The following is a 57,671-nucleotide window of genomic DNA, read 5'->3' as shown; positions in this document are numbered from 1 at the left end:
GATGGTGGCTTATATTGCCTTAAAGGAAATTGAGGCCGGAAAATTAGATAAAAATGAAGTTTTAACTGCCACATCTGTGGTTAAAAATGTCATGTGGGATGAGTCACAGATGTATCTGAAAGAAGGTGATCTGATTACAGTCGATCAGCTTCTGGCGGGTTTGATTATCATGTCTGCCAATGATGCAGCGTTGACGCTGGCTGAGAAAATCTCGGGGAGTGTTCCCCAGTTTGTAGAACGGATGAATCAGGAAGCCAAAGCACTGGGCATGCAGCATAGCAATTTCCAGAATCCGGCCGGCATTACCATGCCCGAGCATTATTCGACTGCTGCCGATTTGGCCCGACTCTCTATGGCGGTGGTGAATGAAACCCCGGATTATCTGTATTATTCCAAACAGCCAAGTTTCACTTATAACCAGCATTTCCATCGTGCCACCAACCGTGTACTTCAGGTCGACCCAAGCGTAGATGGTTTAAAAACCGGTTTTACCCGTGCGGCCGGTTATAACCTGGCGCTGACAGCCAATCGTGTTACAGCAGACTTTGAAATGCCGAAGCGCCGTCTGATTGTGGTAGTGCTAGGCACTAAAAGCGCCACAAAGCGCGCTGAGATATCGCATAAACTGATGAATCTGGCTTATACCTATACCCGCAATGAAGTCGCGATCAAAGATCAGCAACTGTTGGCTGAGTTGCCTGTGATTAAATCCACTTTAAAAATGTTTAAAGTGCAAACCAAGCAGCCGCAGATTATTACTACCTCGCTTTATGATCAGAGCTATAGCATTGACCTGAATCAGTTTGATCAGGCGCATCAGCGTGTCATGCTAAATACAGGTGATGGCGCTTTAAAAAGTATCGAGCCACTTCAGGAAACCCAGACCCATATCAATGTTGAAATGAAGGCATCTGAACTCATTGCGCCCTTAGCCAGCATGATGCCTTTGGCCACGATTCAGATTTATCAAAATAATCAGTTAATTCGCACCATTCAAATTGAAGATCATGTCGAAATTGAAGAAGCCAACCCATTGCAGAAGTTCTTTAGCTGGCTGCAAGGTTTATTCAGTTTCTTTTCAGACTCAACACCCGGCGTAAAACTGTATCCTCTAGATCAATAATCCTCTCAATATCAAGTAATTCTTCAAGCTAGAAGCGCTGATGTAGCCTTCTAGCTGATTCATGATCTATCCCAAATGAGGCACCCCGCCCGAAACGCAGCAATTATTACCCGCTCTCACAGAATTGCTACGTTTTGTAATGTGTATAACAATTTTAATCAAGACGCGATTTAGCACATGCCATAGTATATTTTCTCTCTATTTCTCTTATTTTTATTAAAAAAATAAACAGGTTAAGAACGCATGACAGTACATAAAATCGTGATTGTGGGTGGTGGCGCTGGTGGTCTGGAACTGGCGACACAACTGGGTGATAGCCTGGGTAAAAACGGCAAAGCCCAGATTATTTTGATTGATCAAAAACTGACACATCTCTGGAAACCGCTGCTACATGAAGTCGCCGCAGGTACCTTAAATCCACATCAGCAAGAAACCAATTATTTTGCCCATTCTGCCGCGCATCATTATGAATTTGTTTTGGGGACATTCACCGGTCTGGATCGCGAAGCGAAACAGATCATCGTCGAAACAGAATATTTCTCTAAAAAGAGTGAGCCCAAGAAAAATCAGCGCATTGGCTATGACACACTGGTACTGGCTTTAGGTTCAACCTCAAATGACTTTAATACCGAAGGGGTCAAACAGTTCTGTCATTTTCTCGACAGCCGTCAGCAGGCAGATATCTTTCAGCAGGATCTGCTGCACCTGTATTTAAATGCTCAACATGAGACTTCAAGCCGTGAGCTGAATATTGCCATTATTGGTGCCGGTGCGACTGGGGTAGAACTGGCAGCGGAGCTGGTAGAAGCCAAACAGAATTTCTTTCAATATGGCTTAAACAAGGTCGATCCCAACAAAGTCAAAATCACCTTGATTGAAGCCGCGGATCGTATTCTGACTGCACTCTCGCCTAAAGTTGCTGCAAATACCATGAAACAGTTAGAACAGTTCGGTATTGAAGTCTTGACCAGTCATCGAGTGGCCAAGGTCGATGAAGACAAGATTTATTTTGCCGATGGTTCCAGTCTGGATGCTGAAATCAAAGTCTGGGCCGCAGGGATCAAAGCGCCGGAAGTCTTGGCACAACTCGACGACATGGAAAAAGACCATATTCATCGGCTCAAAGTTTATGCCACGCTGCAAACCAAATCTGATCCAAGTATTTTTGCATTTGGTGATTGTGCGCATTGCCAGCCTGCGGCAGATCAACCGGTATTAGGGCCGCGTGCTCAAGTGGCCAGCCAGCAAGCCAGCTTTCTGGCCAATGCTTTAAAAGCCCATGTCAATGGAGATAGCTATTTGCCGATGTTTAAATTTTCTGACAAGGGCTCCCTGATTTCCTTAAGTCAGAATAAAGCTGTGGGGGAATTGCTGGGTCAGGTCAATGTGCAAGGCTTTGTCGCCAAAACCATGTATGTCTCTTTATACCGGATTCATCAGGCGGCCATTCATGGTTATGCTCATGCCGGTATTTTGACTGCAAAAGATTTAGTTACACGAAAAATTTCTCCAAAGCTTAAATTGCATTGAAATTCCAGAATTTGGCCCAATCAATGAAAAAATCGTCAATAAAATTGTCAAATTGCGTTTTTTTGCTAATTTTAGTCTACAAAAATGCAATTTCACTTTATGATGTACCCTTAAAAAATTGAATGGATCAATTCACATGACTGCTATTGCAAATAACCTCGTGGTTTCTTTCCACTACACATTGACTAACGCAGAGGGTGAAACTCTCGACCAATCTCAAGGTGAACCACTTGCCTATTTGCACGGTGCAGGTAACATCATCCCAGGTTTAGAAAACGCGTTAGAAGGCAAAACTGTGGGTGAAAAATTCACTGTTAATGTTCCTGCTGCTGAAGGTTATGGCGAATATAACCCTGACCTTGTACAAGAAGTTCCTGCGCAAATGTTCCAAGGCGTAGACAACATTCAAGCAGGTATGCAGTTCCAAGCTCAAACTGATGACGGCGTGCAAATCGTAACTGTTAAAGCAGTTGAAGGCGATAATGTTGTTGTAGATGCGAACTTCCCGCTTGCTGGTCAAGACCTGACTTTCGAAGTTGAAATTGTATCGATTCGTGAAGCTTCTCAAGAAGAATTAGATCACGGTCATGTACACGGTGCAGGTGGTCACCAGCACTAAGATCTTCTGATCGAGTGTAAAAAAGGCAAAGTGAAAACTTTGCCTTTTTTATTGCCGCCAAAATATTCATTTTAAAATGGAGAATAAAAAAGCAGGACCATGGCCCTGCTGTTTCAATCCAATCAAGAGATCCCTTTAGAGAATAATCGCTGGATTATTTGCGTTGATTATAAATCTGCATGGCTGCTGGTAACTGTTGACGCATTTGTCCAATACGCTGGCTGTTCGATGGATGCGTAGACAGGAAGGTTGCGCCATTACTGCCACCAAGTTTGTTCATTTTTTCCCACAAGGTAATCGCTGCATTCGGGTTATAACCTGCGCGTGCCATCAGCATCAAGCCCCCCTGGTCAGCACGGCTTTCCAGATTACGCGAGTATGGCAGGCCAATCCCGATCTGACTTCCTAATTGCGCTGCTGCTGCGCCACCCTGGCCCACACCAGCTGCATTCAGACCAATGCCTAAAGCCAGGTCGGTGAGCGCCTGAGCACCAATTTTCTGCTTAGAATGCTCTTCTAAGGCATGTACCATTTCATGACCCATAATTGCTGCAATTTCAGCATCGGTCAGATTCAGCTTATTCACAATACCGGTATAAAATACCACTTTACCACCCGGTGCAACAAAGGCATTAACCTGATCGGACTTGAGCACAGCCAATTGCCACTGGAATGCTGTACCAGTCTGGTTCATTTGGTTCGCAATCGGCTTTAAACGGTTAAATACGGTATTAATACGTTTATAGGTCGCTGAACTGGTGTCCAGTTGACCTTTATTTCTGGCATCAGTGACCATGGCATTATAGCTTTGTGTCGCAGATGCATTTAAGGTCGCAGAATCAGCCCCGGCAATATCCGCAATAGTGGTACAACCCGACAATGTCACGGCTGCGGCAGCCGCCATACCCAATAAAAATTTATTCTTCATTATAATCAACTCTACCTTAGCCCAAGCTTAATTTACATTGTAAAAATTATAAGTGAAAGCATACAGGAGCTAAACGCTTAATTACTCCATCTTCTTATAAATTCTGTAATTTTTAAGCCAAGTACTGTATCGCCAGCCAATAAATCAGACAGATAATGTTCAAGCCCAGATAAACCTGACTTAAGGGTTTTATTTTTTGTTCCAGAATTTCATCTTTACGTTTAAAAAATAAATAGGCGTTTTGCAATAAAATAATAGGCACTAATATACAGGCGATAATGACACTCAGACCAATCAGCGCCGCATAAATCACCTCAGGATTTTGGGTTTGCGCGCGAATAATCATCATGGCAATTGTTGGCGCCCCGCCCATCGCGAATAACAATGAATAAAACATGGTCGCCGATATATTTTTTTGCATCCTTTCACTCATTTTTTCTTTCTTTATATATGGCTATGTTAAAGCACATTTTGTCACAGCACCGATGCAACTTTAGTCTTGAGCCAAATTTATAGTTTTTGGATATAAAAAACCCATCCGGAGATGGGTTTTATCATTCAAGCTTTAATCAAATGAAGATCAAGCATCAAACGGGTGGCGAAGAACGATAGTTTCTTCACGGTCTGGACCGGTTGAAATGATGTCGATTGGACATTCAATCAGTTGCTCAAGACGTTTTACATAGTTCAATGCAGCTTGTGGCAACTGATCCAGCGATTTTGCACCGAAAGTTGACTCAGACCAGCCTGGCATTGTTTCGTAAATTGGTTTTAAAGTTTCGAATGCAAGCGCATCAGAAGAACCGACACAACCAGAATCTGCAGCTTCATAACCGACACAGATTTTCACTTCTTCTAAACCATCAAGAACATCAAGTTTAGTCAGGCAAATACCAGACAGTGAGTTTACATCTACTGAACGACGTAGAATTTCAGCATCGAACCAGCCACAACGACGTTGACGGCCAGTAGACGCACCAAATTCATTACCAATGGTACCAAGGTGTTTACCAACCGCATCACCCACATCGTTTGCAGCGTCATAAACCAATTCCGTTGGGAATGGGCCTGCACCGACACGAGTAGTATAGGCTTTGGTAATACCCAGTACATAATCAAGGTGCAAAGGACCCAGACCTGAACCTGAGCTTACGCCACCAGCAGTGGTGTTTGAAGATGTCACATACGGGTATGTACCATGGTCAACGTCAAGAAGTGAACCTTGCGCGCCTTCAAACATGATGTTGTCACCGTTTTTACGGTAGTTATGCAGTTCAGTTGTTACGTCTACAACCAACGGCGCAACAACCTTACGCCATTCGTCGCAAAGTGCCAGTACGTCTTCTAGCTTAACTGCTTCAACACCATAGTATTGAGTAAGCTGGAAGTTATGGTAATCCAGAAGCTCAGTTAACTGGGCAGTAAGATGTTCACCGCCACGTACCAGATCAGCAACACGAACTGCACGACGCGCTACTTTGTCTTCGTATGCAGGACCGATACCACGACCTGTCGTACCAATCTTCGCATTACCACGTTTTTTCTCACGCGCCTGATCAAGTGCGATGTGGTTCGGAAGAATCAATGGACAGTTTGGAGAAATGCGTAAACGTTCTTTAACAGGAACGCCTTCTTTTTCAAGAATATCCATCTCTTTGATGAGCGCTTCAGGAGAAAGAACAACACCGTTACCAATTAAGCACAATACGTTTTCACGTAAAATACCTGATGGAATGAGGTGTAAGACAGTTTTCTTACCACCAACCACAAGAGTGTGACCTGCGTTATGTCCGCCTTGATAACGAACGACCGCTGCCGCTTGATCTGTGAGCAGGTCGACGATTTTACCTTTACCTTCGTCGCCCCATTGGGTACCAAGTACCACAACATTCTTGCCCATAATAGCCTCATTACATCATGCTGTTAAAGTTGAAAGCCCCGCTCAGCGACATGAACACTGAGCCAAGCAGTTAAATCGTTTTGACTGTCCACTCACCATTCGCATTCACCAGCTGGTGCGTCGCATATGGAATCGAGTTTAAATCATCATTACCCAGTAACTGAATTACACTTAAGCCTTGTGCACGAATGTTCTGAATCGCATTCAGAAGTTCTGCATCAGTGCCTTTAGGTGCAACCACAACCTGTACTGCGTCAAACTGACCTGCGCTTAACGCATATAAGTCACAAGAGAAACCTGTGGCAGGACGCGCACGACCGAAATGTTCACCAATGCCATCATAACGACCGCCTTGTGCCAGTGCTGCTGCACGATTCGGTGCATAGACTGCATACATCAGACCAGTATGATAATGGTATGAACGCAATTCAACCACATCAATCCCAATACTCAAGTTTGGCCAACGGGCTTGAACCTGATCTTTGGTAATTTGTAAGGCATCAAAAGCTTGCTTGAAGGCTGGATTCGCCAACACTTCAGCACTTAAATTTGCCTGTAATGCGTCCAGATCGCTGGCATAGCGGCCCAGTGCATAAAAGTCCTGACCAAATTTCAGTTCTGCCGTAAATTCTTCCAACTCTGGCAAGGCCTTACGTTGGTATAAATCAGACAGTTTACGTTCAGCAACTTTGTTCAAACCTGCTTGAGCCACCAGACTGCGGAATAAGCCGACATGACCCAAGTCCAGATGGATTCCGTCTGCCAGACCTGTTTCCTGAATCAGACTGATCATTAAATCGACCATTTCTACATCGGCATCGATGCTGTCTGAACCAAACAGTTCGGCGCCTAACTGCAAAGGCGCACGCGAGGTATTAAAACCGCGTGGTTTGGTATGCAGAACGGTACCTGCATAGCAGTAACGCGCCACACCTTCCACTGGATGTACATGTGCATCAATACGCGCCACTTGTGGTGTCATATCGGCACGCACACCAAGCAAACGACCAGAAAGCTGATCGATGACTTTAAAAGTGGCTAAGTCTAAATCTTGATTCGATTCTGAGAGAGAAGAGAGAGATTCGATGTACTCAATGAATGGCGTGTACACCAACTGATAACCTCGAGATGCAAGGAAATCCAGTGATTTACGGCGCAAACTTTCAATGACTTGCGCTTGTTCTGGTAATACATCAGCTACACCATCAGGTAATAACCATGTCTCTGAAATGGGCATGTTGTAAACCTAAATTCTTGTCAGCGCGGAACGAATCCGCATAAAAAAATCGGGAGCACACCCGATTTCTCCTAGTCTAGCACGATAGTTTTGGCTGTGCATCGCAAAATTTTATAATTTTTACTCTCTTATGCAATGAGCCACAATTGCGTCAACTATCAGCGTTTTATCGTGTATGACCAACACGCGCTATAAACAAAAAATCATTTTAGACCAATGGCAATGCGGTGGTACTTTTTACCGTTTGCAATGGAATTTCGGTTTTTACACTTTGGATGCAGGGAATTTGAGTCAAATGATGAATCTGAAATTTACGATAGGCATCCAGATCGGCCACCACAATTCTTAAAAAGAAATCACAATCTCCCGCCATTAACTGGCATTCCACCACTTCCGGCATCTCCTTGATGGCTTCAACAAATTGATCGACCACGGCGGCTTCTTGAGATTTAAGCCAAACCCGTGCAAATACACTCATTGCCAGATTGACTTTTTGCGGATTGAGTAAGGCGACATACTGCTCAATGACCCCATCATCTTCTAGTTGCTTGACTCTTCTTAAACAGGGGGACGGCGACAAGCCAATTAATTGAGCCAGTTCATTATTTTGCAATTTTCCGTTCTTTTGCAGTTCATGCAAAATGCGTTTATCAATTTGATCCATCTTGTTACTTTAGTATTTAAAACCCCTTTAAGCCAATTTAGCGCAATTTAATTCCAAATCAAATTTAAATTGCATGCACTACAACAGCAAATAGCCCGATTATCGCTATAAAATACGGTTCAATATTGAAGTCCTCAGGTCACTGACATGCTTTTGCTCAGACAAAGCAGCACGCCCGCGCTCGCGCATACAGATTTCAGCGAATTTCAGCGCGGTATGAAAGATTCTATTCCTATGCTTTTAGGAATTATTCCCTTTGCTTTGGTGCTAGGTGCGACTGCGATTCAGAAAAATTTCAGTGTGCTGGAAGTGCCTTTGCTGACTGGACTCAATTTTGCCGGCGGTTCTGAATTTGCCATTCTGGAAGTCTGGACCAGTCCACCCAATTTATTCATGCTGCTGTTTATTACCTTTTTGGTGAATAGCCGGCATTTGCTGATGGGTGCAAGCCTAGTCCCGTATTTAAAACATCTCCCGAATCGCAAAGTATTGCCGGCCCTGTTTTTTATGGTTGATGAAAGCTGGGCCTTAAGTCTGGCGGATGCGCAAAGAAAGCAGGCCCAGCAGGGTTATCGGGCTGCTTTTAGCATGCCCTACTATGCCGGTTTATGTTTCTGTCTTTATCTGATGTGGGTCGGTTTTACCACACTGGGCGCGATGCTTGGACCTGTTTTAGGCGATATCAACCGCTGGGGCTTTGATATGGCCTTTCCTGCTGTATTTCTGGTGTTGATGCAAAGCATGTGGAAAGGCTTGAGTGCAGCCCGGCCATGGCTAGTAAGCCTGATCTGTGCTGCTCTGGCTTATTTATATTTGCCTGCTGGCTGGTATGTGCCGATGGGTGCCCTAGCCGGCATTGTGTCTGCTTTTTTCTTGATTGGTGAGGAGGAAGCATGATTGAGATGAGTACATTGCTGGCCATCCTGCTGATTGCGGCAACCACCTATCTGACCCGGATTCTGGGCTATGTCTTATTAAAAAATAAGACGCTGACACAACGTCAGCGTAAAATCATGGACGTTGTACCCGGCTGTGTCCTGATTTCAGTCATCGCACCGTATTTTGTACGCGACAACCCTGCAGATCTGATCGCTTTGGCTTTAACGCTGTTTGCCGCTACGCGTTTTGGCTTGCTCCCCACAGTTGCCATCAGCATGGTGTCTGCAGCCGTCTTAAGAACTCTTCTCGTCTAGCCCTCAAACAGAATTCTTTATATGATTTCTAAAGGGATTCTGTTTATTTCTGTGGGTCTACGACCTTGGTGAGCAGGCTGACCAGCTCTGCATTTTGCAACTCGACCTGCTGCAGTTTGGTTGTAGTCTGATCCAGCACTTCCTGCTGTACATGCATTTTTTTAGCCAAATCCTGCATGATTTCCAGGGTCTTTTTTAAATTTTCTTCCAGATGCGCGACTTTCTCTTCTACCGGCACGCCCTCCACGACACCTGAACCATCATTCTGATTGAACTGCAGCCAGATTAGAAAAATCACTGCCAATGTGAGCAGTATAATAAATCCCCAAACCACCATCATATGCTTGCTCTTATTTCATTTTATTGGCTTTATCTTAACGAAAAATCATGCAGATGATGCAAATAATTCAAGCACTCACGCTGCTTTTCGATCAATTACGCGCAAATTCTATTAAAACAACGCATATCAAGAATGTTTAAAGCAAAAAAAGCACCGTATATCGGCACTTTTCAGGCTTAGCAAAGTCAAACTTAATGAAAAGATTCACATAAATCCAGCAAGCGGTTGGCATAACCCCATTCATTGTCATACCAGGCAAAGACCTTGGCCTGTTGTCCCACCACTAGGGTTTGGGTCAGGTCAACGATCAAGGAATAAGGAGAATGATTAAAATCACTCGACACCAAAGGTTCATCCGTCACTGACATGATTTCGGCAAAATCCTGTCGCGCCGCCTTAATTAACACTTCATTCAGTTTATGATCGGTAATCGGTGACTGGGAAACAAAGGTCAGGTCAATTGCTGCGACATTAATGGTCGGCACCCGAATTGAATAACCGTCAATCCGATCTTCCATTTTTGGCATAACCCGCTTTAATGCACCCAGCGCACTGGATGTGGTGGGAATAATATTGTGTCCTGCTGCCCGTGCACGACGCAGATCGCGATGCGCCTGATCCAGCACAGATTGATCTGCGGTCACCGCATGGATTTCGGTCATTAACGCACTGCTGATGCCAAAAGCATCATCGAGGATTTTGACCAGCGGTACTAGGGCCTGAGTGGTACAGGACACACTGGAAATGATCTGGTCGGTGGCTTTAACTTCGTGATGATTGATACCATACACAATCGCAGCATCGACAGTATCAAAGGGTGCTGCTCCAATAATCACCCGTTTCGCCCCTGCCTCAATATGCTGGGTCGCAGCTGCACGGGAACGGAACAGCCCGGTACATTCCAGCACTACATCTACTTCAAGTTTTTGCCAGGGAAGCTGCGCCGGGTTGGCTTCACACAAAACCTGAACTTTTAAGCTGGCATCCTGATAGCTGAGATGCAGATAAATATGTTCGGCATCATAGCTGACGTCTACCTGTCCCGGAAAACGGCCATGGGTTGAGTCATATTTAAACAGATGAATTAAGGTTTCAACATCAGCAATATCGTTAATGGCAACGATTTCAAATTTAAAATCTTTCGGATTTTCAAACCAGGCACGCAATACATTACGTCCAATACGCCCAAATCCATTGATTGCCACTCGTTGCATGACTCAACCTTTTATATGCCTATTTTAAAACTCCTCTATGTTAAAGGATTTCTTGCGCAGTACATGAAAAACTTCAGTGAAAATATTGATTTTCGATTATTTTATTTCTGATACATCGCCCAGTATTCAGATCTTTTAAAATTCTGATGCTGTGTAAATAGATGGATATAACCGAATTGTTCTGAATAGAAAATTCATTTTATGAATTCAGCACTAAACCCGAGTCAATAATTCCTTGGCAATTGGTTTTAAAATGATTGGTGCATACCGCTTTTTCCGTTATAATTTGGCGTTTTAAATTTTTAAGCCCCGCATTGCAGCAGAGCTCTCATGTGCTTGTCAGACTGTGGTGTTTTAGCCAAATCGGAAATTATGGAGTGACTTGGTTGTGAGTACTCGTTTTATGACATCAGCTGAAATTCGTGAAGCATTTTTGCGTTACTTTGAATCGCAAGGGCATACACGTGTCGCGTCGAGTTCACTAGTACCCGCCAATGATCCAACTTTACTGTTCACCAATGCGGGTATGAACCAGTTTAAAGATTGCTTCTTAGGTCTAGAAAAACGCGATTATGTCCGTGCCGTATCATCACAAAAATGCGTACGTGCAGGTGGTAAACACAACGACTTGGATAATGTCGGTTATACCGCGCGTCACCATACCTTCTTTGAAATGTTAGGTAACTTTTCATTTGGTGATTACTTCAAACGTGATGCGATCAAATTTGCCTGGGATTTTTTGACGGGCGATGACTGGTTAGCGCTACCTAAAGATAAGCTTTATGCCACTGTTTATCATACCGATGACGAAGCATTCGACATCTGGAACAAAGAAATCGGCCTAGATGCATCTCGCATTATCCGTATTGGTGACAACAAAGGTGGTCAATACGCATCAGATAACTTCTGGGCGATGGGCGACACAGGTCCTTGCGGCCCATGTTCTGAAATTTTCTTTGACCATGGCGATCACATCTGGGGTGGCCTGCCGGGCACACCTGAAGAAGATGGCGACCGTTTCATTGAAATCTGGAACAACGTTTTCATGCAGTTTAACCGCACGAGTGATGGCGTACTTCATCCGCTTCCAGCGCCTTCTGTAGATACTGGTATGGGTCTTGAGCGTATTTCTGCAGTTTTACAGCATGTCAACTCAAACTACGAAATCGATTTGTTCCAGCACTTACTCAAATCTGCGGCTGAGATCATTGGTCTGGATACTACTGCACTTGAAGCTGAAGCGGCTGAAAAAGGCACACCTGTACAATACCCTGCTTCACTTAAAGTGGTTGCTGACCATGCACGTTCATGTTCATTCCTGATTGCTGATGGCGTAAATCCATCAAATGAAGGTCGTGGTTATGTACTGCGTCGTATCATCCGCCGTGCAGTGCGTCACGGTAACAAACTGGGTGCGACCGGTTCATTCTTCCATAAAATGTTGCAGCCGCTTATTGAAGTGATGGGCGAAGCATATCCAGAACTTGCAGCACAACAAGCACGTATCGAAGCTCAACTGCTCAAAGAAGAAGAACAATTTGCCAAAACACTTGAGCAAGGTTTGAAATTGCTTGAAGGCGAATTGGCACAATTAAAAGGTTCTGTGATTCCGGGTGAAGTGGTTTTCAAACTTTACGACACTTACGGTTTCCCGACGGACTTAACTGCGGATATCGCACGTGAACGTGACTTAAGCATTGACGAAGCTGGCTTTGAAGTTGAAATGGCAGCACAGCGTCAACGTGCGCGTGATGCAGGTAAATTCGCGATCGATTACAACAGTGTTGTCAAAGTTGAAGGCGAAACTCAATTTGATGGTTATGATGCAACTGCAGGCGAAGGCCAAATCATCGCAATCTATAAAGATGGCGAGCAAGTAGATGAAGTCGTTGAAGGCGACGAAGCTTTAATCGTACTCAACCAGACTCCTTTCTATGCAGAAAGCGGTGGTCAAATCGGTGATACAGGTATTTTCAAAAACTATACCGGGATTTTCGAAGTTCAGGACACGAAAAAATCTGGTGGTGCATTTGTACATCAAGGCATCGTGACCATGGGTAACTTGAAAGTTACTCAAAATGTAGAAGCAACAGTGCAAGCCGAGATTCGTGCAGCAACTGCACGCAACCACTCTGCAACTCACCTACTACATGCTGCGCTGCGTCAAATTCTGGGCTCACATGTACAACAAAAGGGTTCATTGGTCGCATCTGATGTGTTACGTTTTGACTTTGCCAATGATCAACCGGTTAGCTTTGAACAGCTGCAAGAAATTGAACGTCTGGTCAATGCTGAAGTAATTGCCAATACTGCGGTGTCTACTGAACTGCTGGATATTGAATCTGCCAAAGCCAAAGGCGCGATGATGCTGTTCGGCGAAAAATACGGTGACGAAGTCCGTGTATTGTCGATGGGTTCAGTGATTGAAGAGAAAAATTTCTCCATCGAGCTTTGCGGTGGTATTCACGTAAAACGTACCGGTGACATCGGTCTGTTCAAGATCACTTCTGAAGGTGGTGTTGCAGCAGGTATACGTCGTATTGAAGCAGTGACAGGCACCAAAGCAGTTGAAGTTGCACAAAAAGCCGATCGTGACATCAATACGATTAACGGTTTGCTCAAAGCGCAAAAAGACCAGACTTTAGAAAAAGTTGAAGCGTTAGTTGATACTGCCTCTGGCTTGCAAAAACAGATCGAACAACTGAATCAGAAACTTGCTAGCCTGCAAGCCGGTGAACTTCTAAGCCAAGTTCAAACCATTGCAGGTCGTGCAACCTTGATTACAACCGTTGAAAATATGGATGCGAAAGCACTACGCAACCTGCATGACGGTGTGAAATCAAAATTAGAAAATGCAGTCATTGTGCTTGCAGGTGTAGAGGGTGACAAGGTGAGCTTGATCGCATCTGTAGCAAAAGACTTTACTGCATCTATAAAAGCGGGTGACATCATCAAACATCTGGCAACTGAGCTGGGTGGTAAAGGTGGTGGTAAACCTGACTTGGCACAAGGTGGCGCGCCACTTAACGAGAAGTTTGCTCCGGTGATGGCAGATTTAACTGCCTGGCTGGCAGCAAAATAAAACTTCAATTTTGTGTAACTGACCCTGATAGGACTATCAGGGTCATGGCTTATATGGAACAACTATGGCACTAATCGTTCAAAAATATGGCGGTACCTCTATGGGTACTCCCGAGCGCATTTTAAATGTTGCTCGTCGTGTGAAACGCTGGCATGACCATGGCCACAAGGTGGTTGTGGTTGTATCAGCGATGAGTGGCGAAACCAATCGTCTGCTTGCTCTCGCGAAAGCCATTACCGAAACCCCTGACCCACGTGAACTAGACCAGATGGTCTCTACGGGTGAGCAGGTTACGATTTCTATGTTAGCGATGGCGCTCAACTCTATTGGCGTTGAAGCAAAATCACTGACAGGTCGCCAGGTTGGCATGAAAACCGACAGCTCATTCAATAAGGCACGTATCGAATCAATTGATACTGAAGTCCTGAACTCGAATCTGGATGCTGGCCGTGTACTTGTAGTTGCAGGTTTCCAGGGTTTTGACGAGCATGGCAATACCACCACTTTAGGCCGCGGCGGTTCTGATACTTCAGGTGTCGCGATTGCTGCTGCACTAAAAGCCGATGAATGCCAGATTTATACAGACGTTGATGGCGTATATACCACTGATCCACGTGTTGCACCCAAAGCCAAGAAAGTTGACCGTATTTCCTTTGAAGAAATGCTTGAAATGGCGTCACTGGGTTCAAAAGTCCTGCAAATTCGTGCAGTTGAATTTGCCGGTAAATATCAAGTACCTTTACGCGTATTATCCAGCTTCGACAATGACAATGATGGCGCATTCGACGAAGAATTTAAGCAAAACGTGGGTACACTTATTACGACTGAATTGGAAGACAATATGGAACAGCCAATTATCTCCGGTATCGCATTTAACCGTGACGAAGCAAAATTAACGATTTTAGGTGTACCTGATGAACCGGGCATCGCCTCTAAAATTTTGTGCCCGATTGGTGATGCCAATGTTGAAGTGGATATGATTATCCAGAACGTTGAAGAAGATGGTACGACTGATTTTACTTTTACAGTCAACCGCAGCGAATTGAACAAGGCCAAAGCCATTCTCGAAGCAACCGCTCAGGAAATTGGTGCACGTGAAGTCGCTACCCGTTCAGATATCGTCAAAGTTTCTATCGTCGGTGTAGGCATGCGTTCACATGCAGGTGTTGCAAGCAAAATGTTTACCGCACTGGCAGCTGAAGGTATTAACATCCTGATGATCTCTACTTCTGAAATCAAAATTTCAGTGATTATTGAAGAAAACTATCTGGAACTTGCAGTTCGTTCACTGCATACCGCCTTCGGTCTAGACCGCGAACAAGGTGAATCAAGCGTACGCGCTTAAGAGGAATGACAAAATATTGTCATTGTTTGACAGTATTCTATAAATCTCTACAAAAATTCAGAGCCACTATAGTTTTTTTTATAGTGGCTCTGTTATATTAAGCCTGAGGATTTTTAAAAAACTGAGATAGATTAAAATCTTTCACCCAGATGACAGAATTTCTATCCAGATTTTATTTTTTAATTTTTGGTTGTGTTTTTGTTTTATATTCAATAGATTGCAGGTTTTGCATTTTGCAAGGAGAGAAACATGCTGATTTTGACTCGACGTGTCGGGGAAACTTTAATGATTGGAGACCAAGTCAGCGTGACTGTGCTTGGTGTAAAAGGTAATCAGGTTCGTATTGGGGTCAATGCTCCGAAAGAAGTCTCTGTGCACCGTGAAGAGATTTACCAGCGTATCCAGCATGAACGTGCAATGCATGAACATCTTCAGCATATCGATCAGGATTTCCAACCTTCGTATGAAGATGAAAACCAAACACAAAATAACTTTAACCGTTAATTTTTGTGTAAATCATAAAGCGGCTTTGAAGCCGCTTTTAATTGATCTATACTTTAATGAATACACATTTCAATATTCAGAACCTTTAAATTAAATAAGAATTAAAGTTCTGCGCCCTGCTGTTCCAGCAATGCTGCAACTACCTTTTTTACCGGCCCAAAACTACGACGGTGCTCATCAATCACCCCATGCAAGGCAATCGCTTCAAAATGTGCTTTGGTTGGATAGCCCTTGTGCTTGGCAAAACCAAATTGTGGATGCTTTAGATCCATCTCAATCATTTGATGATCACGGGTAACTTTGGCCAGAATACTAGCAGCAGAAATTTCTGCATGCAAAGCATCGCCACCAATGATCGCGTCACAGCTCATCGTTAGCCCCTGAGGGACTTTATTGCCATCGACCAGCACATGCTCAGGTTGAATCGCTAAAGCTTCTACAGCACGGCGCATTGCCAGTAAGGATGCCTGCAGAATATTATGCTCATCAATTTCTGCTGCTGACGCCTCAGCAATTGCCCAAGCCAGCGCTTTTTCCTGAATTTCGATAAAAAGTTTTTCACGTTTCTTTTCAGTCAGTTTTTTAGAGTCATTTAAACCTTCAATCGGGTTATTTGGATCTAAAATTACCGCGGCCGCCACCACTGAACCGACCAGCGGTCCACGCCCTGCTTCATCTACACCAGCAATTTTCATGTCATTTCCCATAAAAAATAGGCTGAACCTGTCAGCCTATTTCAATTTAATCTTGGCTTAGTTTACAGCTTCAGCCACACAAGCGTTAATGGTTTTTGCAACCACATTGCCCACGATTGTGGTACGTGCCACCGGATCAATCGCAGCAGTCACCAAATCAACCGCTGTCACATTTTGCGGTGCTTTTTCGCTGACACAGCCACAAATTTCAGACTGGATATTTTGCTTTTGTGTTGTGGTCATTAAACGTGTTGCCGTTTGCCACGCTGGAATATTATTCAGTTCAGTGGTGCATTTTGCATTGATCGCGATTTTAAGCGCAGTGCCGCCCAGTTGTTGAGTGGTACTTGGCGCCTCAGAAGTGCCTGTCGCTGTACACGCTGATAAAACCAGAGTCAGTGGCGCAAGTACAGCCAATAATTTTTTCACAGATATATTCCTTATTCATTCATAGATGAAGACTGTCGCTATTGTGCCGAAATTCACCTGAATAAGAAATCTAAAAATCACTAGGCATGTTTAATCTACAGCCAACCAATTTAATAGATGTTGCATGAAAGCCACCATAGCGTTGCAGATTTGGAATTGCTGAATTGATTCACCCTTTGCTAAGGTTCGGCCTTAATGAAGAGCAACGGAATATCTAGATGAATAAATCACTGTATTACACACGAACAGCGCAATGGCTGCATTGGATCATGGCGGTTATTTTTATTGCGGCCTGGCTCATCGGTTTTTATAGTGGTAATTTTTTAAGTTATGACGTTGATGGCAGCTTTAAGGGTGATGTGATTTCACTGCATAAAAATATTGCAACCACCATTATTTTCCTGCTCGTTGTTCGGATTTTCTGGCGCTATACCCATCCTGCACCGTCACTGCCTGAGAGTATGTCACCGCGGATGAAAACGTTGGCACATGCTGGTCATCTGGCGCTGTATTTCATGCTGATTGCCCTACCCCTTACAGGTTGTTTGTATAGCTGGAGTTTGGGTTATCCAGCACCGGTGCTGTATTTATTTAACCTGCCACCCCTCATTGCCGAAAACTCGGCTGTGACCGCTATTGTTAAGCCCTTGCATATCTGGCTTTCCTGGGCAGTCGGCGTTCTACTGGTTGGCCATATTGCCGCAGCCTTTAAACATCATTTTATCGATAAAGATCATGTATTAAAAAGTATGACCCAACAGGATAAATAGTTAGACCATTAATATGGGCTAAATAATGTTCCCAGTCTGTGCTTGCAGGCTGTTTCATTAAATAAATTCCTTGAGACAACTTCTGAGACTGTTTGCAATCGCTTTTTGCGTCAGTTCTTTTTTGGCTGCTTCATCAACTGTGGCTTTTAACAAAGTTTTGGCAGGCACATCTTTTAACGCATGCTCACCTACACATGAACACACATTTTTCTCAAGTTCAACTTTACTGGTGTCCTGCATTAAGTAGGTCGAAACTTTCCAAACTTTGGAATTTTGCAGCTCTTTACTGCATTGATATTCAATCAAAGGTTTTAAAGTACGTTGTGTCAATGTCATATCCGCACTAGAACAGGCAGAAATCAACAATATGCTGAGGATCAGAAGTAAACTTTTCAATTTCATATTGGCCTATAAAAATAATAAAGGCAGAGCGAACTCTGCCTTTTGTAAAAACTTAAACCAAGGCACGGATCTGGTTGATCCATTTCTCTTTTTCAGCCTCTGGAATAAACGACGCTTCAAAGGAGTGCGTTGCCAACTGCTTTAATTCCTCGTTACTCAAGTCTAGCGCTTCAGCAATGGCAATAAAGTTGTCATTCATATAGCCACCAAAATAGGATGGATCATCTGAGTTGACTGTAACATGGACACCCTGCTGCAAGAGACGACGGATATTATGCTGCTGCATATCCTCGACCACACAAAGCTTCAGATTTGACAGCGGGCACACCGTTAAGGGCATTTTTTCGCGAATCAACCGTTGCATTAACTCAGAATCTTCTTCTGAACGCACCCCATGATCAATACGATTAACTTTCAGTAAATCCAGAGCTTCCCAGACATATTCTGCCGGGCCTTCTTCGCCCGCATGTGCTACGACCAAAAACCCTGCTTCACGCGCTTTGGCAAAGACACGTTCAAATTTAGAAGGTGGATGCCCGACTTCACTTGAATCCAGACCAATCGCAATAATCTGGTCTTTATAGGGCAATGCCTGCTCCAGCGTTTCAAAGGCCGCCTCTTCACTTAAATGACGCAGGAAACACATGATCAAATGTGAGCTGATTCCAAGCTTGGCCTTGGCATCATCGCAGGCTTTTTGCAGGCCATTGATGACGGTCGCAAAAGCAATTCCACGGTCGGTATGCGTTTGCGGATCGAAGAACATTTCTGTATGCACCACATTGTCTTCGGCACATTTTTCAAAATAGGCCCAAGCCAAGTCATAAAAGTCCTGTTCATGGATCAGTACATTGGCCCCGGCATAATAAATATCCAGGAAGGACTGAAGATTATGGAAATTATAAGCCTGCTTAACTTCCTCGACAGATTTATACGGGATGGCAATCTGATTACGCTGAGCGATTGCAAACATTAGCTCAGGCTCAAAAGTGCCTTCAATATGAACATGAAGCTCGGCTTTTGGCAAAGCGCGAATCAACTCAAGACGGTTCATCACTTCTCCTCGTGAAACCTTTAAATAATAAAAAAGGGCGCAAACTCAGTTTACACCCTTTCTGAATGTAGAAAAATTAGCCACCAAACAGTGCGAATTTAAGCGTCCATAGAACAGCAATAATCCAGACCATATACGGTACAGTCGCAGCCTTACCAGTCAACAACTTGATCAGTGCATAGCTGATAAAGCCCATCGCAATACCATCCGCAATCGAATAGGTAAATGGCATAAATACGATGGTTAAAAATGCCGGTACTGCCTCAGTAATATCTTCCCAGTCAATATGGACGATACCCTGAATCATCAACACACCAACAAATAACAATGCTGGCGCAGTGGCAAAACTCGGAACTGATTGTGCAAGCGGTGCCAGGAATAAACAGGCAATAAATAGTAATCCAACCACCACGGCGGTTAGACCGGTACGACCACCTGCTGCCACACCCGCAGAAGATTCAATATAAGGCGTAGTTGAAGAAGTACCCAGTGCCGCACCAGCAACAATCGCTGATGAGTCAGCAAATAAGGCTTTCTTCAAACGTGGTAATTTCCCGTCTTTTAACAGACCTGCACGATGCGAAACACCGACCAACGTCCCGGTAGAGTCAAACAGATCGACCAGGAAGAAAACAAAAATCACCCCAATTAAACTGGCAGTAAAGAGGCCTTCAAAATCCATTTGCATGAATGTTGGAGCCAGCGATGGAATATGACCCACTACACCTTGGAATTCGTTATAACCTAGTGCCGTTGCAATGGCAGTCACCACCAGAATACTGATGATAATCGCACCACGGACTTTAAACTGGTGCATTACCACAACCAACAAAAAGCCAAAAAGTGCTAATAATACAGAAGGTTGTTTCAGATCACCCAAGCCCACCAGTGTGGCTGGATTATCCACAATAATTCCGGCATTTTTCAGTGCAACCAATGCCAGGAACAAGCCAATACCACCACCAATCGCGAGCTTGAGCGACATTGGAATTGCATTGACAATGGCTTCACGTATTTTAAACAGGCTAATGGCAATAAAGACCAGACCTGAAACAAAAACTGCACCCAAGGCGGTTTGCCAAGGCACCCCCATTCCCAGACATACAGAATAGGTAAAGAAGGCATTTAAGCCCATGCCTGGTGCCAGCGCAATTGGATAATTCGCAATCAGGCCCATGACTAAACAGCCAATCGCAGCTGCAAGACAGGTTGCTACAAAGACAGCCCCATGATCCATCCCTGTTTCGGACAAGATCATTGGATTGACAATAATGATGTAACACATGGTTAAGAATGTAGTTACACCAGCCAGAACTTCTGTACGGAAACTGGTTTTGTTTTCACTCAGTTTAAACAGACGTTCAAGCATATTTTCTGAAGATGGATTAGGAGTCGTCATGACCTAGCCCCTATTGAGTAAACTTTATGCTTCAAGCACGCCGTCAAATAAATGAAATTTCACAAAAAATTCATTTATTTTGAGGATGTGTTAGCAACGAATATGCCAGTATAGCCATTTGACGGGTTCAAATGTTTGAACAGCTTACAGCCCCAGGGCTATGCTATAAAAACCCCAAAAAATCTAAACAAAAAAGCTGCATAACTTTTATGCAGCTCTATTTAATGATATAAATCAAATGCTTAGAAAGATGAAGTTTGCTTCATCTTTATAGGTGGCAAATTATAACACATTGATTTCTGATTGCTTCTTTGATTTTATACTTTATTTAAAATCAATCTATTTAATTCGAATATTTTTAATATTTTATTATATTTATTATTGAGTTAATTTTATTAATTACGCTAAATTGAAAAAAAAGAAAATTGATGCATGTGTTAATGTCGATGCCGATTAGAGTCTAACAATTTGCTGGAGTCACGCGCTTCATTCAAGACATGACGGATTTTTTCGTATTTTCTGATTTCTGCCTGTTTATGCACGCAGAATCCTAATACACTGACCATTAACACAAAAACAGGAATAGCATGTATTTTCATTTTTATTATTCTGCTTTGTAACACTGTGCAATTATGCTAACAAAAAACCTAATAAACTTGTGACTTACTTTACATTTAACCCGATAGAATGCACTTCTTAAACCGTTTAGCGATATTTTTCTATCGTTTTATTTATTATTACTTAATTAATTTTTCATTCTTTCTCAAAAAATCTCTTGCGCTAAATACTCCCCAAAGTTAATAAATTAAATATTTGAATATTAAATACTTATTTATTTAAATAAAAATTTCTATTGGAAAGAAAAATATAAAAATTAATGAAAATTCCCTGATTTAAAATATATTAACTTGAGCTATTTTATTCAGCTTTTCCCAGAAATATCAGTTTCAATTTTCTGTAAAAAACAATTCAATAGATGAGATTTTACGCATTATTTCAATGAGTTCAGCGATAATTCTAATTTTTTATCTAACTTAAAATTTGGGAAAGACGCTAAAAACCATATTTGTACCGAAGTGCAGCCAATCAACTCCCCCCCTGGCACTCAATATTTAAAAAACGATTAAAGCTGGATAAATAAAATTTCAATACTCATAGCTCCCAATACCGCCTAGAAACCAATTATTCTATGCGGTAGCGGAATAACGTTATTTATGCACTGATTTGTTCATCACGTTTAAATACCAATTCACCTTTAAGTGAACTATCGGCATCAAAATAATAGCCATCGGTATTGAATGCTTTGAGTTCTTCGGCACGTTCAATTCTATTTTCAACAATAAAACGTGCCATCAAACCACGTGCTTTTTTAGCATAGAAACTAATCACTTTATATTTGCCATTTTTCTGATCCAGAAATACTGGCTTAATAATCTCTGCCTGAATTTTGCGCTCGTTCACCGATTTATAATATTCATCAGAAGCAATATTCACCAAGATCTCAGACTGGGCTGCGGCTAAATCTTGATTGATCAGATCAGTGATGTGATGTGCCCAGAACTCGTATAAGTTATGCCCGCGAGAATTGGCCAATTTGGTTCCCATTTCCAGACGATAGGGCATCATCAGATCCAAGGGACGCAAAAGCCCATATAAACCAGACAACATACGCAAATGCTGTTGTGCAAAGTGCAGATCTTCCTGCTTTAAGCTATAAGCATCCAGACCGGTATAGACATCTCCTTTAAAGGCAAAAATAGCCTGACGTGCATTGGCTAAATTAAAATCTGGTTGCCAGTCCTGGAAACGTGCTGTATTTAAATTGGCAATTTTTTCACTGACACTCATCAAACTGGAAATTTCTGTTGCAGAAAGTGTGCGACAAGCTTTGATCAAATCCTGCGAATGTTCTAATAATCTGGCTTGAGTAAATTGGTCAGTGGGTAATGGGGTATCGTAATCGAGCGTTTTGGCTGGAGAAATTAAAGCGAGCATGGCAACCTGGTCAAAAAATGATTAATCAAACTATATCAGTCTGCTTATTTTAATTCCAATTCATGTTTTTATTCACCATAATCGTTAAAATGCGCGATTCTCCTGTTAATCATCGGTATTTATATGTCCGAGCAAATTTTCCTTCAAGGACCTGCGGGTCAGATTGAAGTTTTTGTGGATTATCCTCAGGGTGAAGTGAAAGGATTCGCGGTAGTTTGTCACCCCCATCCCTTGCAAGGTGGTACGCCCCAACACAAGGTTCCCGTTCTATTGGCACAAATGTATATGGAACGTGGCTGTGTTGTGTATCGTCCGAGTTTTCGCGGTTCTGGTCAAAGTGAAGGTATACACGACGAGGGCTTCGGTGAGACGGATGATGTATTAGAAATCATTCGGTTTGCTCGCAGTCAGCATATTGGGCTGTCTTTTTATGCGGGCGGTTTTAGTTTTGGTGCGCATGTCATGGCAAAGAGCTATGCAGCCTTACCTGTAGAACTGCAACCCAAACAAACTATTTTATGTGGACTGCCAACTGCAACAGTTGCCGGTATTCGCCATTATGTTACGCCAGCAATTAAAGGTGATATTCTGTTCATTCATGGTGAGGGTGATGAAGTAACCCTGCTGTCGGATATGATTGAATGGGCAAAACCACAGCGTCATTTAGTGACCGTATTGCCTGGTGCCAATCATTTCTTTACTGGCTATTTAAAGCAATTGCGGATTGCAATGACCCGCTACTTAGCGCTTGGCTAAATAATAAAACCCGTCAGATGATGGGTTTTTTTATGCTTCTCACAGCAGTTTTTCAGCTAAGTGATAAATCACTGCCCGACATTTAGCTTGTTGTACTATATCAACAATCTTTCCACCCAAACGTTCAATGACTTTTCGGCTCGCTCAATTTTCTTCGACTACAGGATAAATCAATCGCTGACGATTTAAGTCATCAAGGGCATAACCAACCAGAGCATCAACCGTTTCACAACCATATTTATGACCATGCGGGCTTTCCTTGATCCAAATTCCAAGCTGTGGCACTTCACCCATTAAACGATCTAAACCACAAAGCCCCATAAATTCCAGACTTTCCGTATGGCTATCAAAAACACATATTCTTCATGAGCTGCCATATTCTCTAGCCATTTTTGCCATCCTGTTGCAAATGCTTGTTCAGATTCTGGCAGACCCCATGTCATAAAATGCATCAGACTTGGGATAATCGCGGCATAAGCTTCTCATGCATCTGATGCACGAAACTAGCTGAGTATTAGACACTCACTTTGGCGTTGAGATCAAATTATAGTGGAGTTATGAATTAGTTCTTCCATTCAAACTCGCTAAAGCTTTCCTGCTCTTTGAGCGAGCTTTCTACTGCTTGTGCAAGCTGATTGAGCAGACTTCGTTCGGTAATACGATCGAGCCAATCTTGTTCTTCTTCAGGATATGAGGCAATTTCACAGACCAGATGCCCCTGCTCATCTCTGATTTCACAACTCACAGATAAGGGCAATGCATGTTCATCCACGCTCACCGCAACCTGAGCACCACTTTGACTTAAGGTCTGAAAGCCATGTTTACCTAATGTTTCGGCAAGAAAATGCGCTACATATTCCTGGGTTTCCTGACCATCCCGGGGTTGCTGGCTTTGTGTATTGGCCATGAATTTTAATTTTCGCATCGCTACATCCTAATGGCTTTTTTCTTGTATGGGTTTAGCATAAGCAATATAAACAAAACAGCCAAGCAAAAGCTTGGCTGTTTCACATAATTTTAAAAATTATTCTGAAACTTGAATAGGCAAACCTGCAATTGAGGTCAGTTCTGTAAAGGTCGGGAAACTGGTGGCTACCGTTTCCGTACCGACAATCTTGATCTGCTCCGAATTACGTAAACCGGCAATCGAAAAACTCATCGCGATACGGTGATCATGATGCGATTCAATTTCACCACCGGTAAAGATTGGCGACCAGTCACCTGATTTGCCCTTCCCTTCGATAATAATGCCATCTTCAGTTGGGGTACAGTCAATGCCCATGGTTTGCAGGCCATCTGCCATCACCTGAATACGGTCCGATTCTTTTACGCGAAGCTCGGCAGCACCGGTCAAAATCGTCTGACCTTCGGCACACGCAGCAGCAATAAACAGCGCCGGGAATTCATCAATCGCCAATGGCACCTGATCTTCAGGCATATGAATGCCTTTAAGCGTACGCGTACCACGAATACGGATGTCTGCAATCGGTTCACCGCCAGCAATGCGTTCATTTTCAACGGTAATGTCCGCACCCATCTGTTTCAGGATTTCGATCACGCCAGTACGGGTCGGGTTGATACCAACAGCCTCTAAGGTCACATCCGAATTTTCAGTAATCGCAGCGCCGACCATAAAGAAGGCCGCAGAAGAAATATCAGATGGCACCTGGATATTGGTTCCGACCAGCTTTCCACCACCTTGTAATGAAATACGATTGCCTTCAGTTTTCACCTCATAACCAAATGCACGCAACATACGCTCAGTATGGTCGCGGGTTGGTTCAGGTTCAGTCACTGCGGTTTCGCCATTTGCCCATAGGCCCGCCAGCAAAATACCTGATTTTACCTGCGCTGATGCCATTGGCAAATCGTACTGAATGCCTTGTAGTTGCTGGTTACCTGTAATCGAGACAGGCGGAGTTCCACGTTCACCCGTGGTCTGAATCAGTGCACCCATTTCACGTAAAGGCTTGGCAATACGTTCCATTGGGCGTTTAGATAGGGATGCATCACCGGTCATCACTGAATCAAATTTCTGCGCTGCCAGCATACCGGACAGTAAACGCATTGAAGTACCTGAGTTGCCCATATAAATGGCAGACTGTGGCGCTTTAAGACCATGCATACCGACGCCATGAATGGTGACTTCACCATTTTTAGGGCCTTCGATGCTGACGCCCATGTCACGAAAAGCCTGCAAAGTTGCCAGTGCATCTTCACCTTCAAGGAAACCAGTCACATGTGTTGTACCTTCAGCGATGGCACCAAACATGATCGAGCGATGTGACACAGATTTGTCACCTGGCACGGTAAATTTACCTTGAAATGTCTTGGCACCCGGCTGAATGGTAAATTGTTGTGTCACTTTATTTTTCTCCATGAAAGGTTTCTTGGCGAGCATATGGTTGAAATGCTGGCGAGCTGCCTGCGCATGACCCAATAAGCCCATCAATGCTTGGGAATCTTCATCTTCGATCAATTTGCGAATCATCGCGAGCTGCTGTTCAAAGCCATCTACGGCATTCAGAACTGCTTTTTTGTTGGCAAAAAAGATGTCATGCCACATTTGTGGATCACTGGCGGCAATCCGCGAGAAATCACGGAAGCCACCGGCAGCATAACGAAATATGTCTAAGTTGTCTTCACGTTTGGCCAGTTGTTCGACCAGATTAAACGCCATTAAATGCGGAAGATGACTGGTATGTGCCAGCACTTCATCGTGCTTGTCCACATCCATGCAAATCACTTCGGCTTTGGCCGCTTGCCACAGTTGAATCAACTTCTCCACGGCCCAATCGCTACTGCTTGGCAGTGGCGTCAAAATTACCTTGTGATTGGCAAATAGATCGATTTTTCCTGCATGTACACCGGTATGCTCTGCACCTGCAATCGGATGACCCGGCACAAAACCTGCTGGAAGCTGGTCACCAAAGACCGCTTTAGCCGCATCGACCACATTACCTTTGGTACTTCCCACATCAGTAATAATGACATTTTCCGTCAAATACGGCTGAATCAGCTCAAGTACTTTTTGTGTGGCACGTACCGGCAAAGCCAGAACAATCAGATCTGCACCTTTGACTGCATCTACAGGATCGGCATAGCCTTCAGAAATCAGACCAAGTGCCTTGGCATCTTCCAAAGTCTTGGACGAACGTGTCGATGCCACAATGTCATTGGCCAAATGCTCGGCTTGAATGACACGCGCCAGACTTGAACCAATCAGTCCAAGCCCGATAAATGCAACTTTTTCAAACAATGGCTGCGACATGAATTAAGCTTTTGCCTCTAAACCCAATACTGTAGCAAGCGCGCTTAAGAATTTCGCGTTTTCTGCTTCAGTACCAATCGATACACGAATGTGGCTGGAAATACCGACCGGACGTACAATCACCCCTTGTTTCAGCAAACCGTTGAAGGTTGCTGCGGGGTCTGCCTGTACATCAACCAGAATAAAGTTAGCACGAGAAGGCACATAGTCCAGACCCAAAGCCTTAAAACCTGCTTCAAGTTGCGCCATACCGGCTTTATTTACTTCGCGAGAACGCGCGATAAAGTCTTCATCTTTCAGTGCAGCCACCGCAGCGACCATGGCCAAATGATTGACGTTAAATGGCTGACGAATACGGTTTAAATAATCGGTCACTTCAACCGATGCCAAGGCAAAACCAACACGCAGTGCAGCCAGACCATAGCACTTCGATAAAGTACGGCTGACAATCAGATTTGGATATTGTTGCAGGAATTTCAGGCTATTGAAATTTTCCGGGAAATATTCCACATACGCTTCGTCTAGCACCACAATTACATTTGCAGGGACTTTTTGCATGAAAGCTTCAAATTCAGCTTCTTCGAACCAGGTTCCGGTCGGATTGTTCGGATTGGCAATGAAGACGAGTTTGGTATTGTCCTGAATTGCTGCTGCCATCGCTTCAAGGTCATGTGAAAAACCTTTGGCAGGTACTTCAATCGCTTGTGCATTAATGGCTTGAGTGACCAGTGCATAAACCGCAAATGCGTGCTGGCTATATACCACAGAATCGCTTGAAGAAACGAAGGCACGGGCAAACATTTCTAGCAAGTCGTTTGAACCATTGCCCAGCGTAATCTGATCATGATTAAAACCAAACTGAGTTTTAATCTGATCTTTCAGGATAAAGCCACCTCCATCTGGATAACGGCCAATTTCAGCAATTTCCGCAGCGACTGCTTCTTTGACTTTATCTGAACAACCCAGTGGATTTTCATTGGATGCCAGCTTGACGATATCGGTAAGACCCAACTCACGCTCAAGTTCACTGATCGGTTTACCTGGCTGATATGGCTTTAATTTTGAGATGCCTGAATTGGCTGGAACAAACGACATTTTAGACTTCCAATTTTAGGTATAAAACAGTGGTCAGCACCCTCGCCCTGACCACGCATAGCTGACTTAAAGTACAGCGGCAGGATATGAACCAAGCACGCGAACTTCTTTCACCAAAGGACGAATTTCTGCAATTGCGGCTTTGACATGTTCCTGCTCAATATGACCTTCAAGATCAATGAAGAACACATAAGCCCATTTTTCCGGAAGTGCTGGACGCGTTTCAATACTGGTCAAGCTGATATTGTGCTTGGCAAATGGCGCCAGAATTTCCAGCAATGCACCAGCACGGTCATGTGCAGAAATCAGTAATGAGGTTTTATCATTGCCACTTTGAGGCACTTTTTCACGGCCAATCACCAAGAAACGTGTGGTATTTTCCGGATTGTCCTCAATATTGCCATGCATAATTTCAAGATTATAAATACTCGATGCAATTTCAGAAGCAATCGCAGCAGAATGCCATTCATTTTGAATACGGCGCGCAGCCTCAGCATTAGAACTTAAAGCCACACGTTCTACACCCGGATAATGCGCGTCTAACCATTTACGACATTGCGCCAAGGTCTGCTGATGTGCATAAATCTGTTTAATACTGTCTTTACGGGTATTTTCAGAAATCAGAAATTGATGATGAATCGGCAATTCAACTTCGCCAATCACATTCAGGTTCGAAGTTTTAAAACAGTCCAGGGTATGATTGACTACACCTTCAGAGGAATTTTCCACCGGCACCAAACCATAATGGGCACTGCCCGCCTCGACTTCACGGAAGACTTCATCAATTGTCGGTAAAGGTCGAACCACCGCATCATGACCAAAGTGCTTGAGTACCGCAGAATGGGTATAGGTTCCGACTGGCCCTAGAAACGCAATACTTTGCGGAGCTTCAAGCGCAAGACAAGCGGACATGATTTCACGGAACAGACGTGCCATGGTGGTGTCGGACAATGGCCCTTCATTACGCTCCATGACATTGCGCAACACCTGTGCTTCACGTTCTGGGCGGTAAAACAGCGGACTTTCTTCTGAAGCAAACTTTGCTTTTGCAACTGCTTCAGCCAAACGTGCCCGGCGGTTAATCAATTGCTGGATTTGCTGATCAACAGAATCGATATCCTCACGAATTTTTGCCAAATCAAGAGAAGTCGTGGTGTTTTGATCGTCGTTGATCATTGTTATGTCGCCCTTCATAAACCTTATCTGTTCAGTATAACAATAGTGAGCTTTAAAATGTTACGCAATATGACATTGCTAGATTAAGTCTTAAAAACAGACAGTTGGTTTTAACCACTCATCGCTTTTAGTCATATCTGGTAACATTTAGTTCAGCATTTTGGCTTGATTTACATTATCAAATTGTAAACTTAGCCTCTCCATCTTAACTGATTTTAATGAATATGAAATATCACTATTTCTTAATCTATATAGCGGTTTTAAGCATAAGAAAATTAAAATAATAGCTTTGTACATGTCTTTTTTGACCTATTAAAATCTGAGATATCTTTCACAATAAAATGCACGCTCCTCAAGCTCATTTCTCTTATTTAATATTGATTTTCCTAAATTTTTTACATGAAATTACTACTCTGTTACAAAGCAGAGACGTTTTTTCAACCTTTAACAGCTAGTCTAATTTAAATCATGAGTTGGGGGGATCAATCATGCCAAAAAGAATAGCAGTACTTATAACAAATAATTTTGAAGACCAAGAATACCTAGAGCCAGTGGCTGCCTTGCTGGCTGCCCATCATAGCGTCTGCAATATCGAACTTAACGCCGGCAAAGTGGTCTATGGGCTGCATGGCTGTTCTGCCGTGACCATCGACCGTGGCATCGAACAAATCAGTATTGATGACTTTGATGCCTTGCTGATTCCAGGGGGCGAATCTGCGGTTTCTCTCTCTACCGATGTTCGGGTGCTACAGTTCATCCATGCCTTCAATCAGGCCAAAAAAGCTATTTTCAGTTTATGTGATGCATCCTTATTACTGTGTGAAGCAGATGTGCTGAAAAATCGGATTATTACCAGTATCCGGGCGCATGCGAGTCGCGTACAGCATGCGGGTGGAACCTATTATGATGTAGAACTGGTAAATGATAATAACCAGTTGATCTCATCGCGCCTGCCCAATGATCTGCCCATTTTTATTCATGAATGTTTGAATGTCTTGAAATCATAAAATTTAAAACAGAGTCACGGCTCTTTGCTATAGCTTGCCTGTAAAAAAAGAGTCCTTAAAAAGGACTCTTTTTTCATTCATAAATTAACGTCCTAACAGACCACGCGCTACAATTTCTTTCATGATTTCATTGGTACCGCCATAAATCCGTTGAATACGGGCATCGACAAAGAAGCGTGAAATTGGATATTCAGTCATGTAGCCATAACCACCAAAGAGCTGAAGCAGATTGTCAGCAATCTTCATCTGCATATCGGTAGAAAAACTTTTCAATGCCGCTGCAGTTTCGACATCCAGTTTCCCTTGCATATAAAGCTCAAGATTCTGGTTATAAAAAGCTGCGGTCGCCAATTCATCAATTTTCGCTTGTGCCAAAACAAAACGAGTATTCTGGAATTGACCGATGGCCTGACCAAAAGCCTGACGCTCTTTCACATATTGTGTGGTCACATCAATAGATCCACGAATGGCGCCTAGAGCGGTTGCGGCGATGGCGGTACGCTCACGTGGCAATTCCTGCATCAGGTAAGCAAATCCCTGTCCAAGCTGACCCAGCAATTGCTCCTTTGGCACTTTGACATTGTCGAAGAACAGCTCCGAAGTATCCTGAGCATGCAGACCAATCTTGTCCAGATTGGTGCCTTTTTTGAAGCCTTCCAGATGAGTATCAACCAGCAGCAACGAAACGCCTTTGGCGCGAGCTTGCGGATCAGTTTTGACGGCAAGTACCACCAAATCCGCATGCTGACCATTGGAAATGAAGGTTTTTGAGCCATTTAACAGATAATGTTCATCCTGCAAGATGGCGCTGGTGCGCATGGCTTGCAAATCTGAACCAGCACCCGGTTCAGTCATGCCAATCGCACCGACCACTTCACCGGTGACCATTTTTGGTAACCAGTATTTTTTCTGTTCTTCGGTACCGATATGCAGGATATACGGCGCTGCAATATCGGAATGACAAGACAGACCTGTGGCGATAGCACTGTATCCGGCACGTGCAGATTCTTCGATCAGCATCAATGAATAATCGGTCGGCACCCCATAGCCGCCATATTCTTCTGGGACATCGACACACAAGAAGCCATTTTCACCGAGTGCATTCCAGACCGAACGCGGCATCAGACCTTCACGTTCCCACTGGTCATAGTACGGCGCGACATGTTCGTTCATAAAGCGTTTAAAATTATCGCGGAATAATTCTAGATCGGCATCGTAAGCAAGCATTCTATTGTCCTTGTTGTTTATCATTTTAGTTTCCTTTTCACAGACTATCGACTTTCATGCTTCCTGTCATGTGCCGGCATTCATCTTTTTACTAACTTCACAGTCAATAAAAAAGGAAGCCGAAGCTTCCCTTTTAGACACGAAAAACAGACTCAAACTTAGTGAGCGTTATTGCCTTCTTGCGCCATTTTTTCATCAATTTCTGCAGGATTCGCTAAAGCGTAGTTCAGCTTGTCCATATCTAACTGGCCCACCCATTTCGCAACCACTAAAGTCGCCAAAGAGTTACCGACCAGATTGGTCAAGGCACGTGCTTCAGACATGAAACGGTCGATACCGAGAATCAATGCCAGACCTGCAACAGGAATATTACCTACAGCAGCCAAGGTTGCCGCCATCACAATAAAGCCTGAACCAGTCACACCTGCCGCACCCTTAGATGAGATCAGGAGTACCAGAAGCAGCGTAATCTGATGAGATAAATCAAGTTGCGTATTGGTTGCTTGTGCAATGAAGATCGCAGCCATCGTCAAGTAAATCGACGTACCATCGAGGTTAAATGAATAACCAGTTGGAATTACCAGACCTACCACTGATTTTTCAGCACCGGCAAGTTCCAGTTTCTTCAACATACGTGGCAGTACTGACTCTGAAGAAGACGTCCCCAGTACAATCAGAAGTTCTTCGCGAATCAGGCGGATCATCTTCATGATGCTGAAACCAGCAAAACGCGCAATTGAGCCTAATACGATGAAAATAAACAGTACGCAGGTGAGATAGAAACAGATGATCAACTGTGCCAGCTGAGCAAGAGAACCAATACCATATTTACCAATTGTAAATGCCATCGCACCAAATGCACCAATTGGAGCAAGTTTCATGATCATATTCACGATGTTGAAGAACACATGTGAAATCTGGTCGATGAGTTTCAGGACTGGCTTGCCTTGATCACCGAGCTTATGCAGTGCAAAACCAAAAATGATCGCGAACAATAGAACCTGCAGGATTTCGCCTTCCGCAAATGCACCCACAACCGTATTTGGAATAATGTTCATCAGGAAATCGATGGTCGATTGTGACTCACCTGAAGTGACATATTTACTGATGCCACTGGTATCCAGTGAAGCAGGATCAACGTTCATGCCCACACCAGGCTTCACAACGTTAATCACGACCAGACCGATGACCAAAGCAATCGTAGATACGATCTCGAAGTAAAGTAAAGCAACACCACCCGTTTTACCGACTGATTTCATGCTTTCCATACCCGCAATACCGCTCACCACGGTACAGAAAATCACAGGCGCGATGATCATTTTAATCAGACGGATAAATGCATCACCAAGCGGTTTAAGCTGTTCGCCCAAGCCAGGGACATGTTGTTCTACGCCATTGATAATTTGCGTACCACTCGGCGAGAAATGCCCGACCAGAATACCTGCAATAATAGCCACAATCACCTGAAAATACAGTGACTTATAAATAGGTTTTTTCGCCATAATAAATCTACTTGAACGATATCTGAAAATAAAAAGACCATTTTGAGAAATGCACTGATCTGTTCATCTGCTCTGAAGATGAACTGGATCAAATCTCAATAGGCTCAAGAGAATGTTCAAAATGAAAATCAGCCACGCATTCAATCTGACGCGCAGCATCAGACCAAAGTATTAAATGGGAGAAAGAGATTAAGAAAACTTAAACAAACTCTAAAAATTGTCTGAATTTTACTGAAAAATCCCATTAAATGTGCATAAAGTCTTATGCAATTGCCTGCTTTTTGCTCGCATTGAATTAGACATTAGTCGATAATCAGATTTCAATGCCTGTTTTCCGTATACTGAAAGCTTTGTTAATTTTAGACTCTCCTCATTGACCCCAATATTTGCTGCAAGCTGTATAAGTTATGAATACCAAAAGAAATATTTATAAAGATTTCGAACATCCCTTTGCCCAATATGTACGCATCGTAGGGAAAGGAAAAAATGGCGCCCGCTCCCTCAGCTATGATGAAGCCTATCAAGCCTTTAGCATGATTCTGAAAGATGAAGTGCTCGATGTGCAGCTAGGGGCGTTCTTGATGTTATTGCGGGTCAAAGAAGAGTCTGTAGATGAGTTAGCCGGTTTTGTTCAGGCCACACGCGACCAGCTTGACTTTAAGCAGCTGGATGTCGATCTGGACTGGTCCTCTTATGCAGGCAAGCGCAAGCATTATCCATGGTTTATTCTGGCAGCACTGACGTTGGCCAAGCATGGTTATACTATTGTGATGCATGGTGCCGCTGGTCATACCATGAACCGGGTTTATACCGAACAAGTGTTAACTTGCTTAGGCTATCCAATCTGTCAAAATGATGATGAAGTGGAGCAGCAATTACAGCAACGACATTTTGCCTATATCCCGTTAGAGGTGATTTCTCCGATTCTGGCAGATCTGATTGGCCTACGAAATGTAATGGGACTGCGCTCCCCGATTCATACGCTGGCTCGTTTAATTAACCCGTTTAATGCCAAAGCAACGCTGCAAGCAATTTTCCATCCGGCGTATCGGGGTTCGCACCAACAGGCGGCTTTCCGCTTAGGTTATAAAAATAGTGCGGTAATTAAAGGTGAAGGGGGCGAATTTGAGCGTAATCCGGATGCCAAAACCCTGATCTGCGGCATTAAGAATGGCGAACTGTACGAATATGAACTACCGAAACTGACTGACAATCGTAGTCCGGTTGAGGAAGAACTGGATCTGGCCTTATTTAAAGCAGTATGGGATGGTCAGCAAAGCCATGAATATGGCGCGATTGCGGTTACGGAAACCATGGGCATTGCATTGTATAGCATGGGTGCATGTAAAAGCTATGAAGTTGCGATGCAAAAAGCCAAAGAATTATGGGTGAATCGTCACACCGTTTAAACTTTGAAATGTGTAGAAAAAAAGCATTGTTCCTTCATTGAACAATGCTTTTTTAAATATCTTTCGACTGACTCGACCTCAGTGCTTAGACAAAACGAATTGGCTTGAATTCCGGTTCATTCTTGTGATGATCATCATCACATTCCTCGCCTTCTTCTTTAGTACCGCGATCGATAAAACCGCTGCGCTCATTTTCAGGCAAGTTTTTCATTTCCCAGGCATAGACTGCCTGCATACAAGTCTGGCGTTGTTCCTGAGTTAGGGCTACACCATTTGGCCACTTTCCAATTTCAATTGCTGTTCTTAGGCGTTCAACAATCTCAGGATTGAGTACGGCAAGCATTTGTTCAATATTCATGATTTAATCCTGCTTAAAATAATCAAAGTCCTGATTCCACCCCAGTTTGGTTCGACAGGCATTATAAAAGTCATAGCCCGGTGGATGCAGAAGATTCAGTTTAAAGGGATGCTTGCGAATATGGACGCTATCGCCAACATTCAAAGACACACTGTGTTGTCCATCCGCACTGACCATCGGCAGTACGCGATTTTCACGAATCAGTAATTTAATTTCGCTGTGTCCACCGACCACAATCGGGCGTGAAGACAAGGTATGCGGATGCATCGGCACCAGCGCAATCGCATCCATACTTGGATGGACAATTGGCCCGCCCCCAGAAAGTGCATAAGCCGTAGAGCCGGTCGGCGTCGATACAATCAGGCCATCACTGTGCTGACGATAGACATACTGTCCGTCAATATTCAGTTCAAAATCGATCATATGTACCGATTTTCCTGAATGCAGTACCACATCATTCAGTGCAATTGCATCGTAAATCACTTCGCCTTTGGAGCGAATTTCGACTTCGAGTAAAAAACGTCGCTCAGTCTGAAAATCACCTTTTAACACCTGATCCAGCTTAAAGATGACTTCGGTCGGCTTGATGTCGGTTAAGAATCCCAGACGCCCACGGTTAACGCCGATCACAGGGGTATTGTACTTGACCAGTGCGCGTGCGGCATGCAAAAGCGAACCATCCCCTCCTACCACAATGACCAGATCAACGACTTCACCAAGTAAAGCACGACTGACAGTTTGGGTATTGTTATATGGAACGAGTTCAGCTGTCGCTGCATCAAAAACAGGATGTAGGCCTAAATTCAGAAGATGATCATGAATAAGACATAAGGTTTCAACCACCGATGATTTATCAGGACGTCCTATTAACCCGATATTTCGAAAGGTTTTATGGGAAATTTGCACCAGTGTCGTCGCTCCGCTACGGATCTTGCATATCATAGCATTAAGCTATACCTGGATGATAATTTATAACAGGATGCTAGCTCGTCGCAAATTATTTGAAATATATTTGAATTAAGGAGAAATTGTGGGCTTTGATTTTAATTTTAAGCGCATTTATTGATTAAATATTGCAAAATGATTAAAAGCTTCGCATGATTAGCACAATTTCACAGGATCTTATAAGTATTTATGAAATCTGAACGTGGCATGGGGTTTTTTGCCTTAATTTTCTCGATTTTAGTCATTTCCATCTTTGTCGTATTTAGTATTTACCTGATTAAATTAGATAATATTGTACGCGAAAAATTTGAAGGTCAACGCTGGGATATTCCGGCGAAAGTTTTCGCACGTCCAATGGAAGTGTACGTCAATGCCCCAGTCAGTCAGCAGGATTTCCAACAAGAATTAAAATTACTCGGTTATAAAAACTCGGATAGTTATGCCAAGTCGGGCAATTTTGTCACTACGGGAAATACTTTATATGTACATACCCGTGGCTTTGATTTTGGTGATCGGGTTGAACCGGAACAAGTTCTGAAAGTGAGTTTTAATGCTAACCAAGTGACTGAGGTCAGCGCCACCAAGCCATCTTCTAGCGGTATTGCCCGACTGGAACCCTTATTGATTGGTGGAATTTATCCACAGCATAACGAAGACCGGGTACTGATCAAACTGAATAAAGTGCCTAAACCATTGATCGAAGCGCTCATCGCAACTGAAGACCGTAAATTCTATGAACACCATGGCGTATCTCCACGCGGTATTGCACGTGCTGTTGTCAGTAATATTACCGGTGGCAAACGTCAGGGTGGCTCGACTTTAACCCAGCAACTGGTGAAAAATTTCTATTTAACGCCTGAGCGTACCTTAAAGCGTAAAGTCAATGAAGCCTTTATGGCCATGCTGGTTGAATTACATTATGACAAGAATGAAATTCTGGAAGCTTATCTAAATGAAGTGAATCTCGGCCAAAATGGTAACTATTCAATTAATGGTTATGGCTTGGCTTCTCAGTTTTATTTTGGTCTGCCACTGCGTGAACTGAATATTTCCCAGCAGGCTTTTTTAGTCGGTCTGGTACAAGGCCCGAGTCTATATAACCCATGGCGTAATCCTGAAAGTGCGAAAAAACGCCGTGATATCGTCCTGAATAATATGCTGGTGATGGGCTATCTAAGCCAAGAACAATATGAAAAAGAAACCGCACGTCCATTGAACGTGATTTCAAAACCAACCTTGGGCCCTGCACGTTTCCCGGACTTCCTGGATATTGTGCGTCGTCAATTACGCACTGACTATCAGGAAACTGACCTGACCAATCAGGGTCTGCGTATTTTCACCACGCTGGATCCTTTGGCTCAAACCCGAATTCAGGACAGTTTTAAGCAGACAGTCGCACGTTTAACCAAATCTAATCCGGGCCGTTTAAAAGACTTGCAGGGTGCAGTTTTGGTATCACATCCGGAAAATGGTGAACTGGTTGCAGCAGTCGGCTCGACTCAAGACTTTACCGGTTTTAACCGTACAGTAGATGCCAAACGTCAGGTGGGTTCATTATTAAAGCCTGTGATTTACCTGAGTGCACTGGAATCAAATCGTTACCATTGGGCCAGTCCGATTGAAGACAGTGAAATTAGTGTACAAAGTGATGGTAAGACCTGGACGCCGAAAAACTACAGTGGCCGTGGACATGGTGTCGTACCGATGTCACAAGCGCTGTCACAATCCTATAACCTGTCTACTGTACGTTTAGGACAAGAATTTGGTCTGTCTACCTTTATTAATCATCTGAAAAAATTTGGCGTCACTTCCGATATTCCATCCTATCCGTCTATTTATTTAGGTGCGGTGGATATGTCGCCAATGGAGGTGATGAATATTTATGGTAACTTCGCCACAGGTGGCTTTAAATATCCAACCAAGTCAATTCGTTCTGTGGTCGATGCCAATGGACGGATACTCGACCGTTATAGCTTAAGCGTACAACCGACCATTGACCCGGCTTCAGCCTATGCCCTGAATTATGGCCTGCAACAGGTCATGTCGAGTGGTACAGGCCGCGCAGCTTATAACAGTCTGCCGAGTAATCTGAATCTTGCAGGTAAATCAGGCACCACCAATGATAGCCGTGATTCATGGTTTGCCGGTTATTCAGGTAACTATATGACGGTGGTCTGGCTCGGTCTGGATGACAATAAAGTCACTGGCCTAACCGGTTCCTCGGGTGCTCTTCCGGTCTGGGTCAATGTCATGAAACAGCTACGTCAGAAGCCGGTCAATCTGCCACAACCGAATGAAATTCAATGGCACTGGCTGGATCGTTATACCGGCTTGTTGTCTGCGCCAGGCTGTGAAGGTGCCATGTATATTCCGATTTCGCAGCATTCGCTACCGAATCAGGCCACCCCTTGCGGTCTCTCGCGCTACGTGACGGAACCAGTGACCATCGACTCGGAACCTTCTTCTTCCAATCCGGACGAGATGGATGATATCAGCCGTTATATACAAGAAAGTGAAACAGAAATAGAACGCGATCTTGCCAACGAAACCCGTATTATCTCGAGTGGAAGTTATAGCCATTAATTGAGTCTATGTTTATGTTACAAAAAATCATCCCTGGCCTGCTCATCCTCAGTTTGGTGGGCTGCCAAAGCTTTCCTGAGCCAGAGCCAGCTGCTCCAGCCAAACCTGCAACAGAAAAGCCTAAACCACAGACCCCAGACGGCGTCGTGATTACGCCTTATGACCGTCCTGAAATCAAACGCCAGAAAATTGTAATTCCTGAGCAAAAGCCTAAAAACCAGAAATTTGATGATGGCCGTAATCTGCCTGCTTTCAAGCGTCTTATGCAGCAAACCCAGCAGGCCTATGCCAAGCAGCAATTTTCTCAGGCCGAAGCAGCAGCGGTACAAGCCCAGCGCCTGGCACCTCAAGCATCTGAAACTTATCTGTACCTGGGCATGATTGCGAACCGCAAAAATCAGCCTGCACGTGCAGATGCTTTTGCATTACGTGGCCTGAGCTATGCGCAATCAAATGCGATGAAGAAACAGCTCTGGCAGGTTCGTTTAAAGGCTGCACAACAGCAAAAAGACACCAAAGCCATTCAAAATGCCCAGCAGGCTTTAAAAGGACTTTAGTCTCTGTCTAAATGCTTACTAATGGAAAGCAGCTTACCTAGATATTGCGTATACCGGCAATACCGTAAGCATGCTGGCTCTGTGCATAGCTCAGATCTTCTGTTTTCAGCCCGCCCAAAGCGAAAACCGGAATCTGTACCTGTGCTGCCATCTGTTTAAATTGTTCCCAGCCTAGTGGCGAAGTATCCGGGTGCGTTTGTGTTGCAAGTACAGGACTGAGCAAAGCTGCCTCACAGCCCACCTGCTCAGCCTGCTGTAATGCCGCCAGATCATGACAGGCTGCAATATAACGATAACCTCGCATCAACTGGCCGGGTTGCACAGCCATTAATTGCGATTGTTTCAAGTGAATGCTTCGAATCGTTTGCTGCTGTAATTCATTGAGCTGTGACCAGAGTTCCTGATTAATCATGAGCTTGGAAAGCTGTTCAATCGGAAGCTGTTGTAATTGTATGACCCGTTCAGGTGTGATTTCAACGCGCCAATATAGCATCTGATCTGGATCAAGTTGATGTAAAATCGCCAGATCATCTGCGATCTTAATACGTTGTGGCCATTGCAGCTTTTGCAGCATGGACTGGTTGGCTTTGGGAAAATTCAGACTGCTGAGCTGTTCACGTGCATACCAGCTCCAGGGTTTTTTAATTCCTGACAATTGTGATGCAGATACTGATGCATGAAAGACATGTAAATTGACGATGACATCTTCATACTCATGACTGATAAAATCGAATGCATGCCAGTGTTCCAGATCAATTCCGACCTCTTCCTGCACTTCACGCCGACAGGCTTCGACAGGCTGCTCGCCCTGTTCTACCTTTCCACCTGGAAATTCATATTTATTGCCCTGATGCTGTTTTGCCTCACGCCAACCAACAAGCACCTGATTTTGATGAAATAAGATTGCAATCGCAACATGAATTGTAGGTTTAGACATAATTTTACTGCACTCGAAGTTTTACAAATTTTAAGCAAATTGCACTATTTTATAAATTACAGAATAATTCGTTGACAGACCCATTCGATAATGATTATCATTTAAACCAATCCAAACAGATACCACGGAGTCGATGGAATGAACGCACCTTTTAGCTTGTTTAGCCGTAATAATAGCCATCATGCACTACCTATGTTGCATTCAAATAACCTTTTCGCGCTTGGGCGTGAAATTAGAATCATGCATGCCGGTGAAGAATACCGTTTGCGCCTGACCCGTAATAACCGCCTGATTCTCACAAAATAACGATAACACCCTGATTATAATAAACGTGGGAACAAGCAGTATGAATCAGCGCATACTGCTTTTTTACTGGCGGGATTCATGCTTTTTAAAATTAAGGATAATTTTCAGCCCCCCCAGATCAGAAGCAGCAATATCAATTTCTGCTGCATGCAATTGCATAATCTTGCGGCAAATCGAAAGTCCCAAACCCGAACCTGAAGTACGTGTCCCCAAGGCACGATAAAACCGCTCTCCAAGATGTGCCAATACTTCCGGCGCTATTCCTGCTCCCGAATTTTCAATCAGCAAGCGCAGATCTCCTGTGGCATCTACATCGGTTTTTATCTCAATCCTACCTTGTTCTGGGCTATAGCGAATTGCATTATCCACCAAGTTACGAATACAGCTAAAAATTAATTCTGCATTTGCCATGATCTGGCCATCGTCTATGCTCAGCTGCCATTTGATCTGTTTCTCTGCGGCAAAAGGCTGCAAGGCCTGTAATACCTCCTGAACAATCATTTTCAGATTTACGGCCTGTTGCGGCAACTGCTCTGCTTTTTCAGGATCCAGACGTGCCAATAAGAGTAAATTCTCCAGCACTTGCGTACCACGATTGACATCATTTTGAATCAGTTGCAGGGCTTGCGGCAACTGGGCATCATGCTGATATTGACGTTTCAATACCTGCAAACGCATCTGAATGGCAGAAAGCGGCGAGCGTAATTCATGCGATGCATCGGCAGTAAAGCGCTGTTCGGCCAGCAGTGATTTTTCCAGCCGATTCAGCATGGCATTTAACTGCTGCACAATTGGTTGCAATTCCGTGATTTCAGGATCTGGACTGTTGACCGGACTTAAATCTTCGGCCGACTTGGAACCTATGGCGCGGGAAATATTATTTAGAGGTTGTAATTGACGTTTCACGACCACATGTAAAATCAGCCATTGCAATAACCAGAGTATCAGTAAAATTCCGGCAAAACTGAAGGTGGTTTGCCATAACTCGTTAAAACGTACCGATAAAGGCTGCAGTACTTTGGCCTGCAAGCCATCCTCTTTAGCAGTTAAAATCCGGATAAAACGGCCATTTTCATAAGCAAACTGAAAGCCACTGTGTTCATTAACCCGCACACTGTTAATCAAATCATCATCGATGGACGTGGTCAAAATATCCTGATTGAGCAATAGCGCATATTGAATATCGAATTGCTCGCTGATTTCATCGACCTGATCACCTTTGGCCTGTCTGATATCACCAAGTAAGAGCTCGGAAATCTGTTCCATCAAATCATCATGCAGCTGAATGGCTTGATAACTTGAAACCCCGAGTAACAGCAACCACGCCAACAATCCTGCCAGCATGGAGCTCAGCATGGCATTCTTGATCAGGCGAGTTTGCAGGGAGACTGGTGCAGACATATTTATGCCTCGGGTTTATGCATGCGATAACCCAAACCACGGATGGTTTTAATCATCTGGCTGCCAATTTTTTTACGTAACTGGTAAATAAACACTTCAATGGCATTACTTTCAATTTCATCCCCCCAGGCATATAGCGATTCCTCCAGTTGCTCGCGGGTAATGACATGTTCCGGCTGCTGCATCAGTTTATATAAAATCTGAAATTCTTTCGCAGTCAGATCAATCGGCTGTCCAGCCTTGTTCAGGGCCTTGGCCTGGGTATCCAGACTTAAATCCTGCCATTTCAGAATATGATTTGGCGTTTGCTGTTTCAGTCTTAACTGCGCGCGCACCCTGGCAGAAAGCTCTTCCAGACTAAAAGGTTTGACCAGATAATCATTGGCACCCAAATCCAGACCTTCAACCCGGTCATCAATACTGTCCCGGGCAGTAATAAAAATCACCGGTGTATCTTTCTGTGTGCTGCGTAAGCTTTTTAGAATGTCATCTCCAGTCGCATGTGGTAGTCCGCGATCCAGTAATACGCAGTCATATTGATGCTGTTCGATGGCCAAAATGGCATGATCGCCACGCTCGACCCAGTCAATCACATAGCCGTCCATTTCCAGCCAGGTCTGAATACTTTCTGCCTGAGACTGATCATCTTCTGCCAAAAGAATACGCATGCTGTGCTCCGCTTTGCCAATCTCTCTATCTTGCCCTGAAAAATCTCCAGACTCAAAAAAACCACATGCTTTTTTGTATGATTTGCATGTGGTTTTTTACAGTTTTTGAATCCAGAGCAAGCTTCAGATTCAATTCATCTGCTCATATTAGAATTAGAAACGAAGCTGCTCGACATCAATTTCAACTCGTTTTGCCGGTTTATAGTCAATATCCACTTCACCGATAATGGTCACTGGCGTTTTGGCTGAAATCGGTTTGCCTTGCCACAGTTCATCATCAATTTCTACGGTAATGCTGCCTGTGCTGTCACGGAACTGATATTTTTCATCACCAACCGCTTTAACCACATAGCCTTTAAGCTGAACCTTGCTATCATCTTTCATGCCCAAGGCCTGTTGCACTGTCATCGTTTTCGCAAAAGCAGCCTGATTTACCACGGGTTGATTCACGGCTTCATTACTTGCAACTGCGGCTGTCGCAATTGAACCCATCAGTGCGGCTGCTAAAACTGTATTCATCATCATTTTCATGGCGTATACCTCTTTGTGTATCTGTGCTTTGTTTCGATAATGCTATTAAAACAGCCGAAGATGAATTGAAACTTAAGATTGCTTCATCTTTAAAAATTAATTTAAAGGTACCACTCTCAATACTTCTTCCAGTGTGGTCATTCCTTCTACGACCTTACGCGCACCCGCGATACGCAGCGGTTCTACCCCTTCTTTTTTTGCCTGCTGGCGTAGCTGGTTTAAGTTAGCGTCGGCCCCAATCAGCTGCTTGGTTTCCAGACTCAGGGGCATAAATTCGTAAATACCAATCCGGCCTTTATAACCGGTATGACGGCACTCCTCACAACCTACGGCTTTAAAAACAAATTCCGGACGCGGTAAAGGATAGTCTGCCGCCAGATGCTGCCATTCCTGTTCATTCAGGAAGCTTTCCTGCTTGCAGTGTGGGCAGAGTTTACGCACCAGACGCTGCGCCAATACCCCGAGAATGGTGGCTGCGGTCAGAAAAGGTTGCACGCCCAGATCATGCAAACGGGTCAGACTCGACGGCGCATCATTGGTATGTAGGGTAGATAAGACCAGATGCCCGGTGAGTGCCGCCTGGATCGCCATATTGGCAGTATCCTGATCACGAATCTCACCGACCATGATAATGTCCGGATCCTGACGCATCAGCGCGCGCACGCCATCGGCGAAGCCCAGTTCAATACCGTTATTGACCTGCATCTGGTTGAAACTCGGTTCCAGCATCTCGATCGGATCTTCAATGGTACAGACGTTGACCTGTTCCGTCGCCAGCTGCTTCAAGGTCGAATACAGTGTTGTGGTTTTACCAGAACCAGTTGGCCCGGTGACCAGAATGATGCCGTGACTGTGACTGGTCAGATTATTCCAGTCATTGAGTAAATGCCCTTCAAAACCGAGTTGCTGAAAACTTCTGACCAGAACTTCCGGATCAAAAATCCGCATCACCAGTTTTTCGCCAAATGCGGTCGGCAAGGTCGACAGACGCAATTCGGTTTCCTGTCCTTTCGGCGTTCGGGTTTTCAGACGGCCATCTTGTGGTTTACGCTTTTCTGCCACATTCATCCGGCCCAGAATCTTGATCCGGGAAATTACCGCTGTCAGCGTATTGGCCGGCATGTTATAAATGGTATGCAACACCCCATCGATTCGAAAGCGAATCTTGCCCGTACCTTTGCGCGGTTCCATATGAATATCACTTGCACCCTGTTCAAAGGCAAATTGCAGCACCCAGTCCACCAGTTTGACAATATGCTGGTCATTGGCATCCGGATTTTGCGAATCGCCCAGTTGTAGCAAGGCTTCGACGCCTTTATTTTCCCGGTCATAGGCCGAGGATTTTTGTGAGCCACTGACGGCACGGCTAACCTGATAATATTCGACAATATATCGTTGTAACTGTTCTGGATTCAGCAGCACCCGTTGGATTTTTTTCGGGGAAATATTCTGTTCAAGATTAGAGACCCATTCAGTCTTATACGGCTGATCGGTCGCGATCAGAACTTTATCGGCCTGAATCTCAACGGCCAGAATATGGTTACGTAGTGCATATTCCTGTGACATGACATGGGTCAATGCCTGTACGTCCGCTTTTAAAGGATCGATGATATAGAACATTAATCCGGTTTTTTCGGCCAGCCACTGACATAAGCGGTTCAAGGTCAATGTGGTTTGCGGATGAGATTGATCAATGAGATTGAAGTTGGCAATCCATTGTAAGGGATGCCATTTTAACTGGTCACGTTGCCGATGCGTGGTCTGTATCAGCATGCGGTCACGTTCACTTATTTTGCCATCTTTAAACAGTTGGTCTAAACACCAGGCCGTATCAATTTCAAAGTCAAATTTCATTATTATCAGTCCCCAAACCTGCCGTCACTATAGCAAGTTTTTGTGATTTTTCGCATTCCCCAGTTGCTCCTGCCGGTGACTTTTACCGAATGGATGTAAAACAATAAGACTTTCCGAGCTTTATTCGCTCCTCGCTGTATTTCCGGCTTGCTGCTACCTGAAGGAATCGCCTATATTTCAATCAGCATGTTTTGTTCGGTGACTGAGGTGAAACTTGGATTTTAGCGTGGTGCCCTTTAATAGCAGTAGCTCTTTTCAGGACCTTCTGGCCATTCTGACAGCGGCTCTGGGCTGTGGTTTGTTAATCGGTCTGGAACGAGAACGTCATAAACAACGTGAACAGCAACCCAGTTTTGCCGGATTACGCTCTTTTGCCATCTGTGCCTTATTGGGTGCGCTATGCTTCCTGTTCGGTATGAGTATTGGGCTTGCTGGTGCGCTGATTGTGGGTGGCATGGTGATTTTTTCAATCCGAAATCAGCCTGAAGATCCTGGCATTACCACAGAACTCGCCTTTCTCATGACGTATTTTATTGGGGCAATCTGTCTTTGGAATATCCCCTTGGCCGCAGGGCTCGCGGTCATGCTGACGACTATTCTGATGGCCAAACACTCCCTGCATAATATTGCCGGACAATGGATTACCGAAGCAGAGTTTAGAGATGGGCTATTATTACTTGCCCTGATTCTGATCGGCCTGCCACTAACACCCGACACGCCTTTATGGGGAGAAGTCCTCAACCCGCATCTGATCTTGAGACTACTCACTCTGATTCTGGTGGTACAGGCACTTGCTCACGTGGCCAAACGGCTTTTATCCAGTAAAAATGCCCTCATGCTATCCTCCCTCGCTTCAGGTTTTGTCTCCAGTACCGCGACCATTGCCCATTTAGGTCTACAGGTGCGCAAAGGTGAGGTCGATGCTAAATCCAATGCAGGCGCAGCACTCATGTCCTGTATTTCGACCCTGATACTGTTATTTATTGTCGTTGGAGGGGTGTCGTGGAGCTGGCTGAAAATTCTGATTTTACCCTCCTTGGTTGCGATGGCCATTTTGGCTGCTTGTGCATTTCTGCTATTACGTAAAGCCAAGCCAGCGGAGAACTGTGAAAAAGAAGAAGATAGTCAGATGTTTAGCCTGAAGGAGGCGGTAATTATTGCCGTCACCTTGACATTGATTCAGGCTGGAATTTATGGGCTAGAGCTATTACTAGGAGATGCGGGTTTGCTGGCAGGTACCTTGTTCGCATCTTTATTTGAAATTCATGCCGCAATGGCAAGCGTGGTCATTCAAGGAGATCCATCCAATACCCGGCTGATCTATGCCCTGCTTTTGGGGCTGGGCGCACATGCTGTAGCCAAGTCAGTCAATGCTGCTGTAACGGGTGGTTTCAAATTTTCTCTGTACTTTGCGCCAGTACAGATTTTGCATATGGCGGTGTTGATTGGTATTTTGTGGTGGATGGTATTTTGATTGTTAAGTATATTTAAATAGTTAATTTTTATATATTTTGCAAATTTAATTTTGATATTTATTCGCTATAATTAGTCTGCTTTATTTTAAAAAACAATTTTATTACTACGATTTTTTATAGGGATTTTTATGAAATTTAAGAATTTATCACTCGCAATTTTTAGTGCATTCATGCTAAGTGCTTGTGGTGGGGGCTCCTCTTCTTCTGATTCAAACCCTGGAACTGGAACTGGAACTGGAACTGGAACTGGAACTGGAACTGGAACTGGAACTGGAAATACTACAACAAATGATTCTGAATGGTCTGCCTATTCTCCTTCATATTTTACTGGCTCCGATTATTTATTCGACAAACTCACTTTTACGAGTAAAGGAGATACGCAGTATGTCCGTGTAGACTATTTAAGCAACCGAAAAGATATGGAAAATCTTGATATAAATGAACTGTATATTTTTGGTGATTACTTAACCAATGAAGGTCTGTACGAATTAGAGTTAAATAAAGATCCTGAATTAGGCTATAAAATTGGATCACTTCTAAAAAACTCGGTGACTGAGAAAACTTATATTCCATCCTCTAAAATTGGACATACAGGTCTTCAATTAACTGAAAAATATGAGTTAGTCGATCTATCGGGTAAACTATTGGGTGAATACATAGATACTCATCTGTATCTAGTCTCTTTAGAACCCAAGCTGGATAATTATGGTGATTTTGCACAATTTTATCTTTCCAAACTTAAAGGCAAGACATTTCCAAATGGCTCAAAGTGCTTAAGAGGATTAAGTTTATCTTCGAGTAAAGACTTCATTATGATGTATAAAAATCCATATGAGACTTATGATAGTTTCCAGAACATATTCTCTGAAGGATATAAAACTATAAATTTAGGTAGTTATAACGCTTTCATCTCGAATTCAATTTACCCAAATGAATATATTAGTGCTCTTGTGCAAGTTGATAATAAATATCGTATGGGCGAGTACAATAAATCAGGTATCTATTACTCTTTAAATAAAGAAATTGAAATTGAAACACAAATTTTAAAAGACCTTAAGTCTGATAAACTTACAGATGCAGAGGAAATTTTAGAACAAGAGTTATATATTCAATCTTTACAAAAAGAATGTACTGTTTTCAACTCTACTGCTAGTCAAGAAATTGATAAATATCGTAAATTGAAGTAAAAATATGACTAGAGATAAGCGTATATAAGATACGCTTATCTTAGTTTCTTCAATCACAATTCAATATATTCTATTTCTGATATATAAACAGATAACTCTGTTACCAAAAATCTCACATCTAAATCCGCAAACTTCATTCCATAAACCCGTTCCTCATCATCCTGATAAGCAGGTCTCGGATCTAAAGAGAGAACTTTTTCGAGTTCTTGCAGTATTTGTGGAGAAACTTTTCCCTTATTCATGAACTGCTGTTTTTGCTGCTCCGCCTCTTCTGTCCAAATTACCGATTTACGTTGTGGCTCATCCTGTGCATAACCACTTTGTGCCTCAATCACGGCATCTGAATACTGAATATAGGGCTTGATATCGACAATCGGCGTTCCATCCAGCAAATCACTTCCATTTAGATACACACGTACATTCTTGCCGACCTTCTTGACTTCTTTGAGTTGAACAACTGACAAGCCAATCGGCGCTGGACGATACATGCTCCGTGTCGCAAAAACGCCAATCTTCTGATTGCCGCCCAAACGTGGTGGGCGTACTTGAGGACGGAATTTCGCATTCTCCTGATATTTATTATCATGAAACTGCCAGATCAGCCAGAGATGACTAAAAGCCTCAATTCCTTCAAATGCCAGCAAATCATTATAGGGGCCGACCATTTCGATATAACTTTCGACCTGCACCAGATTGGGCTGCCGTGGAATACCAAATTTTTCTTTGTAGGGTGATTGCATATAACCAATAATCGGCAACTTAATTTCAGTCATCATCACTTTTTTTGATAAGCTCAATTAAATATATTCAGTTTATAGAGAATGGATTTAGTTTAGAATAGCAAGTTGTTCTAATTTGATAACTTATTGAGACCTTTAATGGCTGCTTTTAACGTCGAAAAGATTACTCACGTCCACCACTGGAATGATACTTTATTCTCTTTTAAAACGACTCGTGACACTGCTTTACGTTTTAAAAACGGTCAGTTTGTAATGATCGGCCTTGAAGTCAATGGCAAGCCCTTAATGCGTGCATATTCAATTGCAAGTGCCAACTACGAAGAAGAGTTAGAGTTTTTCTCAATTAAAGTGCCGGATGGCCCACTGACTTCCATTCTACAAAAAGTAAAAGTCGGCGATGACATCCTGATTTCTAAAAAACCGACAGGTACTTTGGTGCTAGATGACCTGAACCCAGGCAAAAACTTGTATCTTCTGTCTTCAGGCACTGGCCTTGCACCATTCTTGGCGACCATCCGTGATCCTGAAACTTATGAACGTTTTGAAAAAATCATTATCGTACATGGTACCCGTTTCATTTCTGAACTGGCTTATCAAGATTTGATTTTGAATGAAGTACCAAATCACGAATTCTTCTCAGAGCTTGGTGCAAAAGAAAAATTAGTGTACTACCCGACTGTGACGCGTGAAGAATATCCGAACCAAGGTCGCGTTACGACTGCAATTGAAACCGGCGAACTGTTTGAAAAAATTGGTCTGCCACGTTTTAACCCGGAAACGGATCGCGCTATGCTGTGTGGTAGCCCGGCCTTCCTCGACGATGTGGCTGCACTTCTAGACCAACACGGTCTAAAAGAGTCACCTAAAATGGGTGTTCTAGGCGATTACGTGATTGAACGTGCATTCGTGGAAAAATAAAATCTGATTTTAGATGATCAGAATTAAAAAACCGAAGCTTGAAGCTTCGGTTTTTTATTTGAATCGGAGTTAAAAAATTAACGATCACGACCTTCCTGATTGGCAGAACCTGAACAGCCTGCGCCACCACCAATGATAAAACCGCTTTCTGCCTTACATGAACCGATCATACGGCCATGCGAGTCAAATGTAGTCACTGTCGATGCACAGCCTGTTAATACCAGTGCCAGTGCAATAAGTGCTGATAATTTCATGATATTCCCCTGTATTCTTTATGGCTTTAAATTAATCTGGTTTTGACTTGGCAGTGCTGGCAACAAACCCGTCTTGGCATCCACGCTATTGTAATTCACACCCATCGCATTACCTGAACCACCACAATGGGCACTTGCAGTTGAAAGCAGACCGCGGGTTGCTTTACATGATCCAATCACCTGACCGGTGGCATCATAAGTGATGACCATAGAGCTACAGCCCGTCATCAGCACCATGGCCGCAAGTGAAAGTAGTTTTATGAAGTTCATTGTCCCCCCTCAAAAACAATAAAAATTAAATGGTTAAGTTATATTGCTATTCTATAAATTTCGCGGATGATTCTTTCTAAAATTAGTGGATTTGTAAAGCTTTATTTTTCATCTATTTAAAATATACAGGCCATAAAGAAGCTGCCCGTTAAGCAGCTTCTTTAGGATTAAACTTAAATATTCAGAATCAGGCTGACTCATGTCCTAATGCCCGTTCTGCCAGTGCCTGCTTCATAATCTGATAGCCCGCAGTTAAACCAAGACTCGCCATAATCATCGCCACTATTATATCTGGCCACAGACTGCCTGTACCAAAAACCCCGACTGCTGCCAGAATCACGGCAGCATTGCCAATGGCATCATTTCGGCTACACAGCCAGACTGACCGCATATTGGAATCACCTTCACGAAAGGCATAAAGAATGACTGCCGTAAATACATTTGCCAGCAATGCCAGCACACCAATCAAGCCCATGGTCAGTGCCTCTGGCGGAATGCCTTGCAGATAGGCATAAATGACTTTTCCCATGATCACCAGGCCAAATAAGGCCATGGTCATTCCCTTGAGTAAAGCGACTGTTGCGCGCCAGTACAGACTTGCACCGATGACCGCCAAAGAGACGCCATAATTGACGGCATCACCAAAGAAGTCCAAGGCATCTGCCCACAAAGCCGATGAATGTGCATAGGCCCCACCAATCAGTTCTACCACAAATAAAGTCAGGTTCACCACCAAGGCAATCCATAACGCCGTTCTAAACTTACTGTCAGGTTTGGGTGGAGCAGGTTCATGACTACAGCTACAGGCCATGTTGATCTTCCATACTTTCGTGCAAAAAATGAGTTAAAATAATTAGAAACTATGGACTAACTCCAAGGTCAAGCAGGAGCGAGCAATGTCGGTCTATTTAATTTCAGAAATAGCCAAAAAGACTGCTTTAAGCACAGATAGCATTCGCTTTTATGAGAAGAAAGGCTTGATACAGCCGAATTTTCGAGCAAGTAATCGCTATCGTTATTATGGTGAAGAAGCCCTGAAAAGGCTGCTTTTTATCAAACGCTGTCGTGCTTTGGACATGTCCTTAAAAGAGATTGAAGCCCTGATTAAACTCGAACAGAATCCGCAGCAGGAATGCGGTGCAGTGAATCAGCTCATCGACCAGCATTTAGAAGATATCTCCAAAAAAATTAGGGAATTACAGCTATTCGAACAACAGCTGATTGCACTTCGCAAAAGTTGTAATGTCCCGACCACCATTGATCATTGCCAGATTTTAAAAATGCTCGAACAGACTGAAAATAATTGAATATTGAATAATTTTAGTGCTTCATTTCACTCAAAATAAAACATTCTTTTTATTCTAAATGGCTTATTTCCGAGTAATTTACTGGGTTGAATCCAAATTTTAGATGGTTAGAATAAAGCCGTACTTTTTATATGTCTTTCGATTCCATCATGAGCCTGACGACCGTTACTGAACTCCTCTCACCTGCCGGTTCACTGAAAAATATGCGCTATGCCTTCGCCTATGGTGCAGATGCAGTCTATGCAGGTCAGCCGCGTTATAGTTTGCGCGTTCGTAATAATGAATTTGATCATGACAATCTGGCGATTGGCATTCAAGAAGCCCATGAGCTAGGTAAAAAGTTCTATGTGGTCGTCAATATCCAGCCGCATAATTCCAAACTGAAAAATTTTATTCGTGATCTGGAACCTGTGGTGGCGATGCAGCCGGATGCGCTGATCATGTCTGATCCGGGCCTGATCATGATGGTGCGTGAACATTTTCCAGAAATGGATATTCATCTGTCTGTGCAAGCCAATGCAGTGAATTGGGCAACGGTAAAATTCTGGAAAAATATGGGACTCACGCGCGTGATTCTGTCACGTGAATTATCGATTGAAGAAATTGCTGAGATTAAACAGCAAGTACCGGATATGGAGATTGAGGTTTTCGTACATGGTGCGCTGTGCATGGCCTATTCCGGCCGTTGCATGCTGTCTGGTTACATGAATAAACGTGATGCCAATCAGGGTGCGTGTACCAATGCCTGCCGCTGGGAATACAAAGTTCTGGATGCGAAGGAAGATGAAATTGGTGATGTGATTCCGGTGAAAAATCTGGATTCAGGCTGCTGCTCTCAAGATGCCGACGAAGCACATATGCAAGCACAGCATCAATTTGATGAACCGATATTATTACAGCGTAATGATGAAGACATGTTTGCTGCCGAAGAAGATGAACATGGCACTTATTTCATGAACTCTAAAGACTTACGTGCGGTACAACATATCGAGCGTCTGATCAAGGTCGGGGTACATTCCTTGAAGATTGAAGGCCGGACCAAATCCTATTTTTACTGTGCCCGTACCGCACAAATCTATCGTAAGGCCATTGATGATGCGCTTGCGGGCCAACCATTTGACCCAGCATTGATGACGCAATTAGAAGGTCTGGCCAATCGTGGGTATACCGAAGGTTTCCTGCGCCGTCATGTGCACAGTGAATATCAAAATTATGAAAATGGCTCTTCAAGTTTTGACCATCAACAGTTCTGCGGTGAAGTCTTAGAACGTAACGGTAACTCCATCAAAATTGATGTAAAAAACCGTTTTGTCGTGGGTGATTCCTTAGAGCTGATGACGACGCAAGGCAATATCAGCTTTGTTTTAACCGAAATGAAAGACAAAAAAGGCAATCTGATTTCTGAGGCTAAAGGCTCAGGTCATATCGTCGAGATTCCGGTTCCGGCAGATGTAGATATGCAATATGCGCTGCTGATTCGCAATCTGCCGACATCGACTATAGATATTTCGGCATCGTCACTGGCTTATCAGGCGAGTTAAACATGGCGCTGCTGATTACCGAAAAATGCATCAATTGCGATATGTGTTTAGCAGAATGTCCAAATGATGCGATTTATGAGGGTGCGAAAGTCTATGAGATTGATGTGAACCGTTGTACGGAATGTGTCGGCTTTTATGAGCGCCAAACCTGTGTAGATGTATGCCCAATTGAGTGCATTGTGCCACATCCTGAGCATGTAGAGACGCAAGAGCAACTGTTAGAAAAATTTAAAGTCTTGAATTTGTTCCAGTCTTAAGTACTGATCAAACATTGGAATAAATATTGCATTGAATAAAGACAACCTTGGGGAAGGCTGAATAATAAGAGTCAAAACAAAAACAGTACAGAGGAAAGAAACAGCCAGAAGCAATTGGGGATGCTTCTGGCTGATCTAAAAAAGGAAGCAAATATAACAATAAAAAAAGGAACTCTGGTGTTAGCGTCCGGAGTTCCTATAAAAAGGTATAACAAAGATAATCGAGATCGAACACCAAGGTTTTGGGGAACCTTGGTGTTATTTTTTACTGACCTGAACGGATGATGTAATCAAATGCAGACAGTGATGCTTTCGCACCTTCACCTGTGGCAATGATGATCTGCTTATACGGAACAGTAGTACAGTCACCCGCCGCAAATACACCTTTCACATTGGTTTCGTTGCGTTCGTTAATCAGGATCTCACCACGATTTGACAATTCAACCGCTGTTGCTTTTAAGAAATCGGTATTCGGCAACAAACCAATCTGTACGAAGATACCAGCCAATTCAACAGTGTGCTCTTCATCTGTTACACGGTCTTTGTATTTCAGTGCAGTCACTTGTGAACCGTCACCCACCACTTCAGTCGACAAGGCATTTTTAATCACCGTGGTGTTTGGCAAGCTTGTTAATTTGTCTTGCAATACCTGATCCGCACGAAGCTTGCTATCAAACTCAACCAAAGTCACATGCTCTACAATCCCTGCAAGGTCAATCGCAGCTTCTACACCAGAGTTACCCCCACCGATTACCGCAACACGTTTGCCTTTGAACAATGGACCATCACAGTGTGGGCAGTAGGCCACACCACGGGTTTTGTATTCCTGCTCACCCGGAACGTTCATTTCTCTCCAGCGTGCACCTGTAGACAGGATGACCGTTTTCGATTCCAGTTTGGCACCATTCTCTAAAGTGACTTCTACCAGACCATTCGTTGTTTCATCTGCACCTTTGATGTTAGAGACACGTTGCAGGTTCATGATGTCAACACCGTATTCTCGTACGTGTGCTTCCATTTCAGCAGCAAACTTAGGTCCTTGGGTTTTTTGAATCGAGGTATAGTTTTCGATGTCCATGGTGTCCATGACCTGACCGCCCATGCGCTCAGCTACGATACCGGTTTTAATGCCTTTACGTGCAGCATAGATCGCAGAGGTATTGCCTGCAGGACCACCACCAATCACCAATACATCAAAAGCATCTTTGGCATTGAGCTTTTCAGCCTCTTTTGCTGCAGAGTTGGTGTCCAGTTTTGCCACGATTTCTTCCAAAGTCATACGACCTTGACCGATATGCTGGTTGTCCTGGAACACCATCGGCACCGCCATGATTTTGCGTTCTTCCACTTCATCCTGAAAGAATGCCCCATCAATCATGGTGGCTGTTGTGCCCGGGTTGTAAATTGCAATCAGGTTTAAGGCTTGAACCACATCCGGACAGTTATGGCAGCTGAGTGATACAAATACATCAAAATCAGATTTGATCCCTAAGCCTTTAATCGACTCTAAAACTTCAGCAGATACTTTCGGTGCATAACCAGAGCTTTGTAGTAAAGCCAGAATCAGTGAGGTGAATTCATGCCCCATTGGCAGACCTGCGAAGTAGACACGTGGTTCTTCACCTGCTTTGGCAATACCAAAGCTTGGTGCACGTTGGTTCTGGCCATCAAAACGCGCAGTGACTAAATCAGATAATGCAGCGATTTCCTCTACCAGTTCTTTGATTTTTGCAGATTTGTCGGAATCATTTAAAGTCGCAACCAGTTCAATCGGGCTTTCCAGACGTTCGAGTAGTGTTTTTAATTGAGCTGAAGTATTTTGGTCTAACATTGCTAAGCTCCAAAGGAATAAATATTTATTTGATAAAGCGATATTAATGCATAAATCAAAATAGGTAAAACAGTTTGTTTTTATATTATAAATCGTTTTTTTAGATCATTGGTTTGATAATTATTTTTGGTATTTCAACTTTTAATTTTTATACTGTTTCATCAGCAGATAAAAAATGCTCCTAAACAGGAGCATTTCTAAAACATTAATTTATCCGTTGCTCGATACGCAAGGATCGGCCTTTGATTGAATTGGCCAAGAAGAACAGAACCAAACTCAGAAATGCCGATAAAATGGCCACTCCAATAATCACCAGATAAGTGATCTGACTCAACTGGTTTGCCTGTTGTACTTGCGTATTTACACTCTTGGCAACCGGTGTCATGGCTTGACCATAGATCTGTTGCTGCATGGTCCAGAGTTGTTCCGACTTAAAGCCATATTGCTCAAATTTTGCATCCTGCTTTTCTGCTTCTACCAGATTGAATACATAAGGTTTTGCAGCCGATAAATCTTGCGGTTTATGCAAAAGTGCTGTTTGTGCCAGTAAATAAGATTTTACCGGTGCAGCAATCTCTGAATCGGCGAGGTATCGTGCAATTTCACTGTCATTGATATTGCTATCGTAATACACCACCTGCTGATAAGCATCATGCCGGTCATTCCGTAAATCATGCTGCCAGTAAGTTAATCCCGACCAGATCACGATAAAGGCAATTAGCCAAGCGACAAATTTCAGCACAAAAGACTGAAAGCGCACATAAAAGAAACGCAGTTTCTTTAATAGGCCAATGATAAAAAATGCACCGATAAAAGAAGCAAAAATTTTAATAATCAGCCAGCCAAACCAGCTCAGCAAACTAAAAAAATAATCCGGACTATCACCAATGCTGGCCAGCGTGGCATCTACACTGACCGGTAAATGTAACTGCTGCACTTCGGTACTCAGGCCAAAAAAGCCATAGACCAGTTCCTGCTGAAAAAACAGACCAATGATGGAGGCAATAAATACCGTAGAACTGGTGATACCCAATAACATCAAATTGCGTTGACGTTTCTTGAGCGCAACCACGCCTTGCTTGATCTCACCAGGAGACACCGCATATTCATCTAAGGGAGGCAATCTTTACTCCTTTTAGATCTTCAACCACAATATTTAGTTGGGCTTTGATCCGCTCGTACTTGATTCAATCACCAAGTGATTCAGATTATCCTGTAAAGCCTTTAAACGCACGGTTGCTTCTGTGCGTTTTTGTACACCTTCTTTCTGAATCTGTATCACATCATTGACTGTTTTAATGAGGGTGTTTTGCACATGTTCAAGCGTTTCGATATCAATTACGGAGCGCTGATTGGCTTTTGCGGTATCGACAGAGTTCTGATGCAATAGATCTGCATTACGGCGCAGCAGTTCATTGGTGGCATCATCAATGGTATTGGCCAGCTGGACACTGTTCTTTTGTTCACTCAGAGAAATGGCCAGACTGATCTGGTTTTTCCATGCCGGTAAAGTAATATTTTTAATCGCATAAAACTTGTCGACCAGCATCAGGTTGTTGGACTGAATAATCCGGATCATCGGCAAGGTTTGCATGGCAGATTGCTGTAAAACCTGCAAATCGCTGACCCGTTTTTCCAGATTATTGGCCAGATGGTTCAGATCATAAATTTTCTGTGTTGTGGTTTGATCTTGTGGCAAAGCGGTTAAAGCGGAGATTTCCTGCTGTAGCTCCTGCTCACGTAAACGGCCGGCTGCAATATGTACGCCTAACTGTTTATATTCATCCTGTACCCCGTCAAACATTTTATCCAGGGTATCTACACGCGCTTTCAAACCGGACTGCGAGGTTTCAATTTCTTTGACCAGCACATCGAGCTGCTCTTTGGTAGTATTGAAATGTGCATCAAAGTTACCTTTTGCACCTTTGAACTTGCTGATGATATTGCCAAAAAAACCTGAACTTTTCTTTTGACTTAAAATGCTGCTGGTATTCAGTTGCTGGGCCACCTGCACCACCTGATTCAGTTTCTGCCCTGTCGCATCCAGATCTCTATTTTGGACCAGATTCAGTAATTCATCAGTATAGGTCGAGGTTTTGGTCGCAATATTTTTACCATACTCAGCCACGCTGTTATGACTCATATCCTGCAATTCTTTACGTGCTGCCAGTACTTCCTGAAAGTCAGCAGGTTGCAAGCCCAGTTCTTTCAGATCCATTTGCTGAAATTTTTGTTCGACCAGTTCATTCGAGCTTTCAACAGGTAAATTTACTAAATCAGACTTGGTCATGGTTCACCTTATATTGTTATGTTTTCGAGGGTTTCTCGAGGGATTTTTTTAACGTTTTAATCAGACTTTCACGGCTATTATCAAGTTTTTCCAGATCACTTGTCGAGTGCTTGCTCTGGCTTTGTTGGACATGATATTGCCAGGCCGGAATCAAGACCTGTTGCGCTTCTTTAAAGCGGTCTAATAAGCTAAAGGACAGCTGCTGTGAAAGCTGCATCTGGGTAATGGCAATGTCATTACTGCTTTGCAAGGTACGCAGTGTATTGATTTTCTTGGAAAGCCGCTCAGAAAAATTATCCAGTGGATGCTGGTTTTTGATGAACAGCGGATATTCTGATAAAAACTCGTCTGCCGCGACAATATGCTTGGCCATCTGCTCACGTAGACCCAAAAGCTGCTGAAAACGGGCCTGAGATTTCTGGATTTCAATCTGTAACTTACGACTTAGGTGATCTGCTTGATCGAGTAAACGGTCCAGTCGCTGATAATATTCAACCTGACTCGAACCATAATCCAGATCGATCCCAAGCCATTTTTGTAGTGCATTAAATTTACGTTTTTTCAGATATTTTTTAGATTCTGCCAAAGCCTGAATCAATTGCTCAATGGTCTGGCTCAGCTGTTGGGTCAAATGCGGATCGACCCCATTTAATAACACCGATTGTGCCTGAATCAGAGAATCCGCATAATGATTCAGTCCATATTGATGGCTCAGTACAGGCACAAGTTCATTACGTTTGATCGCCAGTATTTCTTCACGATCAAAAGACATGTCAGTCAAGGCGGGTAAAGCTTCAAATCGCGACATGACGAAGACTGTATCCTTTTAGAGAGATTAAATAAAAATCTTGAATATCCTCGAATGTAGCAAAAAAACAGACCACGTTGTGTATATTTATCCAGAAATTCGTTACATCACTTTAACTAAATCCATGTTTTATCTTTATTTTAATTATATTTTTTGCAATGAAAGCAAATGTGTTTGATAAATTTTGCTGTACTGCTAGCTTAGTCTGATGAAACTCTTGAACATCAATCATAAATCATAGATGAAAAAAGCCATATTACTATGGCTTTTGAGCATGCGTTCAAGACAATATCAGAGATAATCCCCGGTACTCTCTGGCTGATAAAGCACTTTTTCAATGGTCACTTTCATGGTGTGGCCATCTGGTTGTGGCCATTCAATGGTTTGACCTTCGGCTAAGCCCAGAATGGCTGCGCCTATCGGTGCAATCACATTTACCTGACCTTTATCACCTTTAAACTCATGTGGGTAAACCAGTGTGACTTCCACAGGCTCTGGAGACGGTGCAATAGTCAGTAACACACGCGAATGCATGGTGACAATATTACTTGCGATCTCCGCGGGGCCAACTATTTCAGCACGTGCCAGTTCATCTTCCAGACGAATCATGGTTTCGCTCAGCTTGGTCTGATGCTCAAGCATGGTTTCCAGACGATCTAAATCCTGCTGAGATAAAATAATAGTGGTTTTATTCATCCTGATTACCTTTGTTAGATACCTAAATAAAAAATTAATGAATCAACAGCCAACAGGAACACCAAATACAGGTTGTGCCCATATTTGAATG

General features: G+C 43.4%; 58 protein-coding genes (1 of these 58 cut by a window edge). 21 read left to right on the top strand and 37 right to left on the bottom strand.

The genetic code is table 11. The features are described 5' to 3' along the window. The 3 genes from FTU90_RS08125 to slyD form a co-directional block, all read left to right on the top strand. A protein-coding gene (locus FTU90_RS08125) for a D-alanyl-D-alanine carboxypeptidase PBP6B (protein ID WP_005170266.1) crosses the window boundary here: on the top strand, positions 1–1,123 show its 3' portion. Its footprint begins 191 nt before the window's first position; only the last 1,123 of its 1,314 coding nucleotides appear in the window; its start codon lies beyond the left edge, outside the window; its stop codon occupies positions 1,121–1,123. Positions 1,124–1,366: 243 nt separating this feature from the next. Next, the gene (locus FTU90_RS08120) at positions 1,367–2,653 is read left to right on the top strand and encodes an NAD(P)/FAD-dependent oxidoreductase (protein WP_159138598.1); all 1,287 of its coding nucleotides are present in this window, start codon (positions 1,367–1,369) and stop codon (positions 2,651–2,653) included. A gap of 136 nt (positions 2,654–2,789) precedes the next feature. Next, entirely contained in the window at positions 2,790–3,272 is a 483-nt protein-coding gene (gene slyD / locus FTU90_RS08115; RefSeq protein WP_005097432.1) for a peptidylprolyl isomerase, read from the top strand. A 154-nt stretch (positions 3,273–3,426) separates the two neighbouring features. Here slyD and FTU90_RS08110 read toward each other — a convergent pair whose 3' ends face one another. The 5 genes from FTU90_RS08110 to FTU90_RS08090 form a co-directional block, all read right to left on the bottom strand. Beyond that, positions 3,427–4,200, bottom strand: coding sequence for a M48 family metallopeptidase (locus FTU90_RS08110; protein WP_005097433.1), 774 nt, complete (start codon positions 4,198–4,200; stop codon positions 3,427–3,429). 112 nt (positions 4,201–4,312) lie between these two features. Further along, positions 4,313–4,621: a hypothetical protein gene (locus FTU90_RS08105; protein WP_100355850.1), complete on the bottom strand. Its 309-nt coding sequence runs from the start codon at positions 4,619–4,621 to the stop codon at positions 4,313–4,315. Between the two features lie 159 nt (positions 4,622–4,780). Continuing rightward, complete coding sequence (locus FTU90_RS08100) at positions 4,781–6,100, bottom strand: adenylosuccinate synthase (protein WP_005170258.1); 1,320 nt, start codon at positions 6,098–6,100, stop codon at positions 4,781–4,783. Positions 6,101–6,170: 70 nt separating this feature from the next. Then, the gene (locus FTU90_RS08095; RefSeq protein WP_180001311.1) at positions 6,171–7,337 is read right to left on the bottom strand and encodes an ATP phosphoribosyltransferase regulatory subunit; all 1,167 of its coding nucleotides are present in this window, start codon (positions 7,335–7,337) and stop codon (positions 6,171–6,173) included. A gap of 208 nt (positions 7,338–7,545) precedes the next feature. After that, positions 7,546–8,001, bottom strand: a complete 456-nt coding sequence (locus tag FTU90_RS08090; protein ID WP_004645552.1) for an Lrp/AsnC family transcriptional regulator — start codon at positions 7,999–8,001, stop codon at positions 7,546–7,548. A gap of 147 nt (positions 8,002–8,148) precedes the next feature. On the opposite strand from FTU90_RS08090, the gene FTU90_RS08085 reads away from it, so the two are divergent. Both FTU90_RS08085 and FTU90_RS08080 read left to right on the top strand, forming a co-directional pair. Continuing rightward, on the top strand, positions 8,149–8,898 hold the full coding sequence (locus FTU90_RS08085) for an AzlC family ABC transporter permease (RefSeq protein WP_005097438.1): 750 nt from the start codon (positions 8,149–8,151) through the stop codon (positions 8,896–8,898). Then, entirely contained in the window at positions 8,895–9,194 is a 300-nt protein-coding gene (locus FTU90_RS08080; RefSeq protein ID WP_005097439.1) for an AzlD family protein, read from the top strand. The genes FTU90_RS08085 and FTU90_RS08080 overlap by 4 nt, the downstream gene beginning before the upstream one ends. Before the next feature lie 43 nt (positions 9,195–9,237). Here FTU90_RS08080 and FTU90_RS08075 read toward each other — a convergent pair whose 3' ends face one another. Then, positions 9,238–9,534 carry a hypothetical protein gene (locus FTU90_RS08075; RefSeq protein WP_180072276.1) on the bottom strand — a complete coding sequence of 99 codons (297 nt, stop codon included), beginning with the start codon at positions 9,532–9,534 and terminating at the stop codon, positions 9,238–9,240. Positions 9,535–9,725: 191 nt separating this feature from the next. Further along, positions 9,726–10,748, bottom strand: coding sequence for a type I glyceraldehyde-3-phosphate dehydrogenase (gene gap, locus FTU90_RS08070; RefSeq protein ID WP_005097441.1), 1,023 nt, complete (start codon positions 10,746–10,748; stop codon positions 9,726–9,728). Positions 10,749–11,136: 388 nt separating this feature from the next. Between gap and alaS the strand changes: the two genes are divergently transcribed. The 3 genes from alaS to csrA all read left to right on the top strand — a co-directional run bounded on the left by alaS (position 11,137) and on the right by csrA (position 15,679). After that, positions 11,137–13,830, top strand: a complete 2,694-nt coding sequence (gene alaS / locus FTU90_RS08065) for an alanine--tRNA ligase (protein WP_171304331.1) — start codon at positions 11,137–11,139, stop codon at positions 13,828–13,830. Between the two features lie 64 nt (positions 13,831–13,894). Further along, complete coding sequence (locus tag FTU90_RS08060) at positions 13,895–15,175, top strand: aspartate kinase (protein WP_005097443.1); 1,281 nt, start codon at positions 13,895–13,897, stop codon at positions 15,173–15,175. A 249-nt stretch (positions 15,176–15,424) separates the two neighbouring features. Next, entirely contained in the window at positions 15,425–15,679 is a 255-nt protein-coding gene (gene csrA, locus FTU90_RS08055) for a carbon storage regulator CsrA (protein ID WP_005097444.1), read from the top strand. A 101-nt stretch (positions 15,680–15,780) separates the two neighbouring features. Here the strand turns inward: csrA and rnhB are convergent, their stop codons facing one another. Beyond that, positions 15,781–16,374 carry a ribonuclease HII gene (gene rnhB, locus FTU90_RS08050; protein WP_005170243.1) on the bottom strand — a complete coding sequence of 198 codons (594 nt, stop codon included), beginning with the start codon at positions 16,372–16,374 and terminating at the stop codon, positions 15,781–15,783. Positions 16,375–16,431: 57 nt separating this feature from the next. Next, the gene (locus FTU90_RS08045) at positions 16,432–16,803 is read right to left on the bottom strand and encodes a hypothetical protein (protein ID WP_180072274.1); all 372 of its coding nucleotides are present in this window, start codon (positions 16,801–16,803) and stop codon (positions 16,432–16,434) included. Positions 16,804–17,021: 218 nt separating this feature from the next. Here FTU90_RS08045 and FTU90_RS08040 point away from each other — a divergent pair, with 218 nt between their 5' ends. Beyond that, positions 17,022–17,573: a cytochrome b gene (locus FTU90_RS08040; protein ID WP_100357721.1), complete on the top strand. Its 552-nt coding sequence runs from the start codon at positions 17,022–17,024 to the stop codon at positions 17,571–17,573. Between the two features lie 57 nt (positions 17,574–17,630). On the opposite strand, the gene FTU90_RS08035 is transcribed toward FTU90_RS08040, so the two are convergent. From FTU90_RS08035 to yaaA, 5 genes are all read right to left on the bottom strand, one after another. Further along, complete coding sequence (locus FTU90_RS08035) at positions 17,631–17,975, bottom strand: hypothetical protein (protein ID WP_005097448.1); 345 nt, start codon at positions 17,973–17,975, stop codon at positions 17,631–17,633. A 52-nt stretch (positions 17,976–18,027) separates the two neighbouring features. Next, on the bottom strand, positions 18,028–19,029 hold the full coding sequence (locus FTU90_RS08030; RefSeq protein ID WP_005097449.1) for an adenosine deaminase: 1,002 nt from the start codon (positions 19,027–19,029) through the stop codon (positions 18,028–18,030). Between the two features lie 76 nt (positions 19,030–19,105). Beyond that, complete coding sequence (locus FTU90_RS08025; protein WP_005097450.1) at positions 19,106–20,428, bottom strand: NCS2 family permease; 1,323 nt, start codon at positions 20,426–20,428, stop codon at positions 19,106–19,108. Between the two features lie 437 nt (positions 20,429–20,865). Next, positions 20,866–21,027 (bottom strand): hypothetical protein, encoded by a 162-nt coding sequence (locus FTU90_RS08020; RefSeq protein ID WP_005097451.1) that lies wholly within the window; start codon positions 21,025–21,027, stop codon positions 20,866–20,868. A 613-nt stretch (positions 21,028–21,640) separates the two neighbouring features. Further along, on the bottom strand, positions 21,641–22,423 hold the full coding sequence (gene yaaA / locus FTU90_RS08015) for a peroxide stress protein YaaA (RefSeq protein ID WP_005170236.1): 783 nt from the start codon (positions 22,421–22,423) through the stop codon (positions 21,641–21,643). Positions 22,424–22,546: 123 nt separating this feature from the next. On the opposite strand from yaaA, the gene FTU90_RS08010 reads away from it, so the two are divergent. Then, complete coding sequence (locus tag FTU90_RS08010) at positions 22,547–23,179, top strand: alpha/beta hydrolase (protein WP_005097454.1); 633 nt, start codon at positions 22,547–22,549, stop codon at positions 23,177–23,179. Positions 23,180–23,323: 144 nt separating this feature from the next. Here the strand turns inward: FTU90_RS08010 and FTU90_RS16095 are convergent, their stop codons facing one another. From FTU90_RS16095 to pheA, 5 genes are all read right to left on the bottom strand, one after another. Then, positions 23,324–23,509, bottom strand: coding sequence for a GNAT family N-acetyltransferase (locus FTU90_RS16095; RefSeq protein ID WP_373687591.1), 186 nt, complete (start codon positions 23,507–23,509; stop codon positions 23,324–23,326). A 232-nt stretch (positions 23,510–23,741) separates the two neighbouring features. Further along, the gene (locus FTU90_RS08000) at positions 23,742–24,104 is read right to left on the bottom strand and encodes a hypothetical protein (RefSeq protein ID WP_180072272.1); all 363 of its coding nucleotides are present in this window, start codon (positions 24,102–24,104) and stop codon (positions 23,742–23,744) included. 99 nt (positions 24,105–24,203) lie between these two features. Further along, positions 24,204–26,450, bottom strand: a complete 2,247-nt coding sequence (locus FTU90_RS07995; protein ID WP_180072270.1) for a bifunctional prephenate dehydrogenase/3-phosphoshikimate 1-carboxyvinyltransferase — start codon at positions 26,448–26,450, stop codon at positions 24,204–24,206. Between the two features lie 3 nt (positions 26,451–26,453). Next, a complete protein-coding gene (gene hisC / locus FTU90_RS07990; RefSeq protein ID WP_180072268.1) occupies positions 26,454–27,545 on the bottom strand; it encodes a histidinol-phosphate transaminase in 1,092 nt (363 codons plus the stop codon). A 66-nt stretch (positions 27,546–27,611) separates the two neighbouring features. Beyond that, complete coding sequence (gene pheA / locus FTU90_RS07985; RefSeq protein ID WP_005097461.1) at positions 27,612–28,721, bottom strand: prephenate dehydratase; 1,110 nt, start codon at positions 28,719–28,721, stop codon at positions 27,612–27,614. Between the two features lie 488 nt (positions 28,722–29,209). On the opposite strand from pheA, the gene FTU90_RS07980 reads away from it, so the two are divergent. Next, positions 29,210–29,728 carry a DJ-1/PfpI family protein gene (locus tag FTU90_RS07980; RefSeq protein WP_005097462.1) on the top strand — a complete coding sequence of 173 codons (519 nt, stop codon included), beginning with the start codon at positions 29,210–29,212 and terminating at the stop codon, positions 29,726–29,728. Positions 29,729–29,812: 84 nt separating this feature from the next. Here FTU90_RS07980 and FTU90_RS07975 read toward each other — a convergent pair whose 3' ends face one another. Further along, on the bottom strand, positions 29,813–30,955 hold the full coding sequence (locus tag FTU90_RS07975) for an acyl-CoA dehydrogenase family protein (protein ID WP_180072289.1): 1,143 nt from the start codon (positions 30,953–30,955) through the stop codon (positions 29,813–29,815). 158 nt (positions 30,956–31,113) lie between these two features. Further along, positions 31,114–32,457, bottom strand: coding sequence for a dicarboxylate/amino acid:cation symporter (locus tag FTU90_RS07970; RefSeq protein WP_180072266.1), 1,344 nt, complete (start codon positions 32,455–32,457; stop codon positions 31,114–31,116). 407 nt (positions 32,458–32,864) lie between these two features. Between FTU90_RS07970 and FTU90_RS07965 the strand changes: the two genes are divergently transcribed. Continuing rightward, positions 32,865–33,866 carry a glycosyl transferase family protein gene (locus FTU90_RS07965; RefSeq protein ID WP_180072264.1) on the top strand — a complete coding sequence of 334 codons (1,002 nt, stop codon included), beginning with the start codon at positions 32,865–32,867 and terminating at the stop codon, positions 33,864–33,866. 85 nt (positions 33,867–33,951) lie between these two features. Here FTU90_RS07965 and FTU90_RS07960 read toward each other — a convergent pair whose 3' ends face one another. Continuing rightward, positions 33,952–34,224, bottom strand: a complete 273-nt coding sequence (locus tag FTU90_RS07960) for a YeaC family protein (protein ID WP_005097466.1) — start codon at positions 34,222–34,224, stop codon at positions 33,952–33,954. Between the two features lie 3 nt (positions 34,225–34,227). After that, positions 34,228–35,166 (bottom strand): NAD(+) kinase, encoded by a 939-nt coding sequence (locus tag FTU90_RS07955; protein WP_005097467.1) that lies wholly within the window; start codon positions 35,164–35,166, stop codon positions 34,228–34,230. A gap of 192 nt (positions 35,167–35,358) precedes the next feature. On the opposite strand from FTU90_RS07955, the gene mrcB reads away from it, so the two are divergent. Both mrcB and FTU90_RS07945 read left to right on the top strand, forming a co-directional pair. Continuing rightward, positions 35,359–37,752 carry a penicillin-binding protein 1B gene (mrcB, locus tag FTU90_RS07950; RefSeq protein WP_180072262.1) on the top strand — a complete coding sequence of 798 codons (2,394 nt, stop codon included), beginning with the start codon at positions 35,359–35,361 and terminating at the stop codon, positions 37,750–37,752. A 14-nt stretch (positions 37,753–37,766) separates the two neighbouring features. Then, positions 37,767–38,309, top strand: coding sequence for a tetratricopeptide repeat protein (locus FTU90_RS07945; protein ID WP_180072260.1), 543 nt, complete (start codon positions 37,767–37,769; stop codon positions 38,307–38,309). A gap of 37 nt (positions 38,310–38,346) precedes the next feature. On the opposite strand, the gene FTU90_RS07940 is transcribed toward FTU90_RS07945, so the two are convergent. Further along, the gene (locus FTU90_RS07940) at positions 38,347–39,246 is read right to left on the bottom strand and encodes an NUDIX domain-containing protein (protein ID WP_180072258.1); all 900 of its coding nucleotides are present in this window, start codon (positions 39,244–39,246) and stop codon (positions 38,347–38,349) included. Positions 39,247–39,384: 138 nt separating this feature from the next. On the opposite strand from FTU90_RS07940, the gene hemP reads away from it, so the two are divergent. Beyond that, the gene (gene hemP / locus FTU90_RS07935; protein WP_005097474.1) at positions 39,385–39,552 is read left to right on the top strand and encodes a hemin uptake protein HemP; all 168 of its coding nucleotides are present in this window, start codon (positions 39,385–39,387) and stop codon (positions 39,550–39,552) included. 63 nt (positions 39,553–39,615) lie between these two features. Here the strand turns inward: hemP and FTU90_RS07930 are convergent, their stop codons facing one another. From FTU90_RS07930 to FTU90_RS07915, 4 genes are all read right to left on the bottom strand, one after another. After that, entirely contained in the window at positions 39,616–40,953 is a 1,338-nt protein-coding gene (locus FTU90_RS07930) for a HAMP domain-containing sensor histidine kinase (protein WP_180072256.1), read from the bottom strand. 2 nt (positions 40,954–40,955) lie between these two features. Further along, positions 40,956–41,621, bottom strand: a complete 666-nt coding sequence (locus FTU90_RS07925) for a response regulator transcription factor (protein WP_100534809.1) — start codon at positions 41,619–41,621, stop codon at positions 40,956–40,958. 153 nt (positions 41,622–41,774) lie between these two features. Beyond that, entirely contained in the window at positions 41,775–42,152 is a 378-nt protein-coding gene (locus FTU90_RS07920) for a NirD/YgiW/YdeI family stress tolerance protein (protein WP_005170210.1), read from the bottom strand. 96 nt (positions 42,153–42,248) lie between these two features. Next, positions 42,249–44,006 carry a GspE/PulE family protein gene (locus tag FTU90_RS07915; protein WP_180049252.1) on the bottom strand — a complete coding sequence of 586 codons (1,758 nt, stop codon included), beginning with the start codon at positions 44,004–44,006 and terminating at the stop codon, positions 42,249–42,251. 214 nt (positions 44,007–44,220) lie between these two features. On the opposite strand from FTU90_RS07915, the gene FTU90_RS07910 reads away from it, so the two are divergent. Continuing rightward, the gene (locus FTU90_RS07910) at positions 44,221–45,480 is read left to right on the top strand and encodes an MgtC/SapB family protein (protein ID WP_180049254.1); all 1,260 of its coding nucleotides are present in this window, start codon (positions 44,221–44,223) and stop codon (positions 45,478–45,480) included. A gap of 129 nt (positions 45,481–45,609) precedes the next feature. Beyond that, entirely contained in the window at positions 45,610–46,668 is a 1,059-nt protein-coding gene (locus tag FTU90_RS07905; RefSeq protein WP_180072254.1) for a hypothetical protein, read from the top strand. A 53-nt stretch (positions 46,669–46,721) separates the two neighbouring features. Here the strand turns inward: FTU90_RS07905 and tsaA are convergent, their stop codons facing one another. Further along, positions 46,722–47,441 carry a tRNA (N6-threonylcarbamoyladenosine(37)-N6)-methyltransferase TrmO gene (tsaA, locus tag FTU90_RS07900; protein ID WP_005097482.1) on the bottom strand — a complete coding sequence of 240 codons (720 nt, stop codon included), beginning with the start codon at positions 47,439–47,441 and terminating at the stop codon, positions 46,722–46,724. Between the two features lie 105 nt (positions 47,442–47,546). Here tsaA and FTU90_RS07895 point away from each other — a divergent pair, with 105 nt between their 5' ends. Then, complete coding sequence (locus FTU90_RS07895) at positions 47,547–48,326, top strand: ferredoxin--NADP reductase (RefSeq protein WP_005097483.1); 780 nt, start codon at positions 47,547–47,549, stop codon at positions 48,324–48,326. Between the two features lie 77 nt (positions 48,327–48,403). On the opposite strand, the gene FTU90_RS07890 is transcribed toward FTU90_RS07895, so the two are convergent. The 3 genes from FTU90_RS07890 to FTU90_RS07880 form a co-directional block, all read right to left on the bottom strand. Beyond that, positions 48,404–48,580 carry a hypothetical protein gene (locus FTU90_RS07890; RefSeq protein WP_005097486.1) on the bottom strand — a complete coding sequence of 59 codons (177 nt, stop codon included), beginning with the start codon at positions 48,578–48,580 and terminating at the stop codon, positions 48,404–48,406. 18 nt (positions 48,581–48,598) lie between these two features. Next, positions 48,599–48,850 carry a hypothetical protein gene (locus tag FTU90_RS07885; protein WP_005097487.1) on the bottom strand — a complete coding sequence of 84 codons (252 nt, stop codon included), beginning with the start codon at positions 48,848–48,850 and terminating at the stop codon, positions 48,599–48,601. A gap of 187 nt (positions 48,851–49,037) precedes the next feature. Continuing rightward, positions 49,038–49,661, bottom strand: coding sequence for a cation transporter (locus tag FTU90_RS07880; protein WP_100534816.1), 624 nt, complete (start codon positions 49,659–49,661; stop codon positions 49,038–49,040). 85 nt (positions 49,662–49,746) lie between these two features. Here FTU90_RS07880 and FTU90_RS07875 point away from each other — a divergent pair, with 85 nt between their 5' ends. From FTU90_RS07875 to FTU90_RS07865, 3 genes are all read left to right on the top strand, one after another. Next, the gene (locus tag FTU90_RS07875) at positions 49,747–50,157 is read left to right on the top strand and encodes a Cd(II)/Pb(II)-responsive transcriptional regulator (RefSeq protein WP_005097491.1); all 411 of its coding nucleotides are present in this window, start codon (positions 49,747–49,749) and stop codon (positions 50,155–50,157) included. A 131-nt stretch (positions 50,158–50,288) separates the two neighbouring features. Further along, positions 50,289–51,698: a tRNA 5-hydroxyuridine modification protein YegQ gene (gene yegQ / locus FTU90_RS07870; RefSeq protein WP_180072252.1), complete on the top strand. Its 1,410-nt coding sequence runs from the start codon at positions 50,289–50,291 to the stop codon at positions 51,696–51,698. Positions 51,699–51,700: 2 nt separating this feature from the next. Further along, a complete protein-coding gene (locus tag FTU90_RS07865; protein ID WP_180072250.1) occupies positions 51,701–51,955 on the top strand; it encodes a YfhL family 4Fe-4S dicluster ferredoxin in 255 nt (84 codons plus the stop codon). A 265-nt stretch (positions 51,956–52,220) separates the two neighbouring features. On the opposite strand, the gene ahpF is transcribed toward FTU90_RS07865, so the two are convergent. The 5 genes from ahpF to rnk form a co-directional block, all read right to left on the bottom strand. Next, on the bottom strand, positions 52,221–53,786 hold the full coding sequence (ahpF, locus tag FTU90_RS07860; RefSeq protein ID WP_180072248.1) for an alkyl hydroperoxide reductase subunit F: 1,566 nt from the start codon (positions 53,784–53,786) through the stop codon (positions 52,221–52,223). 205 nt (positions 53,787–53,991) lie between these two features. Then, positions 53,992–54,909 carry a hypothetical protein gene (locus tag FTU90_RS07855; protein ID WP_005097497.1) on the bottom strand — a complete coding sequence of 306 codons (918 nt, stop codon included), beginning with the start codon at positions 54,907–54,909 and terminating at the stop codon, positions 53,992–53,994. A 33-nt stretch (positions 54,910–54,942) separates the two neighbouring features. Continuing rightward, positions 54,943–56,076, bottom strand: a complete 1,134-nt coding sequence (locus FTU90_RS07850; protein ID WP_005097499.1) for a toxic anion resistance protein — start codon at positions 56,074–56,076, stop codon at positions 54,943–54,945. A 16-nt stretch (positions 56,077–56,092) separates the two neighbouring features. Beyond that, entirely contained in the window at positions 56,093–56,884 is a 792-nt protein-coding gene (locus tag FTU90_RS07845; protein WP_005097500.1) for a hypothetical protein, read from the bottom strand. A gap of 291 nt (positions 56,885–57,175) precedes the next feature. After that, positions 57,176–57,580, bottom strand: a complete 405-nt coding sequence (rnk, locus tag FTU90_RS07840; RefSeq protein ID WP_005097501.1) for a nucleoside diphosphate kinase regulator — start codon at positions 57,578–57,580, stop codon at positions 57,176–57,178. Positions 57,581–57,671 lie beyond the last annotated feature (91 nt).

Source organism: Acinetobacter sp. YH12200 (assembly GCF_013418175.1).
Taxonomy (GTDB): Bacteria; Pseudomonadota; Gammaproteobacteria; order Pseudomonadales; family Moraxellaceae; genus Acinetobacter; species Acinetobacter pseudolwoffii.
The sequence above is the reverse complement of the archived record's forward strand: the minus strand, read 5'-3'. Positions and strand labels throughout refer to the sequence as shown.

What these genes read in the sequence shown, in the direction of transcription:
- FTU90_RS07925 (WP_100534809.1), bottom strand. Translation starts at nt 41,621, where the DNA reads ATGCGTATTCTTTTGGCAGAAGATGATCAGTCTCAGGCAGAAAGTATT.
- gap (WP_005097441.1), bottom strand. Translation starts at nt 10,748, where the DNA reads ATGCAACGAGTGGCAATCAATGGATTTGGGCGTATTGGACGTAATGTA.
- FTU90_RS07975 (WP_180072289.1), bottom strand. Translation starts at nt 30,955, where the DNA reads ATGCTTGCTTACGATGCCGATCTAGAATTATTCCGCGATAATTTTAAA.
- FTU90_RS08025 (WP_005097450.1), bottom strand. Translation starts at nt 20,428, where the DNA reads ATGACGACTCCTAATCCATCTTCAGAAAATATGCTTGAACGTCTGTTT.
- FTU90_RS07915 (WP_180049252.1), bottom strand. Translation starts at nt 44,006, where the DNA reads ATGAAATTTGACTTTGAAATTGATACGGCCTGGTGTTTAGACCAACTG.
- FTU90_RS07875 (WP_005097491.1), top strand. Translation starts at nt 49,747, where the DNA reads ATGTCGGTCTATTTAATTTCAGAAATAGCCAAAAAGACTGCTTTAAGC.
- FTU90_RS08100 (WP_005170258.1), bottom strand. Translation starts at nt 6,100, where the DNA reads ATGGGCAAGAATGTTGTGGTACTTGGTACCCAATGGGGCGACGAAGGT.
- FTU90_RS07885 (WP_005097487.1), bottom strand. Translation starts at nt 48,850, where the DNA reads ATGAACTTCATAAAACTACTTTCACTTGCGGCCATGGTGCTGATGACG.
- FTU90_RS08075 (WP_180072276.1), bottom strand. Translation starts at nt 9,534, where the DNA reads ATGATGGTGGTTTGGGGATTTATTATACTGCTCACATTGGCAGTGATT.
- FTU90_RS08010 (WP_005097454.1), top strand. Translation starts at nt 22,547, where the DNA reads ATGTCCGAGCAAATTTTCCTTCAAGGACCTGCGGGTCAGATTGAAGTT.
- ahpF (WP_180072248.1), bottom strand. Translation starts at nt 53,786, where the DNA reads ATGTTAGACCAAAATACTTCAGCTCAATTAAAAACACTACTCGAACGT.
- rnhB (WP_005170243.1), bottom strand. Translation starts at nt 16,374, where the DNA reads ATGAAAATTGCTGGTGTAGATGAAGCAGGGCGTGGACCGCTGGTCGGT.
- FTU90_RS07850 (WP_005097499.1), bottom strand. Translation starts at nt 56,076, where the DNA reads ATGACCAAGTCTGATTTAGTAAATTTACCTGTTGAAAGCTCGAATGAA.
- FTU90_RS07865 (WP_180072250.1), top strand. Translation starts at nt 51,701, where the DNA reads ATGGCGCTGCTGATTACCGAAAAATGCATCAATTGCGATATGTGTTTA.
- FTU90_RS07890 (WP_005097486.1), bottom strand. Translation starts at nt 48,580, where the DNA reads ATGAAATTATCAGCACTTATTGCACTGGCACTGGTATTAACAGGCTGT.
- hisC (WP_180072268.1), bottom strand. Translation starts at nt 27,545, where the DNA reads ATGTCGTTTGTTCCAGCCAATTCAGGCATCTCAAAATTAAAGCCATAT.
- FTU90_RS08040 (WP_100357721.1), top strand. Translation starts at nt 17,022, where the DNA reads ATGAATAAATCACTGTATTACACACGAACAGCGCAATGGCTGCATTGG.
- slyD (WP_005097432.1), top strand. Translation starts at nt 2,790, where the DNA reads ATGACTGCTATTGCAAATAACCTCGTGGTTTCTTTCCACTACACATTG.
- FTU90_RS07945 (WP_180072260.1), top strand. Translation starts at nt 37,767, where the DNA reads ATGTTACAAAAAATCATCCCTGGCCTGCTCATCCTCAGTTTGGTGGGC.
- csrA (WP_005097444.1), top strand. Translation starts at nt 15,425, where the DNA reads ATGCTGATTTTGACTCGACGTGTCGGGGAAACTTTAATGATTGGAGAC.
- FTU90_RS07930 (WP_180072256.1), bottom strand. Translation starts at nt 40,953, where the DNA reads ATGTCTGCACCAGTCTCCCTGCAAACTCGCCTGATCAAGAATGCCATG.
- mrcB (WP_180072262.1), top strand. Translation starts at nt 35,359, where the DNA reads ATGAAATCTGAACGTGGCATGGGGTTTTTTGCCTTAATTTTCTCGATT.
- FTU90_RS07880 (WP_100534816.1), bottom strand. Translation starts at nt 49,661, where the DNA reads ATGGCCTGTAGCTGTAGTCATGAACCTGCTCCACCCAAACCTGACAGT.
- pheA (WP_005097461.1), bottom strand. Translation starts at nt 28,721, where the DNA reads ATGATCAACGACGATCAAAACACCACGACTTCTCTTGATTTGGCAAAA.
- FTU90_RS07895 (WP_005097483.1), top strand. Translation starts at nt 47,547, where the DNA reads ATGGCTGCTTTTAACGTCGAAAAGATTACTCACGTCCACCACTGGAAT.
- FTU90_RS07980 (WP_005097462.1), top strand. Translation starts at nt 29,210, where the DNA reads ATGCCAAAAAGAATAGCAGTACTTATAACAAATAATTTTGAAGACCAA.
- FTU90_RS08030 (WP_005097449.1), bottom strand. Translation starts at nt 19,029, where the DNA reads ATGAACCGTCTTGAGTTGATTCGCGCTTTGCCAAAAGCCGAGCTTCAT.
- hemP (WP_005097474.1), top strand. Translation starts at nt 39,385, where the DNA reads ATGAACGCACCTTTTAGCTTGTTTAGCCGTAATAATAGCCATCATGCA.
- FTU90_RS08020 (WP_005097451.1), bottom strand. Translation starts at nt 21,027, where the DNA reads ATGAAAATACATGCTATTCCTGTTTTTGTGTTAATGGTCAGTGTATTA.
- FTU90_RS07995 (WP_180072270.1), bottom strand. Translation starts at nt 26,450, where the DNA reads ATGTCGCAGCCATTGTTTGAAAAAGTTGCATTTATCGGGCTTGGACTG.
- yegQ (WP_180072252.1), top strand. Translation starts at nt 50,289, where the DNA reads ATGTCTTTCGATTCCATCATGAGCCTGACGACCGTTACTGAACTCCTC.
- yaaA (WP_005170236.1), bottom strand. Translation starts at nt 22,423, where the DNA reads ATGCTCGCTTTAATTTCTCCAGCCAAAACGCTCGATTACGATACCCCA.
- FTU90_RS08110 (WP_005097433.1), bottom strand. Translation starts at nt 4,200, where the DNA reads ATGAAGAATAAATTTTTATTGGGTATGGCGGCTGCCGCAGCCGTGACA.
- FTU90_RS08095 (WP_180001311.1), bottom strand. Translation starts at nt 7,337, where the DNA reads ATGCCCATTTCAGAGACATGGTTATTACCTGATGGTGTAGCTGATGTA.
- FTU90_RS07940 (WP_180072258.1), bottom strand. Translation starts at nt 39,246, where the DNA reads ATGTCTAAACCTACAATTCATGTTGCGATTGCAATCTTATTTCATCAA.
- FTU90_RS08060 (WP_005097443.1), top strand. Translation starts at nt 13,895, where the DNA reads ATGGCACTAATCGTTCAAAAATATGGCGGTACCTCTATGGGTACTCCC.
- tsaA (WP_005097482.1), bottom strand. Translation starts at nt 47,441, where the DNA reads ATGACTGAAATTAAGTTGCCGATTATTGGTTATATGCAATCACCCTAC.
- FTU90_RS07970 (WP_180072266.1), bottom strand. Translation starts at nt 32,457, where the DNA reads ATGGCGAAAAAACCTATTTATAAGTCACTGTATTTTCAGGTGATTGTG.
- FTU90_RS08090 (WP_004645552.1), bottom strand. Translation starts at nt 8,001, where the DNA reads ATGGATCAAATTGATAAACGCATTTTGCATGAACTGCAAAAGAACGGA.
- FTU90_RS08120 (WP_159138598.1), top strand. Translation starts at nt 1,367, where the DNA reads ATGACAGTACATAAAATCGTGATTGTGGGTGGTGGCGCTGGTGGTCTG.
- FTU90_RS07920 (WP_005170210.1), bottom strand. Translation starts at nt 42,152, where the DNA reads ATGAAAATGATGATGAATACAGTTTTAGCAGCCGCACTGATGGGTTCA.
- FTU90_RS08000 (WP_180072272.1), bottom strand. Translation starts at nt 24,104, where the DNA reads ATGCGAAAATTAAAATTCATGGCCAATACACAAAGCCAGCAACCCCGG.
- FTU90_RS07845 (WP_005097500.1), bottom strand. Translation starts at nt 56,884, where the DNA reads ATGTCGCGATTTGAAGCTTTACCCGCCTTGACTGACATGTCTTTTGAT.
- FTU90_RS08080 (WP_005097439.1), top strand. Translation starts at nt 8,895, where the DNA reads ATGATTGAGATGAGTACATTGCTGGCCATCCTGCTGATTGCGGCAACC.
- rnk (WP_005097501.1), bottom strand. Translation starts at nt 57,580, where the DNA reads ATGAATAAAACCACTATTATTTTATCTCAGCAGGATTTAGATCGTCTG.
- FTU90_RS08105 (WP_100355850.1), bottom strand. Translation starts at nt 4,621, where the DNA reads ATGCAAAAAAATATATCGGCGACCATGTTTTATTCATTGTTATTCGCG.
- FTU90_RS07965 (WP_180072264.1), top strand. Translation starts at nt 32,865, where the DNA reads ATGAATACCAAAAGAAATATTTATAAAGATTTCGAACATCCCTTTGCC.
- FTU90_RS07955 (WP_005097467.1), bottom strand. Translation starts at nt 35,166, where the DNA reads ATGATATGCAAGATCCGTAGCGGAGCGACGACACTGGTGCAAATTTCC.
- FTU90_RS08035 (WP_005097448.1), bottom strand. Translation starts at nt 17,975, where the DNA reads ATGAAATTGAAAAGTTTACTTCTGATCCTCAGCATATTGTTGATTTCT.
- FTU90_RS07960 (WP_005097466.1), bottom strand. Translation starts at nt 34,224, where the DNA reads ATGAATATTGAACAAATGCTTGCCGTACTCAATCCTGAGATTGTTGAA.
- FTU90_RS08085 (WP_005097438.1), top strand. Translation starts at nt 8,149, where the DNA reads ATGCTTTTGCTCAGACAAAGCAGCACGCCCGCGCTCGCGCATACAGAT.
- FTU90_RS07905 (WP_180072254.1), top strand. Translation starts at nt 45,610, where the DNA reads ATGAAATTTAAGAATTTATCACTCGCAATTTTTAGTGCATTCATGCTA.